Genomic DNA, 56,749 nt, shown 5'->3' with positions numbered 1-56,749 from the left:
GGCGTCGTCGATGACGGCGCCGAAGATGATGTTGGCCTCCGGGTGGGCGGCCTCGCTGACCAGCTGGGCGGCCTCGTTGATCTCGAACAGGCCGAGGTCGGAACCGCCCGAGATGGAGAGCAGCACGCCGCGGGCGCCGTCGATGGACGCCTCCAGCAGCGGGGAGGAGATCGCCATCACGGCGGCCGCCTTGGCGCGGTCCTCGCCGCGGGCCGAGCCGATGCCCATGAGCGCCGAGCCGGCGTCCGACATCACGGACTTGACGTCGGCGAAGTCGAGGTTGATCAGACCCGGGGTGGTGATCAGGTCGGTGATGCCCTGGACACCGGAGAGCAGCACCTGGTCGGCGGAGCGGAACGCGTCCAGCACGCTCACCTGGCGGTCCGAGATGGACAGCAGGCGGTCGTTGGGGATGACGATCAGGGTGTCGACCTGCTCGCGCAGCGACGCGATGCCGTCCTCGGCCTGGTTGGCCCGGCGGCGGCCCTCGAAGGTGAACGGGCGGGTGACCACGCCGATGGTGAGCGCGCCGAGCGAGCGGGCGATGTTGGCCACGACGGGCGCGCCGCCGGTGCCGGTGCCGCCGCCCTCGCCGGCGGTCACGAAGACCATGTCGGCCCCCTTGAGGACCTCCTCGATCTCCTCGCGGTGGTCCTCGGCGGCCTTCCGGCCGACCTCGGGGTTGGCGCCGGCGCCGAGGCCCCGGGTGAGTTCACGGCCCACATCGAGCTTCACGTCGGCGTCGCTCATGAGGAGGGCCTGCGCATCGGTGTTGATCGCGATGAACTCGACGCCCTTGAGCCCGACCTCGATCATCCGGTTGATGGCGTTGACACCACCGCCGCCGATTCCGACGACCTTGATGACTGCGAGGTAGTTCTGGGGTGCTGCCACGTCGAAGGCCTCTCGCCTCGAATTTCCGGGTCGGCTCCCCTTGTGGCGAAGGCCGACGGATGTCGATGGGTGGGAAGCGCGCGATTTCGGTGCTGTATGTCCGAAATGCCGACCGCCGACCCGAACCCTAAACTTGAGGTTTAGGGTTGTAACTGCGGCTGTGTCACTTCACCGTTGGACACAGCCCGGTGACACAGGACAGTAGGTCGCATCCGGTCGGTGTTCAACGAACACGCCGAGCTTCCCGTTTTTCTTTTGAGCCTATGTGATCATCGACTCCCGGGCGAAACCGGGGTGACCACCAAGGGTCGGACCGGAGCCTCGGCCCCGTCAATACCGCCCCTTCAGGAAGAACTTACCGGATCATCCCGACACGGCCGGGGCATCCGGCGCACTCACGTCGTAATTGGCGGCTTTCCGGCCGAGCAGCGCGGCCAGCACCCTGGCCTTGCGTTCGGTCCGCTCCGGGCTCCCCCAGCGCACCGTCGCCCCGCCCGCCAACTGCAGCCGGATGTCGTCATAACTGTGCACCTGGACGGCACCGGCCTTGCCGGCCAGTTCGGCCGGCAGCCCGGCGGCGACCGTGATCGCGGCCGAGACCAGCGCCGGGCGGTCGAAGAGGTCGAGCACCTCGTTCGCCTGCTGACTGAGTTGCAGGTCCACCACCGGCACACCGGCGGGCGCGGCCGGCTCGGTGGCGAAGGTGAAGCCCCCCGCGTCGACCTGTGCGAACTTCCCGCCGTCGGTGCGCACGGAGGCCACCGCCCGACGCTCCGTCACCTTGACCCGCAGGGTGTGCGGCCAGCCGCGCCAGACCTCGGCCTTCGCCACCCGCGGCAGTGCCTGCACCCGCTTCTCGGCCTCCGCCAGGTCGACCCGGGCGAGCGGGCCGTGCCGCAGCCCGCCGAGCGCCGCCGCCACCTCGTCCTGGCCGAGCTTCCCGCTGTCCAGGCCCTGGACGGCGACGGAGCGCACGTCCAGGGCCGAGGAAAGGAAGACCGTCCAGCCGAGCACGCCCGCCACCAGCGCGCCGAGCGCGCAGAGCACCGCGATCCCCCGACGGGAGAGCCGCAGCCCGGCGGCCGGCGCGGGCGCCGGGTCGGCTGGGTCAGCCACGGCGGCGGCCGCCGCGGGACGCCTCGATCGCCTCGTAGACCATCCGCACCAGCAGGTCGTCCGCGTCCCGGCGGCCGAACTCGGCGGCGGCGCGGCTCATGTCCCACAGTCGGGCCGGGTCGGTCAGCACCGGCAGCACGTTCTGCAGCACCCAGTCCGGGGTGAGCTCGGCGTCGTCGACCAGCAGGCCGCCGCCGGCCTTGACCATCGGCTGGGCGTTCAGCCGCTGCTCGCCGTTGCCGATCGGCAGCGGCACGAAGGCGCCCGGCAGGCCGACCGCGGCCAGCTCGGCGACGGTCATCGCGCCGGCCCGGCAGAGCATCATGTCGGCTGCGGCGTAGGCGAGGTCCATCCGGTCCACGTACGGCACCGGCCGGTACGGCGGCATGCCGGGGATGTCGTCGACCTGCGGCAGCTCGTTCTTCGGGCCGACCGCGTGCAGGATCTGCACGCCGTACTGCTGCAGCCGCGGGGCGATCGCCTGGACGGTCTCGTTCAGCCGGCGGGCGCCCTGCGAGCCGCCGGAGACCAGCAGGGTGGGCAGCCGCTGGTCGAGGCCGAAGTAGTGCCGGGCCTCCGGGCGGACGGCGTTGCGGTCCAGGGTCGCGATGGTGCGGCGCAGCGGGATGCCGATGTACCGGGAGTCGCGGAGCTTGGAGTCCGGGGTGGAGACGGCGACGAAGTCGGTGTAGCGGGCGCCGATCTTGTTGGCCAGGCCGGGGCGGGCGTTGGCCTCGTGGACGACGATCGGCACCCCTGCGCGCTTGGCGGCGAAGTAGGCGGGCATGGCGACGTAGCCGCCGAAGCCGACCACAACATCGGCCTTGACCCGCTCGATGACGTCCTGGGCGGCGCGGACGGTACCGCGGAGCCGGCCCGGGACGGTGATCAGCTCGGGGGTGGGCTTGCGGGGCAGCGGGACGGCGGGGATGAGCGCCAGCTCGTAGCCGCGCTCGGGCACCAGTCGGGTCTCCAGGCCGCGCTCGGTGCCGAGGGCGGTGATCCCCACGGAGGGGTCGTGCCTGCGGAGCGCGTCCGCGAGGGCCATGGCCGGCTCGATGTGACCGGCGGTCCCGCCGCCGGCGAGTACGACATGCACCGAAATTCACCGCTCCCTGCGCGCCGGCCGTGCGGCCGGCTTGCGCGCTGTGGTTCGTCGTCGTGGCCGCACCCGGGCCAGGAGCGTCCCGGCACGGGTGGGGTTCCGGGCGGCCAGGGCCGCCTTGGCCGCCGGTGTGCTGCGCGCGAAGCTGACCAGCACGCCGACGGCGCACAGGGCCGACAGCATGGCGGACCCACCGTAGGAGAACAGCGGGAGGGGGACGCCCGCGATGGGCAGGAGTCCCAGTGCCGACCCCAGGTTGACCATGGCCTGCGCCATGATCCACGTGGTGGCGGCTCCCGCGGCGTACCTGACGAAGGTGTCCTTCGTGCCGATGGCCACACGGATACCCGCGTAGCCTAGTGCCGCGAAGAGTCCGAGTACCGACAGCGTCCCCACCAGACCGAGTTCCTCGCCGGTGGCGGCGAAGATGAAGTCGGTGTGGGCCTCCGGCAGCTGGCCCCACTTCTCCACGCCGGCGCCGAGTCCGGAGCCGAAGGGACCGCCCGCGGCGAAGGCGTAGAGGCCGTGCAGGGCCTGGAAGCAGTTGATGTTCGGGTCGGGCTTGGTGACGCCGATGCAGGCCAGCCGGTCGAGCCGGTGCGGCACGGTGATGATCAGCGCGGTGCAGGCGACGACGGCGATGCCGAGGGTGGCGGCGAACAGCCGCAGTGGGGCGCCGACCATCCAGAGCAGGCCGAAGAGCATCGCGACCAGGACCATCGTGGTGCCCATGTCGCCGCCGAGCATGATCAGCATCATCAGCATCACGGTACCGGGCACCAGCGGCACCAGCAGGTGCTTCCACTGGTCGAGGGTGTGGGTGCGGTGCTTGCGGGCGAGCAGGTCCGCCCCCCAGAGCACCAGGGCGAGCTTGGCGAACTCGGAGGGCTGGACCTGGAAGAAGCCGAAACTCAGCCAGTTCCGGTTGCCGTTGACCATCACGCCGATGCCGGGGATCGCCACCAGGAGCATCCCGGCGATCACGGCGAGCAGCAGCGGGTAGGCGAGCAGCCGCAGCGCCTTGACGGGGGTGCGGGCGAGCAGCACCAGCATGACGGTGCCGAGCATGGTGGCGACCAGCTGCTTGCGGAAGAAGAAGGTGATCGGCAGGCGGTGCTCCATCACCAGGATCTGGGAGGAGGAGAACACCATGACCAGGCCGAGCACCACGAGCAGCATGGTGGAGCCGAGGATCAGGTAGTACGGGGTGAGCGGGCGCTCCAGCATCCAGCGGACCCGGGCACGCAGGGCGCGGAGCCGGGTGACCGGGGTGGCGGCCTTGAAGGTCGCGGTGGTCGCGGAGATCAGCTGGAGCCGGGCAGAGCCGCGCTCCGGTGGGGCGGCCGTTCCCGCCTTGCCCTCACCGGACACCTGCTCCCCCTTGTCACCGTCGTGGGTGGGCCGGGCGGCACCTGTGGTGCCGCCCGGCCGTGCTGCCGCTATTCCATCAGGTCCAGCACCGCGGCGGCGAAGAGGTCGCCGCGTTCGCCGTAATTGGTGAACATGTCCATCGAGGCGCAGGCGGGCGCCAGCAGGACGGTGTCCCCGGGCTTGGCGAGCGAGGCCGCCGCCCGGACGGTCTCGGCCATCGCCACGGCGCCAGTCTGTCCCTCGGCGGCCTCGACCACCGGGACATCCGGGGCGTGTCGCGCGAGCGCCTCCCGGATCAGCGCGCGGTCCTGGCCGATGAGCACCGCGGCGCGCAGCCGGTCCGCGGCGGAGGCGACCAGTTCGTCGAAGGTGGCGCCCTTCGCGAGGCCGCCGGCGATCCAGACCACCGGTTCGTACGCGGCCAGCGAGGCGGCCGCGGCGTGGGTGTTGGTGGCCTTGGAGTCGTCGATCCAGGTGACGTCGTCGACGACGGCGACCTGGGCGATCCGGTGCTTGTCGGGGCGGAAGGCGCGCAGCCCGTCCCGGACGGCCTTGGTGTCCACGCCGTAGGCGCGGGCCAGGGCGGCCGCGGCCAGGGCGTTGGCGATGTTGTGCGGGGCGGGCGGCACGACGTCGGAGACGGCGCCGATCTCGGCCGCGTTGTTGGCCCGGTCCTCGACGAAGGCGCGGTCGACGAGCAGGCCGTCGACGACGCCGAAGTTCGACAGGGCGGGGGCGTCGAGGCCGAAGCCGATGGCCCGGCAGCCCTCCTCGACGTCGGCCTCGCGGACCAGTGCCTCGGTGGCCGGGTCGGCCAGGTTGTAGACGCAGGCGACGGTGTTGCCCTCGTAGATGCGGCCCTTGTCGGCGGCGTACGCCTCCATGGAGCCGTGCCAGTCGAGGTGGTCGGGGGCCAGGTTGAGGACGGCCGCCGAGTGCGGGCGCAGCGAGGGCGCCCAGTGCAGCTGGTAGCTGGAGAGTTCGACGGCGAGGACGTCGTAGGGCTCCTCGGCGAGCACCGCGTCCAGGACGGAGACGCCGACGTTGCCGACGGCCGCGGTCCGCTTGCCGGCCGCGGTCAGGATCGAGGCGAGCATCTGGACGGTGGTGGTCTTGCCGTTGGTGCCGGTGACGGCCAGCCAGGGGGCGGGTTCGCCGGTCTCCGGGTGGGGGCGGCGCAGTCGCCAGGCGAGTTCGACGTCGCCCCAGACGGGGACGCCGGCCGCCTCGGCGGCGGCGAACAGCGGGCTGTTCGGCGGCCAGCCGGGCGAGGTGACGATCAGTTCGGTGCCCTCGGGGAGGGTGGCGCCGTCGCCGAGGCGGACGGTGATGCCGGTGAGGTCGGCGGCCTTGGCCCGCAGCGCGGGGCTGTCGCCGCCGTCCACCACGGTGACCTCGGCGCCGAGGTCGCGCAGCACGCGGGCGGCGCTCACCCCGGAGAGTCCGAGACCGGCAACGACGGCCTTCAGGCCGTCGAAGTCGGGGTTGTCCGTCATCCGGCCACCCATCCTGCGTAGAAGAGTCCGAGGCCGACCGCGACGCACAGGCCCTGGATGATCCAGAATCGGACGACGATCAGCACCTCGCTCCAGCCGACCAGTTCGAAGTGGTGCTGGAGCGGGGCCATCTTGAAGACGCGCTTGCCGGTCGTCCGGAACGAGCCGACCTGGATGATCACCGACAGGGTGATGATCACGAACAGGCCGCCGAGCAGGGCCAGCAGCAGCTCCGTGCGGGAGCAGATGGCGAGGCCGGCGAGGGCGCCGCCGAGGGCGAGCGAGCCGGTGTCGCCCATGAAGATCTTGGCGGGCGAGGTGTTCCACCACAGGAAGCCGAAGCAGGAGCCCATCAGGGCGGCGGCGACGACGGCGAGGTCCAGCGGGTCGCGGACGTCGTAGCAGCTCGCGGTGGCGGTGATCATGTGGGCGCAGGTCTGGCCGTACTGCCAGACGCCGATGAAGACGTACGCGCCGAAGACCATCACCGAGGCGCCGGTGGCAAGGCCGTCGAGGCCGTCGGTGAGGTTCACGCCGTTCGACATCGCGGCGATCATGAAGTAGGCCCAGATGACGAAGAGCACCGGGCCGATGGACCAGCTGAAGTCCTTGACGAAGGACAGGTTGGTGGAGGCCGGGGTGAGCCCGCGGCTGTTGGAGAACTGGAGCGACAGGACGGCGAAGGCGAGGCCGACGAATGACTGGCCGAGCAGCTTCGCCTTGGCCCGCAGGCCGAGGGAGCGGCGCTTGACCACCTTGATGTAGTCGTCCAGGAAGCCGACCAGGCCCAGACCCGCCGTCAGGAACAGCACCAGCAGGCCGGAGGCCGTGGGTGTTTCGCCCGCTATCGCCTTGGTGGCGAAGTAGGCGATCAGCGTCGCCAGGATGAACGCGATGCCGCCCATGGTGGGGGTGCCGCGCTTGCTGTGGTGCGCCTTGGGGCCGTCGTCGCGGATGTACTGGCCGTAGCCGTGCTTCGCGAGCAGCTTGATCAGGGCGGGCGTGCCCAGCAGCGACAGGATCAGGCCGATGCCGCCGGAGTAGAGGATCTGCTTCACTGAGCGGCCCCATCGGCGAGCAGGGCCTCGGCGACCTTCTCCAGGCCCGCCGAACGGGAGGCCTTCACCAGCACCACGTCCCCAGGCTGCAGCTGACTGCGCAGCAGCTCGATCGCCGCGTCCGCGTCGGACACCAGCACCGACTCCTCACCCCACGAACCTTCGTTCCTCGCGCCGAGTTCCATGCAGGCCGCCTCGCGTCCGCCGACCGCCACCAGCTTGGTGACGTCGAGCCGGACGGCGAGCCGCCCGATGGCGTCGTGCTCGTCGAGGCTGTCCTCGCCGAGCTCCCGCATCTCCCCGAGCACCGCGAAGGTGCGGCGGCGCCCCGGGCCGCGGCCGGCCATCGACACCAGCGCCCTGAGCGCGGCCCGCATCGAGTCCGGGTTCGCGTTGTAGGCGTCGTTGACGACGGTGACACCATCGGCCCGGTCGACGACCTCCATGCGCCAGCGGGACAGCGCACCCGCCTGGCTGAGCGCTTCGGCGGTGTCGTCGACGGGCATCCCGAGCTCCACCGCCACCGCTGCGGCGGCGAGGGCGTTCGAGACGTGGTGCTCACCGTACAGGCGCAGGTTCACGGGTGCGGAACCGGCTGGGGTGATCAGCGTGAAGGATGGCCGTCCGGTGTCGTCCAGGCGGACATCGGCCGCCCGCACGTCGGCCGCCCGGCTCTCGCCGAACAGCACGACGCGGCCCTTGGTGCGGCTCGCCATCGCCCGTACCAGCGGGTCGTCGGCGTTCAGGACGGCGACACCGTCGGCGCCGAGCGCCTCGACGATCTCGCCCTTGGCCTCGGCGATGCCCTCCTTGGAGCCGAACTCGCCGACGTGGGCGCTGCCCACGTTGAGGACGATCGCGATGCTGGGCGGGGTGATGCCGGTCAGGTACTCGATGTCGCCCTTGTGCCGGGCGCCCATCTCCAGCACCAGGTGCCGGGTGGCGGCCTCGACCCGCAGCGCGGTCATCGGGTGCCCGATCTCGTTGTTGAGGTTGCCGGGCGGGTAGACGGTCTCGCCGTGGCGCTGCAGCACCTGGGCGATCAGGTCCTTGGTGCTGGTCTTGCCGGAGGAGCCGGTCAGCGCGACGACGGCGGTGCCGGTGGCGCGCTCGACGACGGCGCGGGCGAGCCGGCCGAGGGCCACCACGACGTCGTCGACCAGGATCGCGGGCACGCCGACCTGACGGGAGGCCAGCACCGCGACGGCACCGGCCCCGACCGCCTTCGCGGCGTAGTCGTGCCCGTCCACGTGCTCGCCGACCACGGCGACGAACAGGCCGCCCGGCTGCACCTGCCGGGAGTCGACCACGACGGGCCCGGTCACCACGGCCTCGGGGTCGGCGCCGTCGAGCGTGCCGCCGACCGCCGCGGCGGCCTCGGCCAGGGTCAGTGCGATCACGGCTGCTCTCCTTCTGCGTTGGTCGCCCGCTCGCCTCCGGGCGCTCCTGACCCGGCGTCGGCACTCTTCGGCTCGGGGCGGGTGTGCCGTACGACGGCCTCGCGCAGGACGTCCCGGTCGTCGAAGGGGCGGACCTCGCCCTTCGCGTACTGGCCCACCTCGTGGCCCTTGCCGGCCACCAGGACGGTGTCCCCGGCGTGCGCCCGGGCGACGGCCTGGCCGATGGCCTCGGCGCGGTCGGGCACCACCAGCACCTCGCCGCGCTCCTCCTCGGGCACCTCGGCGGCGCCGGCGAGCATCGCGGTGAGGATCGCCAGCGGGTCCTCGGAGCGCGGGTTGTCGCTGGTGAGCACGGCGGTGTCGGCGATCCGGGCGGCGATGGCGCCCATCGGGCCGCGCTTGAACGGGTCGCGGTCGCCGCCGCAGCCGACGACGACGTGCAGCCGGCCCTTGGTGACCTCGCGCAGCGACTCCAGGACGGCCTTCAGGGCGTCCGGCTTGTGCGCGTAGTCGACGACGGCGACGTACGGCTGCCCGGCGTCGACCCGCTCCAGGCGGCCGGGCACGCCGGTCGAGGCGGCGACCCCGGCGACCGCGGAGTGCAGCGGCACCCCGGCGGTGACCAGCGCGGTGATCGCGCCGAGGGCGTTGGCGACGTTGAACGGGCCGGGCAGCGGCACCGAGGCGTCCGCGGTGGCGCCGTCCGGGCCGAGCACGCGGAAGGTCGAGCCGGCCGGGCCGAGCTGGACGTCCACGGCCCGCCAGTCGGCCTCCGGGTCGCCCTTCGCGGAGAAGGTCACCACCGGGATCGGCGCCTCGCCGGCCAGCCGGCGGCCGTAGGCGTCGTCGAAGTTGGCCACCCCGCGGCGGGCCTTGTCGGTCTGGAAGAGCCGGGCCTTGGCCCGGTAGTAGTCCTCCATGTCCGGGTGGAAGTCGAGGTGCTCGGGGGTGAGGTTGTTGAACAGCGCGACGTCGTACAGCACCCCGTCGACCCGGCCGAAGACCAGGGCGTGGCTGGAGACCTCCATGACCACGGCGGCGGCGCCGCGCTCGCGCATCACGGCGAGGACGGCGTGCAGGTCGGTGGACTCCGGGGTGGTGCGCTCGCTCTTGATCCGCTCGTCGCCGACCCGCATCTCGACGGTGCCGATCACCCCGGGCAGCAGTCCGCCGCCGCGCAGCCCGGCCTCGACCAGGTAGGAGGTGGTGGTCTTGCCGTTGGTGCCGGTCAGACCGATCATCAGCAGCTGCTCGCTGGGGCGCCCGTACACGGCGGCGGCCAGGTGGCCCATCGCGCCGCGGACGTTGTCCACCACCAGCAGCGGCGCGCCGGCCGCCGCGGCGAGCTCGGCGCCCGCCGGATCGGTCAGCACGGCGACGGCGCCGGCCGCCACCGCCTTCCCGGCGAAGGCGGCGCCGTGGTGGTTGGCACCGGGGAAGGCCACGTACACGTCGCCGGGGCGGACCGCCCGGGAGTCGTGGGTGATGCCGGTGACCTCCGCGCCCTCGACGGGCGCCAGACCGAGCTGTCGGGCGACCTCGGCGAGCGGCAGCGCCGCCGGGCTGGAGGGGCGGGGCGGGCTCGCGGGGATTTGATCGGGTTTCGGCACGGCGGGCAGGGTATCGGCCGGAGGGCCCTGAGGGCCAAACCGGGCGGGGGTACCCCCGTCGTTCCGCTCCGCCGGGTGCGGGTGGCTGCTGCGGTGCTCGGGGGCGTCGTTCATCAGGGCTTCCAGTCGACGGGCAGGTTAGGCGCCTCGCTGCCGCTGGGCGCGACCCGCAGGGTCTTCAGGGCGAACTCCATCACCTGCTTGAACACCGGGCCGCACAGCTGGCCGCCGAAGTGGCCGTTGACCGGGTTCTGGATCACGCAGGAGACCGTCACCCGGGGCTGGTCGGCCGGTGCGAAGCCGATGAAGGAGGCGGTGTACCCGGAGTAGCGGCCGGTCTTCGGGTCCACGCGGTTGGCGGTGCCGGTCTTGCCGGCCACCCGGTAGCCGGGGATCGCCGCCTTGGTGCCGGTGCCCTGCTCGTCCGTGACGACGGACTCGAGCATCTCGGTCAGCGTCTTCGCGGTCGCCTCGCTGACCACCCGGGTCTGCGCGCCGGCCGCGGCCGGGGTGTACCGCCCGTCCGGGCCGGTGGTGCCCATGACGAGGTTGGGCGCGACCCGCACGCCGCCGTTGGCGATGGTGGAGAACACCGAGGTGGCCTGCAGGGCGTTGACCGACAGGCCCTGGCCGAACGGGATGGTGTACTGCTGCGAGCCCTTCCAGTCCTCCGGCTTGGCGAGGATGCCGCGGGTCTCGCCGGGGAAGCCGAGGCCGCTGGGCTGTCCGATCCCGAACTTCTGCAGGTAGCCGCCGAGCACCTTGTTGGCCTCGCGCTGGTCCTTGCCGAGGTGCTCGGCGGCCTCGATGGTGCCGATGTTGGAGGACTTGGCGAGCACGCCGGCCAGCGTCAGGTACCAGGTCTCGTGGTCGACGTCGTCGTGGAAGACCCGGTCGGAGCGCTGCAGGGTGTTGGGCACGGTGACATGGGTGTCCCAGCTCGCGGTGCCGGTGTCCAGCACCGCGGCCATGGTCATCAGCTTGGCCGTGGACCCGGGCTCGTAGGCGTCCTGGACGGCGGCGTTGCCGAGCTGGTCGGGGCGGGCCGTGGCGAGCTTGTTCGGGTCCAGGCCGGGCGAGGTGGCCATGGCGAGGATCCGGCCGCTCTTCACGTCCTGGACGACGACGTAGCCCTTCTCCGCCCCGGCGTTGGCGACCTGGTCGGTGATGGCCCGCTGGGCCGCCCACTGGATGTCCTTGTCGACGGTCAGCCGCAGGTCGGTGCCGGGCACCGGGGCCTGCATGCCGCCGCCGGAGCCGGGCACGATCCGCCCGCCGACCGAGGCGTAGGTGGAGTGCCCGTCGACCCCGGCGAGGTCCTTCTGGTACTGCAGTTCCAGGCCGCCGGTGCCGGTGCCCTCGGCGTTGACGAAGCCCACCAGATTGCCCGCCAGGTCGGCGGCCGGGTAGACCCGCCGCTTGCTGGGCGACCAGACCAGCCCGGCCAGCGGGTTGGCGCAGGCGTTGTCGACCGCGGTGCGGCCGCCCTTGTCGGCGGGCTTGCCGAGCAGCAGGCGCTGCGCCCGGCAGGCCTTGGTGTCGGCCTGCTTGGCCAGGTCTGCGCGCAGGTCGGCGATCTGGTTCTTGGCCTCCGGCGTCTGCCGGGGGGCCAACAGGGCGTAGCGGCTCTTCGGGTTCTTCGGGTTGAGGTGCAGCAGCCCGGCGAGTTTCTCCTTGGGCACGCCGATGATCGGCGAGAGCAGGGCGGCGGCCTGCTCGGGCGCGTCCGGGACGTGCGTGGCCTCGGGGGTGAACAGGGTGGGGTCGGCGGTGATGTCGTAGGCGTCCACGGTGGTCGCCAGGACGGTGCCGTCGCTGGCCGTTATCGAGCCGCGCTCCGCGGAGAGCACGACCGGCACGTACTGGTTCGCGCCGGCCTCGGCGGCCAGCGCGTGCGAGTCCAGCAGCTGCAGCTGGACGAGCCGCCCGGCGAACACCGAGAAGACGACGACCAGGGCGAAGCCGGCCAGCCGCAGCCGCTTGCGCGGGTCGGCGAGCCGGATCATCCGCGGCTGCGACCGGGCCGCGGGCCGCTGCGGGGGGCGGGCCGGGCGGGCGGTGCGCGGGTCGGTGCCCCGGCTCTGGGCGGCGGGGCGGCGGGGCGTCCGGCGGGGCTGCTCGGCGCCGCGCGGACGGGGGGTGCGGCCGGCCTCGCCGCCGGGGCGGCCGGGGCGGTGCGGGCGGCGGTCGCCGGGGCCCTGGGGCCTGCGCGGTGTGCTCATCGTCCGTTCCCGGGGTGTGCGGGGCCGGTGCTGGCCGGCGGGGCGGGCGCGATCTGCACCCCGTCGTCGCCCGCCGAGGGGCTCGGCGCCGCCGGTGAGGCGGACGCGGACGGGTCGGCGGGCGCCGCGGAGGCGGGGGCGTTGTCCTCGGGCCGCTTGACGGGCGCGCTGTCCTGGGCCTGGCCGGGCTTGCCGAGCACCTTGCCGTCGTCCTGCAGGAAGGCCGGGCCGCCGCCGGGCACCATGCCCAGCTCGCGGGCCCGGCGGGCGAGCGCGTCCGGGGCGGCGTTCTGGTCGATCTGCGCCTGCAGGCCCTGCTTCTCGTCGGTCAGGTCGGTGGTCTGCTTCTTCAGCCGGGACAGCTCGAAGGAGCCCTCGTTGAGGGCGGTGTTGAGCATCAGCAGGCCGAGCAGCCCGGCCGAGAGCAGCACCACGATCAGCACGGCGAACGGTGTCCGTCCGCGGACCGACCGGGTCTGCGGACGGGCGGTGATCCGGGCCCGCCCCGCCTGCCCGGGGAGCGGACCGCTCCTTCTGGTCCGACCGCCCTGCCCGCCCGCGGGCAGCAGGGGCCCACCGCCGGCCACCGGCACTGCGCCCTCCCTCTCGCCGTTCCTCGCTCGCCGTCCGCCCCGGTCAGCGCCGGGTCGCCCTGATCCTCTCCGCCACGCGCAGCCGGACGGGCGCGGCGCGCCGGTTCTCCTCGATCTCCGCCTCGGTGGCCAGCACCGCACCGCGGGTGTGCAGCTTCAGCCAGGGCTGGTGCTCCTCGGGTACGAACGGCAGCCCGGGCGGGGCGGTGGAGGTGGCGCCGGCCTGGAAGTACTGCTTGACCAGACGGTCCTCCAGGGACTGGTAGGACATCACCACGATCCGTCCGCCGACCGCGAGGCGTTCCAGCGCCCCGGGGATCGCCCGGTCGAGCACCTCCAGCTCCCCGTTGACCTCGATCCGCAGGGCCTGGAAGGTGCGCTTGGCCGGGTTGCCGCCGGTGCGCCGGGTCGCCGCCGGGATGGCGTTGCGTACCAATTCCACGAGACGCGCGCTGGTGGAGAACGGTTCCTTCTGCCGTTCGCGGACGATCACCGAGGCGATCTTCCCGGCGAACCGCTCCTCGCCGTAGACCTTGAGGATCCGGGCCAGGTCGCCGTGGCTGTAGGTGTTGAGCACCTCGGCGGCGCTCAGCCCGCGGGTCTGGTCCATCCGCATGTCGAGCGGGGCGTCCTGGGCGTAGGCGAAGCCGCGGTCGGCCTCGTCCAGCTGCATGGAGGAGACGCCGAGGTCGAACAGGACGCCGTGCACCTCGGGGATGCCCAGGTCGTCGAGGACCTGCGGGATCTCGTCGTAGACGGCGTGCACCAGGGTGGCGCGGTCGCCGAACGGGGCCAGCCGCTCCGCGGAGAGCTTCAGTGCGGCAGGGTCGCGGTCCACCGCGACCAGCCGGGCCTGGGGGAACTGGGTGAGAATCGCCTCGCTGTGGCCGCCGAGGCCGAGGGTGGCGTCGACCACCACGGCGCCGGGGGCGTCGGCCGCGGGGGCCAGGGCGTCCATGCAGCGCTGCAGCATCACCGGGACGTGCTTGGGTGCCGGAGTCTCGTTGCTCATTGCGCGGTGGCGGCCTTCCTCGGTGCGGCCGCCCGGGCCCGGACGGCTGGCCCCATTCTCGCCCACCGCCGGAGCGGATCCGGCCGCCGGGCCGTGGACCGCCCGCGTGCACACGGCCCGCGGTCCCCGCCCGCTCGCCTGGGGAAGGAGTGACCGCCCGGCACCGGGGAAGGTGCGCCAGGTGGCACAGGAGCGGGTGGAGGCCGCGGGCCGCGTACGGTGGCGCGCCCGTCACCGGCCCGGGGGCGTCGGCGGGGCGTGCGGGCAGTGCTCCACTGCGCCGCCAGACTATCGCCCGATCACGCCGAGTCAACGCTCCACGACGGTGTGCCACCCGGGCGGCGGTACGCCTCCGCGCAGGTGGGAGGTGGCGCGGCCGGCGCGGGCCGGCCGGGCGCACCGCACGGCCCCGCGCCGGGCATACAGGGAGGAACTGCGCAACCCGGTCGCTGTCGCGCCGCGGCGGGCTATGGACTGGATCACAGCCCGGGGACGGGCCGCACCATGGCACTGGAATTCGGATTACCTTCGTCACCATGACAGTGACCCCCGACCGGCCCGTGCCGAACGCCGCTGCCAGCTCCGCCCCGGCCATCATCGACCGTTTCGTGGCATCCAACCGCGAGTACGCGGTCGGCTTCCGCGACGGCGGCATGGACGCCCGACCCGTGCAGAAGGTCGCCGTGGTGGCGTGCATGGACGCCCGCCTCGACCTGTTCGCCGCACTCGGCCTGGAGCTCGGCGACGCGCACATCATCCGCAACGCGGGCGGCGTCGTCACCGACGACACCATCCGCTCGCTCACCATCAGCCAGCGCGCCCTGGGCACCCGCTCGGTCGTGCTGATCCACCACACCGGCTGCGGCCTGCTCGGCCTCACCGAGGACTTCCGCCGCGAGCTGGAGGCCGAGGTCGGCCAGCGCCCGCAGTGGGCGGTGGAGGCCTTCGTCGACCTGGACGGCGACGTCCGCCAGTCGATGCAGCGGGTCCGCACCTCCCCGTTCCTTCCGCACACCGACGACGTCCGCGGCTTCGTCTTCGACGTCCACACCGGTCTGCTCCGCGAGATCGTCTGAGGTCCCGTCCGCCCCGCCGGGGCGGACACCTGCCCCGACCCGGCCAGCGCCGTCCGGGTCCCGTCTCGCTCCGTCGTCCCGTCCGACGTCCGCGTCGTGCCGGGACGAACCGGGACACTGCACGCGTCTCGCCCGCCCGAGTGACTTCCGGGCGCGCGACAGGGAAGAATGCCCGTGCAGGCCCGGCCCCGATCCATCCGGGGCGGCCTTGCCGCACGCCCACCGACCGTGCCACTCCTCGCCGGAACCGCACGCCCGCCCGGGCGGCGCGCCATCGGTCGGCCGGCCGTCCGGAGCCGGCACAAGTGGTCCACATGGGAGTGAACGGGTGACGACCTACAACACGCAGGGCACGGCGGGCGCAACCCGCTCCGACGGCTTCGCCGGGCGCAGGCCCGCGGGGCTCCAGGAGCTGGGCGCGGTGGCCGAGCGCATCCGCGCGTCGGTGGAGAGCGTCATCGAGGGCAAGCCGGAGGCCGTACGGATCGCACTGACCGTGCTGCTGGCCGAGGGCCACCTGCTGCTGGAGGACGTGCCGGGCGTCGGCAAGACGATGCTCGCCAAGGCACTGGCCCGGTCGGTGGACTGCACGGTGCGCCGCATCCAGTTCACGCCGGACCTGCTGCCCTCGGACGTCACCGGCACCAACGTCTTCGACCAGCACCAGCGGGACTTCGAGTTCCGGCCGGGCGCGATCTTCGCGCAGATCGTGGTCGGCGACGAGATCAACCGGGCCTCGCCGAAGACCCAGTCCGCGCTGCTGGAGTCGATGGAGGAGCGCCAGGTCACCATCGACGGCACCAGCTACGAGCTGCCCTCGCCGTTCATGGTCGTGGCGACCCAGAACCCGGTCGAGATGGAGGGCACCTACCCGCTGCCCGAGGCGCAGCGGGACCGCTTCATGGCCCGGGTGTCGATCGGCTACCCCAGCCCCGACGCCGAGTTCGCGATGCTCGACGTGCACGCCGGCGCGAACCCGCTGGACGACCTGCAGCCGGTCGCGCACGCCGCCGACATCCTCAAGCTGATCGACGTGGTCCGCTCGGTGCACGTCGCCGACGCGGTGCGCCGGTACGCGGTGGAGCTGGTCTCCGCCACCCGCAACCACCCGGAGCTGCGGCTCGGTGCCTCGCCGCGCGCCACCCTGCACCTGGTGCGGGCGGCCCGCGCGGCCGCCGCCCTGGAGGGCCGCGAGTACGTGGTGCCGGACGACGTCCAGGGACTGGCCGTGCCGGTGCTGGCGCACCGTCTGCTGCCGACCGCCGAGAGCCGGCTGAGCCGCCGCTCCGCCGAGCAGGTCGTGCTGGATCTGGTCGCCCGGCTGCCGATCCCCCGTCCGCAGGGTCGCGGCTGACGTGGCCACGGGCGAGAACCCTCCCCCGCCGGCCGGCGGCTCCTCGCACGGCCTGCGGGCGGGGCTGCACGGGCTGACCACCCGGGGGCGGTCGTTCCTGGCCGCCGGCATCACCGCCTCGCTGTGCGCGTACGTCTTCGGGCAGGACGCGCTGCTGCGGGTCGGCGTGCTGCTGGCGGCGCTGCCGCTGGCGTCCGCGGTCTGGCTGCTGCGCACCCGCTACCGGGTGGCGGGCGGCCGGCGGCTGTCCCCGCACCGGGCGCCGGCGGGCCAGGAGGCCCGGGTGCACCTGCGGCTGGACAACGTGTCGCGGATGCCGACCGGCGTGCTGCTGCTGGAGGACCGGGTGCCCTACGTGCTCGGGCCGCGGCCGCGGTTCGTGCTGGACCGGGTCGAGCCGCACGGCTTCCGGGAGGTGTCCTACCGGGTCCGCTCGGACCTGCGCGGCCGCTACCCGCTGGGCCCGCTGCAGCTGCGGCTGTCCGACCCGTTCGGGATGTGCGAGCTGACCCGCTCGTTCAACGCCTCCGACGTGCTCACCGTGGTGCCGCAGGTGATGCCACTGCCACCGGTGCGGCTGCCGGGCGAGCGGGCCGGGCACGGCGACACCAACGCCCGGGCGCTGGCGCTGGCCGGCGACGACGACGTGATCCCGCGCGAGTACCGGCACGGCGACGACCTGCGCCGGGTGCACTGGAAGTCCACGGCGCGCTACGGCGAGCTGATGGTCCGCCGCGAGGAGCAGCCGCTGAAGGCGCACGCCGCGGTGCTGCTGGACACCCGGGCGATCGCGCACCGCGGCAGCGGCCCCGGCTCCTCCTTCGAGTGGGCGGTGAGCTGTGCCGCGTCCGTCGGCGTCCACCTGATCGAGCGCGGCTACCGGACGCGGCTGGTCACCGACACCGGCGACACCGTCCCTGCCCCCGGCAGCCAGCTCGGCAGCACGACCCCCGTCGAGGCCGGCGGGCTGCTGCTGGACGAGCTCGCGGTCGTCGACCACTCCGACGGCGGCGGGCTGGCCCGGGCCGAGGAGGCGCTGCGCGCCGGTGAGGGCCTGCTGGTCGCGATCGTCGGCTCGCTCGACGACGAGCAGGTGGAGCGGATGTGCGCGCTGCGCCGCCGGGCCGCCGGCGCGGTGCTGTTCCTGCTCGACACGGCGACCTGGGCGGGCCTGCGGCACCTGCTGCCGGACACCGCCGACGACACCTTCCAGGAGCAGCAGAAGCTGCTGCGGCGGGCCGGCTGGACGGTGCTGCCGGTGAAGGCCGGGGCCTCGGCGGCCGAGCTGTGGCGTTCGGCCGACCGCACCGAGCAGTCGAACCCCTACCGAGACGAGGTCGGCGCGTGACCACCCGGGCCAGGTTGACGATCAGCGCGGCGACGGCGACCGCGCTCACCACACTGTGCCTGCTGCCGCTGATCACCACGCACGGCTGGCTGGTGCAGGCCTTCCTGCTGGTCGCGGTCGCGGCCGGGGCGGGCACCGGGCTGCGCCGGCTGGCGGTGGCCGGCTGGGCGGTGACGCCGCTCCAGCTGCTGGTCGTGCTGTACGCCCTGATGCTGCTGTCGGTGCGCAGCTCGATGACCTGGGGGCTGGTGCCGGGCGGCCGGGCGCTGGACGCGCTGAGCTCGCTGCTGACGCAGGCCGGCACGGACCTCGGCCAGTACTCGGTGCCGGCGCCGGACACCGCGGGCCTGCGGCTGGTGCTGACCGGCTCGGTCGGCCTGATCGCGGTGCTGGTGGACGCGCTGGCGGTGACCCACCGCCGGGCGGCCGCGGCCGGTCTGCCGCTGCTGGCGCTGTACTCGGTGGGCTGCGGCCTGTCCGGGGCGGGGTCGGGCGCGTGGATCTGGTTCCTGCCGGCGGCCGGCGGCTACCTGCTGCTGCTCCGCGCCGAGGGCCAGGACCGGCTGTCGCGCTGGGGCCGGGTGTTCTCCGGCACCGGCAAGGCCACCAACACGCCGCCGGTGCACAGCGGGCACCGGATCGGTGTGCTCGCGCTGGTGCTCGCCCTGGCCGTCCCCGCCTTCCTGCCGCAGGCGGGCCTGGGCCTGGTCGGCGTGCTGGGCGGCAGCGGTTCCGGCAGCGGCACCGGCCCGGGCTGGCGGGTGACCTCGCTGAACCCGGTGGTGGCGCTGACCGAGAGCCTGCACCGGACGGACCCGGTGCCGCTGCTGCAGTACCGCACCAGCGCGCAGTCGGTCGGCGAGATGTACCTGCGGATCGGCGCGCTGGACGAGTTCAACGGGGTCGACTGGCGGTTCTCGCAGCAGAAGCTGCAGCAGCGGCCCGACCCGCTGCCGAAGCCCGAGGGCCTGTCCTCGGCGATCGCGGTCACCCAGGCGACCACCGAGGTGTCGATCTCGCCGAACCTGCGCACCGAGTGGCTGCCGCTGCCGTACCCGGCGAGCAAGGTGTCGGTGCCGGGCTCCTGGAAGTACGATCCGGAGACCCGCACCGTGATCGGCACGGACGGCCAGAAGACCGACGGCCTGAAGTACGAGGTCACCAGCCTGGACGTGCGGCCGACCGCCGAGCAGCTGCGCTCGGCCGGGCCGCCGCCGGGCGACCTGTCGGGCCGGTACCTGCAGCTGCCGAACACGCTGCCGCCCGAGGTGGCGAAGACGGCGCAGTCCGTGACGGCGGGCAAGAGCAACGCCTTCGACCGGGCGGTGGCGCTGCAGGAGTGGTTCACCTCGCCGCAGTTCCACTACGACACCGACATCGAGGCGGGCACCGGCACCGCCGCGATCCTGAAGTTCCTGCAGGACAAGCGGGGCTTCTGCGTGCACTTCGCGTCGACGATGGCCGCGATGGCCCGCACCCTGGGCATCCCGGCCCGGGTGGCGATCGGCTTCACCCCGGGCTCCTCGAACGACGGCGCCACCTACGTGGTGCGGTCGACGAACTACCACGCCTGGCCGGAGCTGTACTTCGCGGGCACCGGCTGGGTCCGGTTCGAGCCGACGCCGTCGGCCGGGCAGGGCGCGCTCGCGCCGAGCTACACCCGCGAGGAGACGGAGCCGTCCCCCGGCGCGACCTCGGCGGAGCCCAGCGACGTCCCGAGCGGCGCCGCCTCGGCCTCGGCGGGCGCCACCAGCAGCTGCGGCGGCGGCCACCGTGCTCAGGAGTGCGCGGACCAGCAGACCGCCGCGGTGCAGGCGGCGAAGGGCGAACCGTGGTGGCTCTCCTGGCGGGCGCTGGCGACGTACTCGCTGGTGGGCCTGGCGCTGCTGCTGCTGGCGGTGCCGGCGCTGTGGCGGGCGAGGCTGCGGCGGCGCCGGCTCGGGGCGGGTCGGCACCTGCCGGGCGCCGACCGGTCGGTGCTCACCGACGAGCAGGTGCTGGCGGCCTGGCAGGAGCTGATCGACTCGGCCTGGGACCTCGGCATCCCGCCGGACGACGCCAGTACGCCGCGGCGGACGGTGGCGCGGATCGCCGAACTCGGTTCGCTGGACGTTCGGGCGCAGGCGGCGGCGGGCCGGGTGGCACTCGCCACCGAGCAGGTGCTGTACGCCCGGGAGACCGGGCCGGTGTCGCCGCTCGGCGCGGACGTGCTGGCCACCCGGGACGCGCTGCGGGCCTCGGCCGGCCGGTACGGGCGGCTGCGCGCGGTGCTGCTGCCGCCGTCGGCGGCGCGCCTGTGGTGGCGGGCCACCGACCGGGTCGACGCGGTGCGGCAGGCGGTGGGGGCCCGCTGGGACGTGCTGGCGGGCGCGGTGCGCGGGGTCGTCCGGCGGGTGCTGCGGCGCTCCGGGGACGACGGCCGGTCCTGAGCCGGGGCGGCCCGTGCGGCCGCCGGTGACGACGCGCCGGGGGCGGGCAGTTCGGTGAACTGCCCGCCCCCGGCGGTGGTCGCTCGGATCCAGAGGTCCTAGAGGCCGTCGTGTTCGTCGCGACGGCGTTGCCAGCGCTGTTCCATCCGGTCCATCACGTTCGCCTTGCGGCGAGGAGCAGGGGATGCCTTGGGGCCCGATCCGTGCCCGAGGGCACCGCGCCGCCAACCGGTCACGGCGAGGACCGCACAGCCAAGCATCACCAGGAAACCGGTCACGCTCACCCAGATCAGCTGGGCGACCATGCCTCCCATCAGCAGACCGACGCCCGCCACGAACCCTGCGGCGGCCAGGTAGACCCTCCGACGGGTGTAGGTGCGCAGGCCGGTTCCCTCAAGCGCTGACGCGAATTTGGGATCTTCGGCGTACAGCGCTCGCTCCATCTGCTCGAGCAGTCGCTGCTCGTGCTCCGAGAGCGGCACGGAGTCCTCCTACTCGTCGGTCGCGGGGCGACCGGTCCGCCACCCCTGGGCCTGATCCTGTGTGGTCCATATGCCCCAGGCGTTCGGGTGTCATGCTTTCCAGCTTTACCCAGATCATACGGTCCACAGGGCCTGTTCGGGGTGGTCGTGGACACGTGCCATCGACCACTTCGGAGCCGCCCCTGCACCGGTGCCAACGCCCCTGCCCGCGCACAAGTGCCCGGATCATCGGAATCTCCGCAGACCAGGGCCGCGGGGCCGCCGCGGTCGGACTCAGACGAGGGCGGCGAGCAGGTGGAGCTGGGTGGCGACGGCGTGGAACGCGGGCTGCTCGGCGGCGGCCTGCTCCAGCTTGAGCAGCGCCTCCATGGCGCCCGGCTCGGTGTCGACGAGGACGCCCGGGACGAGGTCCGCGAAGACGCGTACGCCGTGCACGGAGCGCACCTGGAGGCCGGCCGCGGCAGCGAGGCCGGCCAGCTCCTCCCCGGTGAAGCGGCGCGGCATCGGGTCGCCGGTGCCCCAGCGGCCGTCCTCGGCGTCCAGCACGGTGCGGGCCTCGACGAAGTGGCCGGCCAGCGCGCGGGCGAGCACGGCGCCGTTCCGGTTGGCGGCGAGCAGGCTCACCAGGCCGCCCTTGCGCAGGGTGCCGGTCAGGTTGCCGAGCGCCTCCGCCGGGTCGTCCACGACCTCCAGCACGCCGTGGCAGAGCGCCGCGTCCACCGAGGCGCCCTCGACCACGTCGGGCAGCGTCTGGGTGTCGCCCTGCACCGCGCGGACGAGGTCGGTGACCCCGGCCTCGGCGGCCCGCCGCTCCAGCGCGAACAGCGCGTCCGGGCTGGGGTCGACGACGGTGACGCGGTGGCCGAGCCGGGCCACCGGCACGGCGAAGTTGCCGGTGCCGCCGCCCGTGTCCAGGACGTCCAGCACCGGCCGATCGAGCTCCGCGCTGCGCTGCTCCAGCGCCGTGCGCACCACCTCCCAGACCACGGCTGTACGCAGGGCACTGCGGGGACGCGTCGGGTACACGGCGGGGCTCCTCGGTCCTGGGATGGATCACCGAACGCCACCACCTTAGGCCCTGCACCACCCCCGGCCGGGCGCCGTGCGGCGGCACCCGGCCGGGACGGTGTCGCGGTCAGTCGCCGCCCAGCGGTAAGGGCTGCTGGGGGACGGTCGGGCGCAGGCCCAGCAGGCGCTCCACGATGCGCAGGTACAGCCCGGTGTTGCGGATCAGGTCGTCCGCGTCGCGGGCGGTGGCGGCGCTGCGGATGCCGGCCTCGGCGGCCGCCCTGCGGCGGGCGCCCGCGGCGAAGTAGACGGCCCACTCGGCGAGTTCCGGGGCGACCTCGGGCAGCAGCTCCCAGGCGCTGCGGATCGGCTTGCGGCGCCGCGGGTTGCGGTCGGGCCGGCCTCGGACGGCCAGCACGGCGGCGGTGGTGCGCAGCGCGGCGAGGTGGGCGGTGGCGTAGCGCTCCAGCGGATCGGGCAGAGCGCGGGCGGCACCGAGGGTGCGGTGCGCCTGGCGGAGCAGGTCGAGGGCGGCGGGCGGGGCGTCCGCGCGCCGCAGCACGGGGTGGACGTCGGTGGCGCGGGAACGTCCGGCGGGCAGGGTGTCGGCGACAGGGTGGCGGGTGACGCGCTCGGGGCGGCTGATGGTCATGGTCTCCCCCGGTCCGATGCGGGTGCCCGGGCCGGGCGGCCCGCGCCCTTCCAGCGTGGCAACCGCCACTGACAATCCCGGGTGCGAACGGTCGGGAGGTGGGGCGGCGGAGCAGGCAGGGAGGGCGGGGAAGGCAGGCGCGGGAGGAACGGCGAGGGCGGCGGTGTCCGACCGGACCGGCACCCCCGTCGCCGTCCGGCCGGGCGCCGCCGCCCCGCACGTCTGCCGGAGGCCGTTCCCCCGACCCCCGGTTCTCCCCCCGGTCGGACCGTCCCCCCGGGCAGCGCTCCGCCGCCCCGTGTCGGCGGTGCGCGGCCCCGATCGGCCCGTGCGCGCGACCGGGCCGGCCCGACTGTCCCCCACTGGCGGCGGACGGCCCCGGTCGCTGCCGGACGGTGCTTCGCGGTTGCTCCGCCCGGTGTCCACCACTCTGCCGTCCCCGCAGGTCAGGGGGTATCCGTCGGCGTACTCATTCGCGGATCTGAGTATCCGTACTCAGATCGCGGCGGGCGGGTGCCGCGGGGAACCGCCGGGCGTCGCGGCGCGTCATTGCAGCACCGGTACGGTACGGTCCCGACGCGTCCGGGTGTCGGGCGGCCCTGCCGGAGGGGAGCAGAGTTGAGCATCATCCCGTTGATCTTCACCAGCGGCTGGGCGAGCGGTGTGAACGCCTATGCCGTGGTGCTGCTGCTCGGGCTGTTCGGCCGGTTCGGCGGCGCCGAGTCGGTGCCGGCCGCGCTGGAGCGCACGGACGTGCTGGTCGCCGCGGCGGTGCTGTTCCTGTGCGAGGCGGTCGCCGACAAGATCCCGTACGTGGACACGGTGTGGGACGTGGTGCACACGGTGATCCGCCCGGCCGCGGGCGCGGTGGTCGGCGCGCTGCTGGCGAGTACCGACCCGGGGTCGCTGAGCGAGGTCGCCGCGGGTGCGCTCGGCGGTACGACGGCGCTGGTCAGCCACGGCATCAAGGCCTCGCTGCGGATGGCGGTCAACACGTCGCCCGAGCCGGCCTCGAACATCGTGGTCAGCCTGCTGGAGGACCTCTCGGTGGCCGGCCTGGTCACGCTGGCGATCTTCCACCCGTGGGTGGCGGCCTCGGCGGCGGCGGTGCTGCTGGTGGTCGGGGTGCTGCTGGTCTGGTTCGCGGTCTCGCGGATCCGCCGCTTCCTGCAGCGGCGCCGCGAGCGCCGGGCGGCCCGGGCCTCGGCCGCCGCCCAGCCGCAGTACTGACCCGCGGGGCCCGTAGGATCAGCGCTCATGGCACGGATCGTCATCATCGGCGCAGGTATGGCCGGCCTCGCCGCCGCGTCCCGGCTGGGCACCCTCGGGCACCGGGTGACGGTCTGCGAGGCCGCGGGGACGTACGGCGGCATGGTCGGCCGTCACGAGCGGGACGGTTTCGCCTTCGACACCGGTCCGGGCCTGCTGAACCTGCCGGCGGTCTACCGGGACCTGGCGCTGAAGACCGGCAAGGAGCCGCTGGAGCAGCTGGTCGACCTCGTGCCGGTGGACCCGGAGAGCCGGCACCTCTTCGCGGACGGCACCGACCTGGTGCTGCCGAACGCCTCGCGCGGCGGCGTCGCCAAGGCGCTGGACGCGGCGTTCGGGGCGGGCTCCGGCGAGCGCTGGGGCGAGGTGATGAACCGCGGCCGGGAGGTCTGGGAGGCCACCCGCCGCCCGCTGATGGAGGAGCCGCTGCCGGACGGCCGGCTCGCGGACCCGTACCCGAGGCCGCCGCGGCGCGGCCCGGCCAGGTGGCTGCCGCGCGGCGACTACGGGCTGGAGCAGGTGGCCCGGCGCGAGCTCGGCGGCCACCCGGGCATGACGGCGCTGCTCACCGAGTACGCCACCCGCTTCGGCCTCGGGCCGGACGCCCCGGCCGGCGCGACGGTGCTGGCGTACATGGAGCAGTCCTTCGGCGTCTGGTACGTCCGCGGCGGCATCCGGGCGCTGGCCGCCGCGGTGTTCCGCCGCTGCGAGCAGCGCCGGGTGGAGTTCCGCTTCGGCACCCGGGTCGCCGAGGTGCTGACCGCTGGCGGCCGGGCCTGCGGGGTGCGCACCGAGGAGGGTGAGCGGATCGAGGCCGACCTGGTGCTCTCGTCCTCGGCCGACCCCGGCCTCGGGTGGGAGAAGCCGGGCAGCGGGCTCGGTCGGGTGACCGTCCAGCTGGCGCTGCGCGGCGCCCGCCCGGAGGACACGGTGCACCGCACGGTGGTGCACGCCGCCGATCCCGCGCGGGAGCACGACGCCCTGCTGCACGGGGAGAGCGTGCCCGAGGGCCCGACCGTGCAGGTGCTGCGGCCGGACGATCCGACGCTGGTACCGGACGCCGGCCACGAGGCCGTCACCCTCACCGTCACCTGCGGGGTGCGCGAGGGCGACGACCTGGACGCGTACGCGGGGCACCTGCTCGACCACCTCGCGAAGTCCGGGCTGGACCTGCGCGAGCGGGTGCTGTGGCGGGAGGTGCGAGCGGTGCCGTGGGTGCCCGTCCCCTCGCTGGCCGGCGGCACCCTCAACCCGGCGAACGAGACCGGTATCCCGGGCCTGTACCGGATCGGCGGCGGCGCCCACCCGGGCGGCGGGCTGGCCCGGGTCGGGATGTCCGCCTCGATCACCGCCGGGCTGATCGGCCCGGCCTGACACCCGGCGGGCTCAGCCCTGCTGCTGGTACTCCCAGCCCTGCTGCTGGTGCTGGCCGCCCTGCTGCTGCGGCACCACCGGCTGCTGCTGGTACTCCCAGCCCTGCTGGTAGTACCAGGCCTGCTGCTGGGCCTGCTGCTGCGCGGCGTACGGGTCCTGCTGCTGGTACTGGGCGTACTGCAGCTGCTGCGCGTACTGGGCCTGCTGGGCGTAGGCGTCCTGCTGGGTCTGCTGCTGGCCGGCCCAGGACTGCTCCCAGCCGTAGCCGTAGCCGGCCTGCTGCTGTGTCCAGGCGTCCTGCTGGACCTGCTGCTGCGGCCAGACCTGTTGCTCGGTCTGCTGCTGCTCGGGCTGCTGGTACCAGGTCTGCGGCTCGGCGTAGACGCCGTCCGTGATCTCCTCGACCTCGGCGTAGGCGGCGCCGGGCCGCTCGACCTCGACCGGGCCGACCTCGCCCACGGTGGGCGGCTCGGGCACCGCGGTCTCCGCGGCACCGGCCGCGCCGCCGGTGGCGGCGCTCAGCAGCGGGACGCGGGCCAGCGGGCCGGGCAGACCGCCGTCCGGGCCGCGCAGTGACCAGCCGGCGACGAAGCCGCGCTTGACCGAGGTGGTCACGAAGAACTGGCCGACCGCGAAGGCGGCCGCGCCGGCGCCGATGACCAGCACCGACTGCAGCCGCATCCCGCCGACGACGGTGAGGAAGCCGGCCAGGGCGACTCCGCGCCACACCACCGGGGCGCGGTTCTGCAGCAGCAGTTCGGCGATCAGCCAGAGCGCGACGACCGAGAGGGCGGCGTACAGCAGCAGGTATCCGATGCCCATCCCGCTACCTCCGCTCACACCCGCATGTGCGGGCGACTGTACAGGCTGCGGGGGAACACCACCGCATCCGTGACAGGACCGGTCTCAGCGCCGGTGCAGGCCGAGGTTCTGGTAGATCTCCAGGGTCGAGGTGGAGTGGTTGAGCGTGATGAAGTGCAGGCCCGGAGCGCCCTCGGCGAGCAGCCGCTCGGACATCGCGGTGGCGTGGTCGATGCCCACCGCCCGCACCGCGTCCGGGTCGTCGGCGACGGCCAGGAACCGGTCCTTCAACCCGTCCGGGAAGTCCGAGCCGGACAGCTGCGGGAAGCGCTCCAGCTGCCGGATATTGGTCACCGGCATGATCTCCGGGATGATCGGCGTCGTGCAGCCCGCCGCCTCGACCCGGTCGCGCAGCCGCAGGTAGTCCTCGACCTCGAAGAACATCTGGGTGATCGCGTAGTCGGCGCCGGCCCGGCACTTGGCCACGAAGTGCCGGATGTCCTCGTCCCAGTTCTCCGAGCGCGGGTGCATCTGCGGGAAGGCGGCCACGCCCACGCAGAAGTCGCCGATCCCCTTGATCAGCTCGACCAGCTCGTAGGCGTAGGTGACGCCCTCCGGGTGCCGGACCCACTCGCCCATCGGGTCGCCGGGCGGGTCGCCGCGCACCGCGAGCACGTTGCGCACGCCCTCGTCGGCGTACTGGCCGATGATGTTGCGCAGCTCGGCCACGGAGTGGTCGACCGCGGTCAGGTGCGCGACCGGGGTCAGCGTGGTCTCGGTGGCGATCCGGCCGACCAGGTTGACCGTCCGGCCGCGCGAGGATCCGCCTGCGCCGTAGGTCATGCAGACGAAGTTCGGGTCGAGCGCCTCGACCCGGCGGATCGCGTCCCACAGGCGGCGCTCGGCGGCCTCGTTGCGCGGCGGCATGAACTCGAACGAGAACGACCGATCACCGGCCGCCAGCAGATCCCGGACGGTCTGCGCGCGGTCGGTCCGGGTGGAGGGGATGCCGAGTGCCATGCTGGCAGGCTATCGGTCCGCCGCGGAGCGTGACCAAACCTGGTCCACTGAATGAGACATGCACGTGGGACAGCGGGTGAACGGGGTCACGACGCTCCGTCGGCCGGACGCGGCGGGGCGGGACGGCGGCGCACCGATTCGGGGGCAGGTCAGGCGCCGGATAGTCTGATTGTCAGCCCAGTGATCCGGAGTCCCACCGTGCCCTCCCCCACCAGCCTGCCGACCAACCCGATCGACCGGGAGGCCGTGCGCGACCGCGTGAACGCCGCGCTCGCCGCGTTCATGGACGGCCGGAGCACCCTGCTCGCCGGCATCTCCCCCCAGCTCGGACCGGTCTCCGACGCACTGCGCGACTTCCTCCTCGACGGCGGCAAGCGGCTGCGGCCCGCCTTCTGCTACTGGGGCTGGCGCGGCGCCGGCGGGTCCGCCGACGACCCCGGCATCGCCAACGCCGCCGCCGCCCTCGAACTCCTCCAGGCCAGCGCCCTCGTCCACGACGACCTCATGGACCGCAGCGACACCCGACGCGGCCTGCCCTCCGTCCACCGCCGCTTCGAGGCCCTCCACCGGGACAGCGGCTGGCGCGGCGACCGCGAACAGTACGGCGCCAGCGCCGCCGTCCTGCTCGGCGACCTGCTGCTGATCTGGTGCGACGAGCTCTTCCAGGCCTCCGGGCTGCCGGACGCCGCGGTACGGGCCGCGAAGCCGGTCTTCGACCTGATGCGGACCGAGGTCATGGTCGGCCAGTACCTGGACGTCCTCGAACCCGTCGCCGGGGACTCCGCCGACGCCGGGGCGATCGACCGGGCGCAGACCGTCCTGCACTACAAGTCCGCGAAGTACACCATCGAACGGCCGCTCCAGGTCGGCGCCCTGCTCGCCGGCGCCGGGCCCGAACTCGTCGAGGCCTACGGGGCGTTCGGGCTGCCGCTCGGTGAGGCCTTCCAGCTCCGCGACGACCTGCTCGGCGTCTTCGGCGACCCCGCCGTCACCGGCAAGCCCGCCGGGGACGACCTCCGCGAGGGCAAGCGGACCCTGCTCGTCGCCCACGCGATGCGGGGGCTGGCCCCCGCGGACGCCCGCCACCTCGACGAGCGGCTCGGCGCGGCCGACCTCACGGCGGAGGAGATCCCCGTCCTGCGGGACCTCGTGCAGCGGAGCGGAGCAGCCGACCGCGTCGAGCAGCGCATCGAGGAGCTCCTCAAGCAGTCCCTCGCCGCCCTCGACGCCGCCCCCCTCACCGACGGCCCGGCCCGCCCCACCTTGCTGGCCCTCGCCGAAGCCGCCACCACCCGCAAGCACTGACGTCCGGTCGCACCCGCCCCTGAGTGGGTCTGCCCGGCCCTCAGGCGTTGCGGATGCGGCGTGCCAGGAAGGCCGCAGCGGCGCCCGGGTCCTCGGCGGCGGTGATGGCGCGGACGACGACGACGCGCCGCGCCCCGGCCGCGAGGACCTCGTCGAGGTTGGTCTCGTCGATGCCGCCGATCGCGAACCACGGACGGTCCGTCACGGCCTTGGCGGTGTACGACACCAGGCCGAGGCCGGGGGCCGGCCGGCCGGGCTTGGTGGGGGTGGGCCAGACGGGGCCGGTGCAGAAGTAGTCGACGCCGGCCTCGGCGATCGCCGCGTCGACCTCGGCCTCCGCGTGGCAGGAGCGCCCGATCAGGACGTCCTCGCCGAGGATCGCCCGGGCCGCCGGCACCGGCAGGTCGTCCTGCCCCAGGTGCAGCACCGGCGGCCGGGCGGCGTGCGCGACGTCCGCCCGGTCGTTGACGGCGAAGAGCTTGCCGTGCCGGCGGGCCGCGTCCGCGAAGACCTCCAGGTACTCCAGCTCCTGGCGGGCCTCCAGGCCCTTGTCCCGCAGCTGGACGATGTCGACGCCGTTCGCCAGCACCGCGTCGAGGAACTCGGCGAGGTCGCCCTGCTCGCGGCGGGCGTCGGTGCAGAGGTAGAGCCTTGCGTCGGCCAGTTGCTCCCGCGGGTCGGCCATCAGAGCGCCATCGCCTGGGCGCGGCGCTTGACCTCGGTGGCGCGGTTCTCGTGCAGGGCCTGGATGGGGCTGCCGGGCAGCGACGGGTCCTCGGTGAAGAGCCACTCGAGGATTTCCTCGTCGCTGAAGCCGGAGTCCCGCAGGACGGTCAGCAGGCCGATCAGGTGCTTGACCGTGCCATCGGGCGTGATGAAGGCGGCCGGCACCTGCAGCGACTTGTTCTCGCCGCGGCGGACGGCCAGCAGGGTGTTGGCCTTCACCATGTTGCGGACCTCGGTGACCTGCACCCCCCACAGTTCGGAGATGTCGGGCAGGTACATCCAGGCCGGGACCAGGGCGTCAATCTTGGGATCGATCTCACTCACGGCACCAGACTGCCACCTGCCGGGCCCCCAGCGCACGCAGCCCACCCCGCCGGCCCGGGACCGATGACGGATCGTGACCGGACGGCCGCCCGGTGTCGCCCTCCGCGGTCAGGCGGCCGCGGCCTTCAGCTGGACGGCCGGGTCGGCGGCCAGGACGGGGTCGAGCACGGTGCCGCGTTCGATGAGCCGCTTGGCCTGGTTGAGGTCCCGCGGCCGGTCGACGGCGAGCAGCGCGACCGGGGCGCCCCCGCGCAGCCACAGCACCGACCAGGACGCCTCGTCCGGGCTGCCGCGCCAGAGCAGGTCGTCGGCGTCGGCGTGCCGGCCGGCGTACTGGACCATCCGTCCGAACTGCTCGGACCAGAAGTACGGCACGGGGTCGTAGGGGGTGTCCGAGCCGAGCAGCGAGGCGGCCGCGGCCGCGCCGGACTGCAGGGCGTGGTCCCAGTGCTGGACGGCGAGCCGGGTGCCGGCGCGTCGCGAGGGATAGGAGACGCAGTCGCCGGCCGCCCACACACCGGGGGCGGCGGTGCGCAGCCGCTCGTCGACGAGGACGGCGCCCGCCGTGTCGAGGGCGACACCGGAGCCGGCCAGCCAGCCGGTGGCCGGGCGGGCGCCGATGCCGACGACGACGTGGTCGGCGGCGATCCGTTCGCCGTCGGTGAGCAGCAGGCCTTCGGGTTCGACGGCGGCGACGCCGGTGCCGCAGCGCAGGTCGACCCCGGCGTCGGCGTACCAGCGGGCCATCAGCGCGCCGAGTTCGGCGGGCAGTGCGCCGGGCAGCGGGGCGGGCCCGGACTCGACGACGGTGACGTGGCAGCCGAGCTGCCGGGCGACGGTGGCGGTCTCCGCGCCGATCCAGCCGGCCCCGACCAGGGCGAGCCGGGTGCCGGGAGTGAGGTCGGCGCGCAGCGCGAGGGCGTCGTCGAGGGTGCGCAGCAGGCGGGCGTCGGCGGCGCCGGGCAGGGTGACCGCCTCGGCGCCGGTGGCGATCACCAGGGCGTCGTGGGTGAGCGGGCCGGCGTCGGTGTGCAGGACGCCGGGTTCGAGGCCGGTGGCGCGACGGCCGAGCAGCAGGTCGACGCCGAGCTGTTCCCAGTCGATGTCGAAGGCGGTGCTGTCGGTCTTGCCGAGCAGGACGTCCTTGGAGAGCGGCGGCCGGTCGTAGGGGCGGTGCGGCTCGTCGCCGACGAGCGCGAGCCGCCCCCGGAAGCCGCCCTGCCGCAGTGCGAGGGCGCACTGGGCGCCGGCCATGCCGGTGCCGGCGACGAGGACGCTTTCGGTGCGGTTCAGCTCTGCCACGGCGGCCACCCTATCGGCCGGGATGTCCAGCCCGTGTACGCCCTTTCGGGGTGGGCGACACCCGGCGTTATGGTGGGTGCACACCACACGGGAGCCCGGTGCACCGGGCTGAGAGGCGGGCTGGAGCGGCCCGCGACCGTCCGAACCTGATCCGGGTCATGCCGGCGAAGGGAGAATCAGCGACGTGGCACGGTCCCATTCAGACGTGCTGGTGGTCGGCGGCGGCATCATCGGGCTCGGCGTCGCCTGGCGGGCGGCGCAGCGCGGGCTGGCCGTGGCCCTGGTCGATCCTGTGCCCGGCGGCGGTGCGGCGCAGGTGGCCGCGGGCATGCTGGCGCCGGTGACGGAGCTGCAGTACGGCGAGGAGCCGCTGCTGCGCCTGGGCATGGCGTCGAACGAGCGGTACCAGGCGTTCGCGGCGGAGCTGACGGAGGCGACCGGGCTGGACACCGGGTACCGGCGGACGGGGACGCTGGCGGTGGCACTGGACGCGGACGACCGCGAGGAGCTGCGCGAGCTGCACGCCTTCCAGGGCCGGCTGGGTCTGGACTCGCAGTGGCTGACCGGGCGGGAGTGCCGCCGGCTGGAGCCGATGCTGGCGCCCGGCGTCCGCGGCGGTCTGCTGGTCACCGGGGACCACCAGGTGGACGGCCGGCGCCTCGCGCGGGCGCTGGTCGCGGCCTGCGAGCGGGCCGGGGTGGTGCTGCACCGGGCGAGCGCGGCCGAGCTGCTGGTCGAGGACGGCCGGGCTGCCGGGGTGCGCACCGACGGCGGCGAGGAGCTCGCGGGCGACAGGGTGGTGCTGGCGGCGGGCTGCCGCAGCCACCTGCTGCCTGGCCTGCCGGAGGGTGTGCTGCCGCCGGTCAGGCCGGTGAAGGGCCAGGTGCTGAGGCTGCAGGTGCCGCCGGCGTACCGGCCGTTCCTGTCGCGCAACGTGCGGGCGGTGGTGCGCGGGCAGCACATCTACCTGGTGCCGCGGGCGGACGGCGAGCTGGTGATCGGCGCGACCAGCGAGGAGCAGGGCTTCGACACCACGGTGACCGCCGGTGGGGTCTACGAACTGCTCCGCGACGCGCACGAGTTGGTGCCGGGGCTGACGGAGCTTCCGCTGGTGGAGACCGGTGCCGGGCTGCGTCCGGGCTCGCCCGACAACGCGCCGCTGATCGGCCCGACCGCACTGCCCGGGCTGGTCGCCGCGACCGGCCACTACCGCAACGGGGTGCTGCTGACGCCGGTGACCGCCGACCTGGTCGGCGAGTACCTGGCGACCGGGCGTGTCCCGGAGCTCGCCGCTCCGTTCTCCCCCGAACGCTTCTCCCCCGACCGTTTCCAGTCGAAGGCCCTCGCATGCTGAACACCGAACCGGCGGCCGTCCCCCTGACCGTCAACGGCGAGCCGCGGGAGCTGCCCGCGGGCACCACGCTGGCCGAGGTGGTGGCGGAGGTGTCCGCCGCGAACACCGGGGTGGCGGCGGCGCTCAACGAGGCCGTGGTGCCGCGCGGTTCCTGGCCGGCCACGGTGCTCGGCGCGGGCGACCGGGTGGAGATCCTCACCGCCGTCCAGGGAGGCTGACCGATGGCCGACGACCTGTTCACGATCGCGGACTCGACGTTCACCTCACGTCTGATCATGGGCACCGGCGGCGCCCCCAGCCTGGACGTGCTGGAGCAGGCGCTGCGGGTGTCCGGCACCGAGCTGACCACGGTGGCGATGCGCCGGGTCAACGCGGCGACCCAGGGCTCGGTGCTGGACGTGCTGACCCGCAACGGGATCCGGGTGCTGCCCAACACGGCGGGCTGCTTCACCGCCGGCGAGGCGGTGCTGACGGCCCGTCTGGCCCGGGAGGCGCTCGGCACCGACTGGGTGAAGCTGGAGGTCATCGCGGACGAGCGGACCCTGCTGCCCGACCCGATCGAGCTGCTGGAGGCCGCGGAGACGCTGGTCGACGACGGTTTCACGGTGCTGCCCTACACCAATGACGACCCGGTGCTGGCGCGGAAGCTGGAGGACGTCGGCTGCGCGGCGATCATGCCGCTGGGCTCGCCGATCGGCTCCGGCCTGGGCATCCGCAACCCGCACAACTTCCAGCTGATCGTGGAGAGTGCGGGCGTGCCGGTGGTGCTGGACGCGGGCGCCGGCACGGCGTCCGACGTGGCGCTGGCGATGGAGCTGGGCTGCTCGGCGGTGATGCTCGCCTCGGCGGTGACGCGGGCCCAGGACCCGGTGCTGATGGCGGACGCGATGCGGCGGGCCACCGAGGCCGGCCGGCTGGCGTACCGGGCGGGGCGGATCCCGCGCCGGTTCCACGCCGAGGCGTCCTCGCAGATGGCCGGGCGCGCGGACCTGGACACCCGCGAACACCCGGCGTTCTGACCCACCGGCCGGCCGTTCGCGGACGGCATGTCTCAACATCGGCACAACCGGGCCCCGGGCGGTGCGTCCGGGGCCCGCGGTCACCCCTGCGCCCTACACTCCTCGGGTGGACATGACGCTCGACGACCCCCTGATCGGTGCCCTGCTCGACGGCCGGTACCGGGTGGATCGGCGCATCGCCGTCGGGGGCATGGCCACCGTGTACCGCGGGACGGACACCCGGCTGGACCGGGTGGTCGCGCTGAAGGTGATGCACCCGGCGCTGGCCGCGGACGGCGGCAACGAGTTCACCGGCCGGTTCATCCGCGAGGCCAAGGCGGTCGCCCGGCTCTCCCACCCGAACGTGGTGAACGTCTTCGACCAGGGGGCGGACGGCCGGGCGGTGTTCCTGGCCATGGAGTACGTGCCCGGGCGGACCCTGCGCGACCTGCTGCGCGACCGCGGGGCGCTGTCGGCGCGGGCCGCGCTGGACATCCTGGAGCCGGTGCTGGCGGCGCTCGGCGCCGCGCACCGGGCCGGCCTGGTGCACCGGGACGTCAAGCCGGAGAACGTGCTGATCACCGACAACGGCATGGTCAAGGTCGCCGACTTCGGCCTGGTCCGGCTGCTGACCGGCACGGAGGGCGCGGGCGAGGCGGTCACCAGCACCACCTCGACCGGCACGGTGCTCGGCACGGTGTCGTACCTGGCCCCGGAGCAGATCCGCCAGGACGGCCCGACCGACCAGCGGGTCGACGTGTACGCGGCCGGCATCCTGCTGTACGAGATGCTCACCGGCGCCAAGCCGCACACCGGCGAGAACGCCATGCAGGTGATCTACCGGCACCTGAACGAGGACGTCCCGCCGCCCTCGGCGTCCGCGCCGGGGGTGGGCCGCCAACTGGACGCCATAGTGGCCGCGGCGACCGCCCGCGACCCGGAGGCCCGCCCGTGGGACGCGGTGGAGCTGCTGGCCGCGCTGCAGCGGGCCCGCCGCACCCTCACCCCGGCGCAGCTGGACGCGGAGCCGCCGGCCTCGACCCGGCCGACCCCGCAGTACCCGACCGGCGAGGTCACCGCGGTGGTGGACCGCCCGGTGGAGCGCACCAGCGTGCTGGACGTGCCCGCCGAGCTGCTGACCCAGCCGCGGCCGTACGACGAGACGGCGCCGACCCGGCCGGGGCGCCCGCCGCGGCCGCCGCGCTCCCGTGCCCCGCTGATCTGGGGCGCGGTCGTCGCGGTGCTGCTGGTGCTGGTCGGCGGCGCGACGTACCTGCTCTCCGACGGGCTGTACGCGACGGTGCCGAGCGTGCTCGGGCAGACCGAGGCGCAGGCGGTGACGACGCTGGACAAGGCGGGGCTGCGCGGCGCGTTCAGCCAGCAGTTCAGCGAGACCGTCAAGGCCGGGCAGGTGCTGTCCACCGATCCCGGGGTGGGGGCGCGCGCCCGCAAGAGCGACCCGGTGAAGGTGGTGCTCTCCAAGGGCCCGGACCGGGTGCCGGTGCCGTCCGTGGAGGGGCTGCCGGTGGACGAGGCGCGCAAGGCCCTGACCGACGCCCGGCTGACCCCGGGGACGACCAGCGAGGAGTTCGACGACACCGTGCCCAAGGGGTCGGTGATCAGCGTCGAGCCGGACGCCGGCACCTCGGTCAGCCCGAACACGCCGGTCTCGCTGGTGGTCAGCAAGGGCATGCAGCCGGTGCCCGACGTGGTCGGCCTGAGCAAGGACGACGCCACGAAGGCGCTCACGGACGCCGGGTTCACCGTGCAGAGCACCGGCCTGAACCTCTTCGGCACCGGCAAGGTGTCCGGCCAGACCCCGAAGGCGGGCACCCCGCGCCCGCAGGGCAGCACCGTGGTGATCAACTTCGGGCTGTTCTAGCGGGGCCTGCCGTTCCGGCGGGGCCTAGCCGAGCGGGCCGTCGCCGGGGTTCTCCTGGTAGGAGTAGCGCTGCTCGGCCCACGGGTCGGCGAGGTTGTGGTAGCCGCGCTCCTCCCAGAAGCCGCGGCGGTCGGCCCGCATGTACTCGACCGCGCGCACCCACTTGGGGCCCTTCCAGGCGTACAGGTGCGGCACCACCAGGCGGACGGGGAAGCCGTGCTCGACGGTGAGCGGCTCGCCGTTGCGGTGGGTGGCGAAGACGGTCTGCGGGTCGGTGAAGTCGGCGAGCCGCAGGTTGGCGCTGTAGCCGTACTCGGCCCAGACCATCACGTGGGTGACGCCGGGGGCCGGCGGCACCAGGTCGAGGACGGTCTTGGCGGCGACGCCGCCCCACTCGTTGCCGAGCATGGAGAACCTGGTGACGCAGTGCAGGTCGCCGCGGACGGTCACCCGCGGCAGGGCGTGGAACGCCTCGAAGTCCCAGCTGTGCTTCTCGGCCGAGGCGGTCGCCCCGAACACCTGGAAGTCCCAGCTCTGCGGCTTGAAGCGGGGTACCGGTCCGTAGTGCAGCACCGGCCAGCCGCGCTGCACGCGCTGGCCGGGAGGCAGTCGCGGGTCGGACGGCTGCGGTGGTTCCGGTTGGTGCTGACCCATGTCTCCATGGTCGCAGACGGCGGGCGATGCGCGTTGCGCGCCCCTCGCGCACGCCCCCTCCACCGAACTCGCACATCGGCAAATCGGACAATAGCCATAGATCCGGGTAAGTGTGAACTTACTGGAAACGGACGGCGTCCAGTGCCACGATGCGGACAAACGACGGACGGCAATCAGGAAGGCACGTCATGCAGGGCGACCCCGAGGTCATCGAGTTCCTCAACGAGCAGCTCACCGCCGAGCTCACCGCCATCAACCAGTACTTCCTGCACGCCAAGATGCAGGAGAACTTCGGCTGGACGAAGCTCGCCGCCTACACCCGGCACGAGTCCTTCGACGAGATGAAGCACGCGGAGACGCTCACCGACCGGATCCTCTTCCTGGACGGCCTGCCCAACTACCAGCGACTGTTCCACGTCCGGATCGGCCAGACGGTCAAGGAGATGTTCGAGGCCGACCGGCAGGTCGAGGTCGAGGCGATCGACCGGCTGCGCCGCGGCATCGTCGTCATGCGGGCCAAGAACGACGTCACCTCGGCCAACATCTTCGAGTCCATCCTCGCCGACGAGGAACACCACATCGACTACCTGGACACCCAGCTCGAACTGCTGGAGAAGCTCGGCGAGCCGCTCTACCTGGCGCAGCTCGTCGAGCAGCCGGAGAGCTGATCGGTACGGACTAGGCGGCTTCGAGACCGCGCTCGGGCGCGGTCTCAGCCGCGGGTTCGGCCAGCCCCAACCTGGCGGCCAGCCTGGCCGTCGGGCACGGGCGGGCACCGTGCTCCCCGAGCAGCGCCTGGATCCGGCGGACGCAGGAGCCGCAGTCGGTGCCGGCCTTGCAGCCCTTGGCTATCTGGCGCGGAGTGACGGCGCCGCCGTCGATCTCCTTCTTGACCTGGGCCTCGGTGACCGCATGGCACATGCACACGTACATCGGCGGCTCTCCCGGGCTCGGTGCTCCTTGATCGGCAAGGCTCGCCTTACCTCGCTAAGCCTTACCTTACCCAGCGTACCGGCAAAGCGAAGCCCCTCCGCTCCGGATGACCCGGAAAGCGGAGGGGCCTTTGTCACATTGCGATCATCACGGCCGCCGGACTCACTGGCTGCGGTACATCTCCGCGACCAGGAAGGCCAGGTCGAGCGACTGGCTGCGGTTCAGCCGGGGGTCGCAGGCCGTCTCGTAGCGCTGGTGCAGGTCGTCGACGAGGACCTCGTCGCCGCCGCCCACGCACTCGGTGACGTCGTCACCGGTCAGCTCGACGTGGATGCCGCCCGGGTGGGTGCCGAGCGCGCGGTGCACCTCGAAGAAGCCCTTGACCTCGTCGAGGACGTCGTCGAAGCGGCGGGTCTTGTGGCCGCTGGACGCCTCGAAGGTGTTGCCGTGCATCGGGTCGCAGATCCACACCGGCTGGGCGCCGGAGGCGGTGACCTTCTCGACCAGCGCGGGCAGGTGCTCACGGATCTTGCCCGCACCCATCCGGGTGATGAAGGTCAGCCGGCCCGGCTCGCGGTCCGGGTCGAGCCGGTCGATCAGGGTGAGCGCCTCGTCGACCGTGGTGGTCGGGCCGAGCTTCACACCGATCGGGTTGCGGATCTTCGACGCGAACTCGATGTGCGCGTGGTCGAGCTGGCGGGTCCGCTCGCCGATCCAGACCATGTGGCCGGACACGTCGTACAGGTCGCCGGTGCGCGAGTCGGTGCGGGTCAGCGCCGTCTCGTAGTCCAGGATCAGCGCCTCGTGCGAGGAGTAGAACTCCACCGTCCTGAACTCCTCCGGGGCGACCCCGCAGGCGTTCATGAAGGCGAGCGCGTTGTCGATCTCGCGGGCGAGCTGCTCGTAGCGCTGGCCGGACGGCGAGTTGCGCACGAAGTCCTGGTTCCAGGCGTGCACCTGGCGCAGGTCCGCGTAACCGCCAGTGGTGAAGGCACGCACCAGGTTGAGCGTCGCGGCGGAGGCGTTGTACATCCGCTTCAGGCGCTCCGGGTCCGGGATCCGGGACTCGGGGGTGAACTCGAAGCCGTTCACCGAGTCGCCGCGGTAGACCGGCAGGGTGACGCCGTCCCGGGTCTCGGTCGACTTCGAGCGCGGCTTGGAGTACTGGCCGGCGATCCGCCCGACCTTGACGACCGGCACGGACGCGGCGTACGTCAGTACGGCCGCCATCTGCAGCAGCGTCTTCAGCTTGTTGCGGATCTGCTCGGCGGACACGCCGTCGAAGGCCTCGGCGCAGTCACCGCCCTGCAGCAGGAAGGCCTCTCCACGCGCGACGGCACCGAGCCGGGCGCGCAGCTGGTCGCACTCGCCGGCGAAGACGAGCGGCGGATACGAGGCGAGGTCCGCAAGGGTCTTGCGCAGTGCCTCGTGGTCCGGCCATTCGGGCTGCTGCGCCGCGGGCAGGGACTGCCAGGTGAAGGCAGCCCCGTTTGTCTCAGTTGTCACGGTCACGAAGCAAGGCTACGGGGTGCGACAAACGAATTGTGCCCGCCGCCCGATGGGTGAGACGGGTGATGGACATTTCGGTGAGCGACTTCACACCTCCGGGGCATCCGCTACGCTCGACCCATGACCGCGCCGCACACCTTCTCCTGGTGGTGGGCCAGCCCGATGGGCGGCCCACAGCTCGCGCGTCCCTGACAAGACGACACGACGGCCGCCCCTCGGGGCGGCCGTCTGCGTGTTCCGAGGAGCAGGCGGCCCTCCCGCGAAGAGCGACCGGCCCACCGCCCGCCTCCGGAAGGAACGTCGCACCGTGACCAGCCCCGCCGACCTGATCGCCCGCCTCACCGCGCCCGGCGCCCCCGCGTTCGCCCTGCTGCACCGCCGCGCGCCCCGGCTCGCCCCGGACACCGTCGAGGTCCTGATCGGCACGGTCGGCGTCCACGAGACGCTCGCCGAGCTGCCCGTGGCCTCCGGCGCGCCCGCCGGCGGCCCCCGGCACGACCTGCTCGCGCTCGTCCCCTACCGGCAGATCCGCGAACGCGGCTTCGACGCCCACGACGACGGCACCCCGCTGCAGGCGCTCGCCGTCGAGGAGCAGTACGCCTTCCGCCTGGACGAGCTGCTGCCCGCCCTGCCGCAGCGCCCGGTCGCACTCGACGGCGGCGCCTTCGACATCACCGACGAGGAGTACGCGGCGATCGTCCGCCGGGTGATCGAGGACGAGATCGGCCGCGGCGAGGGCGCCAACTTCGTCGTCCGCCGGGACTTCCGCGGCCGGCTGGAGGGCTTCGACACCGCCCTCGCCCTCACCCTCTTCCGCCGCCTGCTGGAGCAGGAGCGCGGCGCGTACTGGACCTTCCTGGTGCACACCGGGGACAGGGTCCTGGTCGGCGCCTCGCCGGAGGTGCACGTCCGGCAGTCCGGCGGCACGGTCGTGATGAACCCGATCTCCGGCACCTACCGGCACCCGGCCGGCGGGCCGGCCGTCGACTCGCTGCTGGACTTCCTGCACGACCCCAAGGAGCTGGAGGAGCTCACCATGGTGGTCGACGAGGAACTCAAGATGATGTGCACCGTGGGCGACCTCGGCGGCCAGGTGCTCGGCCCCCGCCTCAAGGAGATGGCCCACCTCGCGCACACCGAGTACGAGCTGCGCGGACGGACCTCGCTGGACGTCCGCGAGGTGCTGAAGGAGACCATGTTCGCGGCGACCGTCACCGGCAGCCCGGTGCAGAACGCCACCCGCGTCATCCGCCGCTACGAGGCCACCGGCCGCGGCTACTACTCCGGCGCCCTCGCCCTGATCGGCCGCTCCGCCAGCGGCGGCCAGCAGCTCGACTCCCCGATCTGCATCCGCACCGCCGACATCGACCCGGCCACCGGCGAACTCGTCGTCCGGGTCGGCGCCACCCTCGTCCGGCACTCCGACCCCGACTCGGAGGTCGCCGAGACGCACGCCAAGGCCGCCGGCGTGCTCACCGCGATCGGCGCCCGCCCGGCCCCGCCCGAGCGGTCCGCCCGCGGCGGCGGCCCGCGGCTCGCCGACGACCACCGGGTGCAGGCCGCGCTCGACGCCCGGCGCGCCAACCTGGCCCCGTTCTGGCTGCGGATGCAGCAGCCGACCGCGCCCGCCGAGGGCCTGGACACCCTGGTGGTGGACGGCGAGGACACCTTCACCTCGATGCTCGCCCACCTGCTGACCTCGCTCGGCCACCGGGTCACCGTGCTGCGCTACGACACCCCCGGCCTGCGCGAACGGGTCGCCGCGCACACCGGCCCGCTGGTCCTCGGCCCCGGCCCCGGCGACCCGGCGGACACCGCCGACCCCAAGATGGCCGTGCTCCGCCCGGTCGTCGCCGACGCGCTGGCCGCCGTCCGGGCCGGCACCCGCACCGCGCCGCTGCTCGCCGTCTGCCTCAGCCACCAGCTGCTCTCCGCCGAACTCGGCCTGCCGCTGGCCCGCAAGGCCGTGCCGTACCAGGGCGCCCAGGAGACCGTCGACCTGTTCGGCACCCGCCGCACGGTCGGCTTCTACAACACCTTCACGGCCCGCTGCGACGACGCCGCGGCCGAACGGCTCGCCGCCGAGGGCGTCGAGGTGGCCCGCGACCCGCTCACCGGCGACGTGCACGCGCTGCGCGGCCCGGGCTTCGCCGCCCTGCAGTTCCACCCCGAGTCGGTGCTGACCCGCGAGGGCGTGGACATCGTCGCCGGGCTGCTGCCCACGGCTGCGCCCGTCGCCGGCTGACCCCCGGTGCGCCGCCCGGCCCGGAACACCGCCGCCGGGCCGGGCGGCGTACGGCAGACTGCCCGCCATGCCCCGCAAGCGCCCGCAGACCGCGACCTTCGCCGAGATCCTCGCCGCCGCGCCACCGGGCCCGGACCAGGCCGGCGAGCACGAGGAGGGTGACCGCGACGGACTCCCCGGGCAGGCCGAGTTCGTCGACGCACGGGGGCGGCGCTGGCGGCTGGTCCGCGACAGGCTCGACCCCCGCGCGGCCCGGCGGCTGGTCGGGCAGGCCGATGTCCTGCTGGCCGGGCACTGGCTGCACGAGCCGGAGGAGATCCCGCCGGAGCGGCGACAGGCGTTCTGGCAGTCCGTCAGGAGGCGGCTCTACGTGAACGACCCGGACGGCCACGAGGCGCACGAGTACGCCTCGGCCGACGGCACCGTCCTGCTCTGCGTCACCGAGTACTGCTGAGCCCCGCCGGCGCTACTGCAGCTCGTCGTCCAGGCCCTGCTCGATGGCGTAGCGGACGAGCTCGACCCGGTTGTGCAGCTGGAGCTTGCCGAGGGTGTTCTGGACGTGGTTCTGCACCGTGCGGTGCGAGAGCACCAGGCGCTCGGCGATCTGCCGGTACGACAGGCCCTTGGCGACCAGACGCAGCACCTCGGTCTCCCGCGTGGTCAGCTGCGGGGCGGCGGGCGCGGCCGCCGGGGCCGGCTCGGTGGCCAGCCGGCGGAACTCGCCGAGCACCAGGCCGGCCAGGCCGGGGGTGAAGACCGGGTCGCCGAGCGCGGTGCGCCGGACGGCGTCGATGAGTTCGTCCCGGCCCGCGGACTTCACCAGGTAGCCGGTGGCGCCGGACTTGACCGCCTCCAGGACGTCGGCGTGCTCGCCGCTGGCCGAGAGCACCAGGACCCGGGCGGTCGGGTCGTGGGTGACGATCCGGCGGCAGACCTCGACGCCGGGCAGAGCGGGCAGGTTGAGGTCGAGGACGACCACCTGCGGGGTGGTGGCCAGGGCGCGGCGCACGGCCTCCTCGCCGTCGCCGGCGGTCGCGACGACGGCGAACCCGGCGTCGGCGAGGTCCCGGGAGACGGCGTCCCGCCACATCGGGTGGTCGTCCACGACCATGACCCGCACCTGATCCGACATCACTGTCCCTACTGTCCCTTCCTCGGCACCCGCATCTCGACCTCGGTGCCCTCGCCGGGCACCGAGTACAGCTCGGCCGTGCCGCCGAGGTCGCGCAGCCGGCCGCGGATGGACTGCGAGACACCGAGGCGTCCGGCCTGCTCCGCCTCGCCGAGGCGCCCGGCGGCGAAGCCGGCGCCGTCGTCGCGGACGGAGACGGTGACGGCGTCCGGTTCGTCCTCGACGAGGACCCAGGCCCGGGCGCCCTCCCCCGCGTGGCGGCGGACGTTGTCCAGGGCGGCGGCCACCGCGGCGGCGAGTTCGGCGGCGGCGTGCGCGGGCAGCGGGACGGGGGTGCCCGGGGCGGAGACGGTGATCCGCTCGTCGGCGTGGCCGGCGATCAGCAGGCGGACGTCCTGCTCGGCGGGGGCGGGCCCGCCGGCGGCCTGGGCGGGCAGCGGCCCGGCGGACATCAGTGCCCGCAGGGCGCGTTCCTGCTCGCCGGCCAGCCGGCCGAGGTCGCCGAGGTCGCCCTCGCGGCGCTGGACGAGGGCGAGCACCTGGAGGACGCCGTCGTGGATGTCCCGGGAGAGCCGCTCGCGCTCGCGGGTCGCGGCCTCCACCTGGAGCGCCCGGGTGAGCACCGCCTCGCTGGCACGGGCGAGTTCGATGACGTAGCCGATCGCGCAGCCGGCCACCATCAGCAGCACGATGTTGTGGATGTTGTCCGGGGTGATGCCGCCGTGGCCGAGGATGTTGGCGAGGCCGATCACGGTGGCGGCGAAGGCGGCGGGCTTCCAGCCGCCCTTGCCGGCGAAGCCGAGCACGGTACCGGCGGCCCAGATGGTGGGCAGGGTGGGGGCGCCGCCGTAGATGCGCTCCGGCTCGTCGATGATCCCGCTCATCACGATGCCGGTGACGCTGAACGCGAGGTCGGTGCCGAGCACGTACCAGGTGCACCGCTGCGGGCCAGCGAAGGCCCGGGTGCTGGCGAGCGTCCACAGGGTGAGCGCGCCGAGGTAGATCCAGCCGGAGACCGGGTGGCGGAAGTCCTCGAAGGAGTTGAAGTAGCGGAGGATCGCGTACCCCAGGGCGAGCACCCGGAAGTAGCCGATCGCGCGCCAGAGCGGCATCTCGACGGACATCCCGCCGGCGGTCAGCGCGCTCGACCACGGCGGTGCGGCCGCGACGGTACCGGCCGGGCGCGTCGCGAGCCCGGCTCTGTGGTCCTCCGCCATCTGTGTTCCCCGCCCCCGCGCGTACTACTCGGACTTGTCCTGCCGGTCCTGCTGCGCCTGCTCCTGCTCCAGCCGGGCGGCCTCCTCCTTGGCGGCCTTCTCGGCTTCCTCCTTGGCGGCCTTCTCGGCTTCCTCCTTGGCGGCCTTCTCGGCTTCCTTCTCGGCGGCCTTCTCCGCCTTCTGGGCGGCCCGGCGCTCGGCGTCGGCGCGCTTCTTGTCCTCGGAGATCTGACGCTTGGCGGCGGTGGCGTAGATGTCCACGTACTCCTGGCCGGAGAGCCGCATGATCTCGTACATCACCTCGTCGGTGACCGAGCGGAGGATGAAGCGGTCGTTCTCCATGCCGTGGTAGCGGGAGAAGTCCAGCGGGCGGCCGATCCGGATGCCGGGGCGGATGCCGAAGCTGGGGACGACCTGGCCGGGCGGCTGCACCTTCTCGGTGTCGATCATGGCGACCGGGATGACCGGGGCCCCGGTCTGCAACGCGACGCGGGCGAGGCCGCCGACCTTGCCGCGGTAGAGCTTGCCGTCGGGCGAGCGGGTGCCCTCCGGGTAGACGCCGAACAGCTCGCCGCGCTCCAGGACGGCGACGGCGCTGCGGATCGCCGCCTCGCCCGCGCCGCGCGCGCCGGAGCGGTCGACCGGCAGCTGGCCGACGCCCTTGAAGAAGGCGGCGGTCAGCTTGCCCTTGAGGCCGGGGGTGTTGAAGTACTCGGCCTTGGCGATGAAGGTGATCCGGCGCTTGATCAGCGCGGGGAAGAAGAAGGAGTCCGAGAAGGACAGGTGGTTGCTCGCGATGATCGCGGGGCCCTCGTCGGGGATGTTCTCCTCACCCTCGATCCACGGCCGGAAGAAGATCCGCAACAACGGCGAGACGATCATCTTCATCAGTCGGTAGAACAACCCGGGCCTCCTGTTGTGCGGACCGGTCGATCCTAATGCCCAGGGCCGCGCCCGTGTGCACCGGCAGGCCCGTGATACGGCGGGTGCGGCCCTGTACGGGCCGCCGCGCGCGTGGGACGATGCGGCTCCGGGTACCGGCGGGTAGCCGACCCCTCTCTCCAGTACCCCGGACAGCACTCCGACCAACACGACGAACAGCACTCCGACCAGCCCTCAGACCAGCCCTCCGAGCGAAGGAGCATCGAGGATGCCGTTGCTGCCCGGCGCAGAACCGTTTCACCACGAGGGCGGGCCGGTCGGCGTGCTCCTCGTCCACGGTTTCACCGGCTCGCCGAGGTCCATGCGGCCCTGGGCCGACCACCTCGCCGCCGCCGGGCTCACCGTCGCCCTGCCGCTGCTGCCCGGCCACGGCACCCGCTGGCAGGACATGCAGCAGACCCGCTGGGAGGACTGGTACGCCGAGGTCGACCGCGAACTGCGGGCCCTGCTCGACCGCTGCGAGCAGGTCTTCGTCTGCGCGCTGTCGATGGGCGGCGCCCTCGCGCTGCGCCTCGCCGCGCAGCACGGCGAGGCGATATCCGGCCTCGTCCTGGTGAACCCGTCGGTCCGCTCGGACAACCCGGCCACCGTCCTGCTGCCCGCCCTGCGGCACCTCGTGCCCAGCCTGCCCGGCATCGCCGACGACATCGCCCTGGAGGGCGTCTCCGAGTGCGGCTACGACCGCACCCCGCTGCACGCCGCCTGGTCGCTCTCCCGCCTCTGGCGGACCGTCCAGGCCGAACTGCCCGCCGTCCGGCAGCCGGTGCTGCTGCTGCGCAGTCCGCAGGACCACGTCGTCTCCCCGGCCAACTCGGAACTGGTGCTCGCCCGGATATCCTCGACGGACGTGACGGAGAAACTGTGCGAACGCAGCTTCCACGTCGCCACGCTGGACCACGACGCCGGAATGATCTTCGAGGAGAGCCTCGGATTCGTCCGGCGGCTGGCGCCGGCGGCGAAGACCGATGCGACGACCGATGCCGAGCACCACCTGGGCTGAAGGGCCGGTAGTGAACGAGACCAGCAAGGCGGGCGGCGACGAGGAGCTGCCCGAGGACGGCGCCGCGAAGCCCGGCCAGGACCAGGAGAGGACCACCGGCTCCGAGACACCCGCCCGACGGCCGGCGGCCGGCAGCCAGGCCGAACAGGACGCGATCTTCGCAGCCCTGGTCGCGCAGTTCGACGACCCCGTCGACCTGACCGACCCGCAATGGCCGGAGATCGAGAACCTCCGTGCCAAGGAGACCGCGTCCGCGGACTCCCTCGACGACTTCGCGCCCCAGCCGCGACCGCGGCCGCGGCCGACCACCCCCGAGCAGGTGGCCGGGCCCGTCTCCGGCCCGCGCGACTTCGAGCTCCGGGAGGACCCGGACGAGGGCCACTTCGTCCCGCCGGAGCCGCCGCCGCTGCCCAGGGCCGACACCACCGCCAAGTTCGCCTGGATCGCCGTGCTCGGCGGCCCGGCCCTGCTGCTCGTCGACACCGTCGTCTGGCACGAGGTCGCGGGCTGGCCCGCCTGGGTCGGCATCACCGCCTTCCTCGGCGGCTTCGTCACCCTCGTCGCGCGGATGAAGGACAGGGACGACGACGAGCCGGACGACCCGATGGGCGGCGCCGTCGTCTGAGGCCACCGCCGACCCCCGAGCAGCGGCCGTCGCCCGCCCGTAGCCTGGAAAGGGCGGGAGGCGACGGCCATGGCACGGATCGGCACCCTGGCGGGCGCGGCATTACTCGCGGCGGTGGCCGCCGCGGGCTGCAGCAGTCACTCGGTGGTGACGGCCCCGACGAGCAGTCCCACGAGCCGCTCGGGCTCGGCCTCGGCCGGTTCGGGCGGTTCGCCCACGTCTGCCGGGGTGCCGCACTCGGCACAGGTCGGGGACACCCTGGAACTGGCCGGCAACGAACGGGGCGCCCGGATGGCCGTGACGGTGACCGCGGTCGCCGACCCGGCGGCCGCCGCGAACTTCCTGTCCACGCCGGAGGCCGGTGAGCGGCTGATCGCCGTGCAGTTCCGGCTCCGGAACACCGGCACGGCCGTGTACTCCGACTCCCCCTCCAACGGCGCCACCGTGATCGACGACCAGGGGCAGGGCTTCAACTCCTCGATCGCCGCCGAGGTCACCGCCGGACCGGCGTTCCCCGCCGGGGTGCACATCGCCCCCGGTGACAGCGCACTCGGCTACATCGCCTTCGAGGTCCCGGCCGCCTCCCGCCTCGCCAAGGTCCAGTTCACCCTGAATTCCGGCTTCGCCGACCAGACCGGCCAGTGGACGGTCCCGCCCACCACGGCGAACCCGACCCAGGCCCCGACCCAGACTCCGACCCAGGCTCCGACCCAGTCCGCCGCGACCCGAACGGTCACCGCCACGGCGAGCCCCCGGCCGACCCCGGCCTCACCCCGCCAGGTCGTCGAGCAGTACTACGCCGCCCTCAACGCCCGCGACTACGCCCGCGCCTGGGCCCTCGGCGGACGCAACCTGGCACCGAGCTACCAGCAGTTCGTCGCCGGCTTCGCCGGCACCGCCGCAGACGCCCTCACCGTCACCGCCGTCAACGGCGACACCGTCTCGGTCCTGCTGGACGCCCTGCAGACGGACGGCACCCACCGCCACTACGCCGGCACCTACACCGTCCGCAACGGCGTCATCGTCGCCGCCTCGATCCACTGACCCCGGCCCGAACGCCGTCCCGGGCCCTGCCCGTCTCAGCCCCCGGCGGGGATCCGCAGCACCGCCAGCACCGGCAGATGGTCCGTCGCCGCCAGCAGATCCCCCGCCGCCACCCCCGGCAGCCCGTGCGGCACCCCGCACGCCAGCACCTCCACGCCCGGGGTCGCGAAGATCGCGTCGATCCGCTGGTGGGGGTCGTCCGGGACGGAGGTGAAGGTGCCGCCCCAGGGGGCGACGGTGTGGGCGTCCTGGTAGTCGGCGGCCAGGCGGCGCCAGCCGGGGCCGTCGGGGTGTTCGTTGAAGTCGCCGGCGATGATGCCGTGTTCGCCGGGATCGAACTGGCCCGGGAGGAGGGCGAACTGGCCGAGTCGTTCGGCCGGGTCGAGGGAGAGGTGGCAGCTGGTCACCGCGAACGGTGCCGAACGGCCCACCCGCAGCAGGGCGGTGGCGAAGCCGCGGGCGTGCAGGCCGCGGGTCTTGGGCAGCAGCCGGTCGCGGACGGCGAGGACGTCGACCCGCAGCCGTCCGAGCAGCAGCGGCCCTGCGGCGATCCGGCCGCCGCCGGCGAGGATGACGGTGCCGGTGCGGTGGGCGAGCCAGGCGGCCTGCTTCTCCGGCTTCCAGTACCGCGGGGACTCCTGGAGGCAGATCACGTCCGGCGCGCAGGCGCGGATCACCCGGACGAGTGCCTCGCGGTCGTCCCGCAGTGACCGGATGTTGTAGCTGAGGACGCGGATCCGCTGGGCGCCGTCGGGTTCGGCGCCGGAGCCGGGCAGGGCGGCCGACTCGGTCGGCGGCACGGGTCCGGGGGCGGCGGACGGCTGCTCGGCGGGCATGCCGGTCATGCTAACGGCGAGGCCGGGGCCGCGGCCCCAGCCTCGCCGCAGGCGATCGGACGATCCGTCAGACGCGCGCCAGGTCGGCGGCGCCGGCGATGCCGGCGGCGGACCCCATGGTCGCGAGCAGGACCTCGGCGCGCGGCCGGTGCGCGCCGCCGGTCAGGTACCTCTCGAAGGCCGCGGCGACCGGGTCGAGCAGCAGGCTGCCCGAGTCGGAGACGCCGCCGCCGAGGACGAAGACGCCCGGGTCGAACAGCGCGGCGAGGTCGGCCATGCCGCGGCCGAGCCAGTCGGCGAGCTCCGCGTAGCACTCCAGGGCGAGCGGGTCGCCCTCGGCCGCGGCCTCGGTGATGTGGATGCCGCGGATGGTCTCGGCGACGCCGTCGTTGAGTTCGAGCATGCGCTTGCCTGCGATCGGGTCGGCCGCTGCCATCTCGCGGCCGTAGCGGCGCAGCGCGCGGCCGGAACCGTACTGCTCCCAGCAGCCCTTGCCGCCGCAGCCGCAGGCGAGGCCGTCGGGAACCATGTTGAGGTGGCCGATCTCGCCGGCGACGCCGAAGCGGCCGCGGTGCATCCGGCCGTCGAGGACGATGCCGCCGCCGATGCCGGTGCCGACGGTGATGAGGACCATGTCCTCGTGGTCGGCCGCGGCGCCGAAGCGGAACTCGGCCCAGGCGGCGCAGTTGGCGTCGTTCTCGACGACGGTCTCGAGGCCGGTGAGCTCCTCGACACGCTGCTTGAGCGGCTCGTTCTCCCAGTCGATGTTGGGAGCGAAGATCACGGTCGAGCGGTCGCGGTCCACGAAGCCGGGGGCACCGACACCGACGGCCGCGACCTCCGGGTACTCCTCCTTGAGTTCGCGCACGGCCTGCGCGATCGCGTCGACCGCCCACTGGGGGTCGGCCGGGGTGGGTACCCGGGTACGCGCAAGGATGTCGCCGGTCTCGTCGACCACGCCGGCCGCGATCTTCGTCCCGCCGACGTCGACGCCGATGGTCAGAGCCATGTGTCCCTCAGCTATTCACTCGTTCCCGCTGAGCGGAACGCTACCCGCTGAGCGGTGCTCCCGTACACACCGAGGCCTACATTAACCGAAGACATTTTCCGGATCGCCTGCCTCAATGTGTTCAGAAGTCGTAGACTTCGCGCCTTTGAGTGATGCCTGCGGGCGCCAGAGTCACGTCCTCTGACCTGCGGGTTCACTAGTTGTCGGTGGCCTTGTCGAGGTCGATGTGCTCGGCCTCGGCGTGTCCGGCACCGGCCCAGCGCCGTTCATGACCTGAGACGGCTGCGCGGTACGCGGCGACCAGTTCACCGCCCGCGGCGGCGAGATGTCCGTACACCTCCGGGTTCTCCTCGCGCAGCCGGACGGTGTACTGCTGGGCCTTGCCGCCGAGGGCGAGGGCGAACTTCCGGACCTCGTCGACCAGCGGTCCGAACTCCGCGCCGAGGCCCTGCCCGCCCGTGCCGTCCGCCTTCTCCTCCGCCATCCGGCGTCCTCCTCTGTCCGTCCTCGGTGCGCCGCCGAGCCCTCCGGCCGGGACCGGCCGGGTCCCAGACGCTACCGGACGGCGCATCGAGGGCCGCCCGGCGCACCGGACGCACCCCGGGCGCGCACGCCCCGAGCGCACGCCCCCTTCGGCGCGAATCGCCGGGAGCGGTCGGCGGTGCGTCAGCCGCGCGCCGGCCAGAGCGCCGGGTCCGGTGCGAAGCGCACCGACAGGACGCCGTCGTGCAGCCCGGCCCCGCTCACCGTGCAGCGCCGCAGCGCGGCGGGCAGCGGCAGCAGCCGGCGGTGGCCGCCGGTGCCGACGACCAGCTCGTCGCCGCGGCGCACCAGCTCCAGGCCGGCCCGGTCGGCGCCGGGCAGCGCCAGGTGCCAGACCAGCAGGCCGTCGGCGGTCAGCCGGTCCTCCACCCAGGGCGCGGGGGCCTCGCCGGGCGCGGGCTCGCCGTCCGCGTACAGCTGGGCCGCGATCTCCTCCAGGGCGACCTCGGGCCACCCGGCGGTGAGCAGCGGGACCCCGTCGAAGCCGGCCGCCAGCTCGGCGAGGCGCTCGCGCTGGCGGGCGGCGCGACCGGCCAGCCAGGGGTCGGCGGAGTCCGCGGCCGCGGGCGGCAGCACCCGGTGGGCGACGACGGAATCGAGGCGGCGGCCGTACAGGGCGAGCGCGGAGCGGATCCGGCGCAGCTGCCTGGTGCCGTGGGTGTCGGCGTCCACGACCAGGCGGACGGAGGTGCCGGGGGCCTCGATCACGGCGCGCGCCCCGGCGAGGGCGGCGGAGGCGGCGGCCCGGGCTTCGAACAGCCAGTCGGCGGGCATCGGCACCCCGGCGAGGGCGGCCAGCAGCGGGCGCAGGGCGCGGGCGGCCTGGCGCTGTTCGGGCAGCAGGCGGTCGAGGTAGCGGTCGAGCTGCTCGGGCAGGGCCAGGGTGGCGAGCAGCTCGGCCGGCGGCGGGCCGGCGACCACCACGGTCTCGGCGTCGGCGGTGCGCAGGGCGTGCAGCAGCGCGAGCTGCCGGGTGCCGGGCAGCGGGGTGAGCTCCTCGGGGTCGAGCGGGTCGGCGCCGATCAGGTCGAGGGCGGGGGCGAGCCGGGCGCCGAAGCCGTCGAGGGCGCTGCGCAGGGCGGCCTGCTCGTCGATCCGGGCGACCGAGAGCCGGTCCGCGTACGGGGTCGGCTGCTCGGGTAGGCGGGTGTCCAGCAGGTCGTCGACGGCGCGGTGCGGGTCGTCGGCGGCCAGCAGGAGGGTGCGCCGGCCCGTGCGGGCGCTGTGCAGGGCGGTGGCGGCGGCGACGACGGCCGAGCCCTCGCCGGTGACGAGGACGGTACGGGGCGACACCCGGGGTCAGCCCTCGACGCGCTTCTTCAGGCCGGCCAGGGCCCGGTCGATGATGACCTTCTCCGCCTTGCGCTTGATCATGCCGAGCATCGGGATCTTGACGTCGACGGCGAGCTGGTAGGTGACCTCGGTGCCGCCGTCCTTGACCGCGGCGAGGCTGTAGGAGCCGTCGAGGGCGCGCAGCATCTGGCTCTTCACCAGGGTCCAGCGGACCTCGCGGTCGCCGTCCCAGGTGTAGGCGAGGACGTGCTCGTCGCGGATGGCGCCGGCGTCGAGCACCAGGCGCACCTCGGAGCCGCGGCCGTCCGCGGCGGTGCTGAGCACCTCGATCTCCTTGACCTCGCCCGTCCACTCCGGGTAGGCGGCGAAGTCGGCGATCGCGGCCATGACCTCGGCCGGGGTCGCGTCGATGATGATGCTCGACCTGGTGTGCTCCGCCATCACGGCCCTCCGCGTCTGTTCAGATGTGCGCCCAGGGCAGGCTACCGCGCCCGCGGGTGCGCGCCGGGCGCCGCCCTGACCGTCGGGGGTCCCAGCGGACTCGCAACGGGCTCGCAACGGGCTCCCAGCGGGCTCGCGGGGGCGGTCGGACGGGCTCCCGCGCGGGCTCCAGGGGCCCGGGTACGGGGGGCTGGGGCCGGTGGTCGCGGGGTCCGGGGGCTACCGGCGGGTCGTGTGACGGCTGCCGTAAGGTGCGAGTCGAAACCAACCCACCGGTTCTGCGCGGTGTGACTCTTCGAACAACGGAGCCGACAGCTCTGGTCGAACCCGGCTACCGAGCAGTAACGTCCTGCCGTCCCGCAGCGTCGCAGACGAGGAGCAGTCTTGCTCGAGTTCAGCCTTCCGGCCCGCTACCAGGTTCCGAGCGGCGGAAACCTCTCCGACCTGATCCACCAGAACGCCGAGCAGTACCCCGGCGTGGCCGTGATCAGCCGGAAGGTGGCCGGGCAGTGGCAGGACCTCACGGCGGCACAGTTCCTCGCCGAGGTCCACGCGGTGGCCAAAGGTCTGATCGCCTCCGGCATCGAGCCGGGCGACCGGGTCGCGGTGATGTCCCGCACCCGCTACGAGTGGACGCTGCTCGACTTCGCGATCTGGTGCGCGGGCGCCATCACCGTGCCGGTGTACGAGTCCTCCTCCGCCGAGCAGGTGCAGTGGATCCTGGGTGACTCCGGTGCGGTCGCCGTCGTCACCGAGACCGCGGGCCACGCGGCCGTCCTCGCGGAGGTCCGCGACCGGCTCCCGCAGCTGCGGCACGCCTGGCAGATCGAGGACGGCGGCGTCGCCGCCCTCACCACGGCCGGCGGCGAGGTCGCCGACGCGACGGTCGCCGAGCGCCGGGCCGTCCCGAACGCCGACACCATCGCCACCATCGTCTACACCTCGGGCACCACCGGCCACCCCAAGGGCTGCCAGCTGACCCACGGCAACTTCCTGGCCGAGCTGGGCAACGTCACCGCCCGCCTGGAGCCGCTCTTCCGCACCGGCGAGAGCTCCGTCCTGCTCTTCCTGCCGCTGGCCCACGTGCTCGGCCGGATCGCCGAGATCGCCGCCGCGATCGCCCCGATCAAGCTCGGCCACGTCTCCGACATCAAGGACGTCACGGCCGAGCTCGGCTCCTTCCGGCCGACCCTGATCCTGGGCGTGCCGCGCGTCTTCGAGAAGGTCTTCAACACCGCCCGCGCCAAGGCCCAGGCCGACGGCAAGGGCAAGATCTTCGACAAGGCCGCCGACACCGCCATCGCCTACAGCCGCGCCCTCGACGCCGGCGGCGCCGGGCTGGGCCTGAGAGTCAAGCACTTCGTCTTCGACAAGCTCGTGTACTCCAAGCTGCGGGCCGCGCTCGGCGGGCGGGCCACCCACGCCATCTCCGGCGGCGCCCCGCTCGGCGAGCGGCTCGGCCACTTCTACCGCGGCATCGGCTTCACCGTCCTGGAGGGCTACGGCCTCACCGAGACCTGCGCCGCCACCGCCTTCAACCCGCACGACAAGCCGAAGATCGGCACCGTCGGGCAGCCGCTGCCGGGCTCCGCGGTGAAGATCGCCGAGGACGGCGAGGTGCTCCTCAAGGGCCCGCAGATCTTCACCGGCTACTGGAACAACCCGCAGGCCACCGCCGACGCCCTGCAGGACGGCTGGTTCGCCACCGGCGACATCGGTTCGCTGGACGCCGAGGGCTACCTGACCATCACCGGCCGCAAGAAGGAGATCATCGTCACGGCGGGCGGCAAGAACGTCGCCCCCGCGGTGATCGAGGACCGGATCCGGGCGCACGCCCTGATCGGCGAGGTCATGGTGGTCGGCGACCGCAGGCCGTTCATCGGCTGTCTGATCACCGTCGACCCGGACTTCTTCGGGAACTGGAAGGCACTCAACGGCAAGCCCGCCGAGGCCACCCTGAGCGACCTCGCCGCCGACCCCGACCTGCTGGCCGCCGTCCAGGCCGCCGTCGACGACGGCAACCAGGCCGTCTCGCACGCCGAGGCCGTGAAGAAGTTCCGCCTCCTCGACACCGCCTTCACCGAGGAGAGCGGCCACCTCACCCCGTCCCTCAAGCTGAAGCGCAACGTCGTCCTCAAGGACTTCGCCGCCGACGTCGAGGCGATCTACCAGCGCTGACGGCAGGCCACCGACAGGGGCGCGGGGAACTGCGCGATTCGGAAGAGGCCGACCGCAGCCTCCCGATGCGCGGTTGCCCGCGCCCCTTCGTCCGGGTGAACCCCCTACGCCAGCAGCCCCGTGAGGCGCTGGGCCAGCAGGTCCCAGCGCCAGGAGCGCTCCACCCAGCGGCGTCCGGCCTCGCCCATCGTCCGCCGAAGCTGCTCGTCGTGCAGCAGCCGCACGATCCGCTCCGCCGTCGCCTCCGCCGACCGCCCCGGCACGACGTACCCGGTCTCGCCCTCCAGGACGGCGTCCGGCGCTCCGCCGGAGTCCCCGGCGACCACGGGCAGGCCGGTCGCGGAGGCCTCCAGGTAGACGATGCCGAGGCCCTCCACGTCGAGGCCGCCCCGCCGGGTGCGGCAGGGCATGGCGAAGACGTCGCCGGCCCCGTAGTGGGCGGGCAGTTCCTCCCAGGGCACGGCCCCGGTGAAGCAGACGGAGCCGGCCACACCGCGGGCCTCGGCGAGCTTCTCCAGGTCGCCCCGGTAGGGGCCGTCGCCGACGATCAGCAGCACGGTGTCCGGCACCGCGGCGAGGATCTGCGGCATGGCCTCGATGAGGGTGTCCTGCCCCTTGCGCCTGACGAGGCGGGAGACGCAGACGACGACGGGCCGGTCGGCGAGTCCGAGCCGCGCACGGATCTCGTCGCCGCCGGAGTCGGGCCGGAAGGTCTTCTCGTCGACGCCGGGCGGCAGCTGCACCATGCGCCGGGCGGCCTCGGGACCGACCGCCGCGGCGATCCGGCTGCGGGTGTACTCGCCGAGGTAGGTGAGGGTGTCGGTGCCGGCGCCGATCCGCCGCAGCAGTCGGCGCGAACCGGGCAGCTGGGCCCAGGCGGCCTCGTGGCCGTGGGTCATGCCCAGCAGCCGCTCGGCACCGGCCTGCCGCAGGGCGGGGGCCATCAGGCCGAGCGGGGCCGCGGCGCCGAACCAGACCGAGCTGCAGCCCTCGGCGCGGAGGATCTCGGCGGCCCGCCGGGTGACCCGCGGGGTGGGCACCATCATCTTCGTCCGGTCGCGGATCACCGGGAAGGGCTGCTCGGCGTCGAAGCGGGCCACCTCGGTGCCGTCGCGCCAGGCGGAGGCGTACACCACGATGGAGCCGGCGGGCTGGCGGACGGCCATGTTGTGCACGAACGCCTGGATCCCGCCCGGCCTGGGCGGGAAGTCGTTGGTGACGATGAGGGTCTTGTGCATGCCACGGCTCGCTCGGTCGGGGGTTGCATCGTGCAGAGGTCGGTGATCCGTACCATAGGTCAACACCATGGCCCGCCGGGAACGAAGGATCACACCGCAACCGTTTCCGGTCCGGGCCGGTCCTATGTCCTGGGGCCCCGTGCGCGGGCGCACCGCGACCGGCGTCAGCGAGTCGAACGAGGGAGCGCAGTGGAGTTGGCCCCGACCGGGCGCACCGGCAGCACCAGCAGCACCGAGCGCCTCGCCCTGACCGGCTCGCCGCCCCCGGCGCCGGCCGGCGGCGCGCTGTGGGCGCTCGGGGTGTCCTGGGTGGTCACCCGGGTGCTGATCGTGCTGATGGCCGTCGGTGTGCTGCGGATCTCGGGCACGGACGTGAGCTCCGACATCTCGGTGATCTACCACGGCTGGTACGAGGTGCTGCAGACCGGCACCTTCCCGCTGGACGACGTGACCTGGCAGTACCCCCCGGGTGCGGCGCTGGTGATCCTGCTGCCGGGCGTGCTGCCCTGGTCGTACCTGGTCTCCTTCTTCGTGCTGTGCGGGGTGTTCGACGCACTGACCGTGGGTGCGCTGATGCGGGTCGGCACCCGGCGGGGCCGCAGCTTCACCGGCGCCTGGATGTGGGTGGCGGGCGTGCCGCTCCTCGGGCCGACGGTGTACTGCCGGTACGACATCATCGTCACCGCGATCGCGGTGGGCGGTCTGCTGCTGGTGCTGCGCCGGCCGGCGCTCGGCGGCGTGCTGCTGGGCCTCGGCGGGCTGGTCAAGGTGTGGCCGATGCTGGCGCTGGCGGGCACCCCCCGCGGGCGGCGCACCCGCCGGGCGTGGACGGCGGCGGCGGCGACCGCGGCGGCCCTGGGCTTCCTCCTGACGGCGGGGATGAACGGCGCCTTCGAGTTCCTCACGTTCCAGAAGGAGCGCGGCATCGAGGTGGAGTCGCTGGGCGCGCTGCCCCTGCACTTCGCCAAGCTGTTCGGCGCCTGGGACGGCCAGGTGACGATGAACTACGGCTCGCTGGAGATGCTCGGCCCGTGGGTGCCGGTGGTCTCCAAGGTGTGCGTGGCGGGCACCCTGGTGGGCTTCGGCTGGCTGCTGGTGTGGCGGCTGCGGGCGGTGCGCTGGCAGCCGTCGACGGCGTACGACGCGGCGCTGGCCGCGCTGCTGGTGTTCACGGTGACCAGCCGGGTGATCAGCCCGCAGTACCTGGTGTGGCTGGTGGGTCTGGCCGCGGTCTGCCTGACGGTGCGCGGCACCCGGCAGAAGCCGGTGGCGGTGCTGATCCTGATCGCGACGGTGCTGACCACGGTCGAGTTCCCGATCCTGTTCGGCGCGGTGCAGCGCAGCGAGCCGTGGGGCGTGGCGGTGCTCACGGCCCGCAATCTGCTGCTGCTGGCGGCCACCGTGGTGTCCTGCCGCCGGTTGTGGCGTTCGACCCGCGGGCCGGACGCGCAGGCCACGCTGGTGCTGCCACCGGAGCCGCCGGTCCAGGGGTATCCGGTGCGCCCGGGGATCGCCTACGAGCAGGCACTGCTGGACGACCTCGACCGCCCGCTGGGCCGGCCGGCGCCGACGTCCTGAGCCCTCCGGCCGGACCAGGCGCCTGAAAGTTTCTGCAAAGCCTTGCAGCCCCGGCCGGGCGGCTGGCAGCATCGTGCGCTGTCAGCCGATGCCGCCTGCCGGAGGAGCCGCATGCCCGAGAACCCCGATCTCGACGTCCTGGTGGTGGGCGGTGCGGGCGTGGACACCATCGTCCGGGTGGACCGGCTGGAGATCCCCGCCGCCGACTCGCTCGGGGTGCCGCCGGTGCACGACTACGCCGGCCACACCGGCAGCGGCGTCGCACTCGGCTGCCACCGGCTGGGTCTGCGCACCTCCTTCCTCGACTTCCTCGGCGACGACCCGCAGGGCGAGCTGGTGCGGGCCGCCTTCCACCGCGCAGGCCTGGACTTCCACCACCTGGTCTCCCCCGCGGGCACCCCGCGCGGGGTGAACCTGGTGGACGCGGACGGCCTGCGCTTCTCGTTCTACGACGGCCGGCACCCGGCCGACCTGCGGCTGCCGCCCGCCTTCTACCTGCCGTTCCTGGAGCGGGCCCGGCACGTCCACCTGTCGATCACCAACATCAACCGGGACATGCACCCGGACATCGAGCGGCTCGGCGCCACCAGCTCCACCGACCTGCACGCCTGGGACGGGGCGAACGAGCACCACTGGCACTACGCGCTCCGCTCCGACCTGGTCTTCCTGTCGGCCGCGGGCTGCCCCGGGCGGCACGAGGAGGTGATGCGCGCGGTGCTGGCCGAGGGCCGGGCACGGCTGGTGGTCGCGACGGCGGGGGCCGCCGGCAGCTACCTGCTGGAGCGCGGCTCCGACGGCGTCCGGCACGTGCCGGCGGTCGACCCGGGCCGCCCGGTGGTGGACAGCAACGGCGCGGGCGACGCCTTCGTCAGCGGGTTCCTCTCCGGCTGGCTGGCCGGCCGGTCGCCCGCCGCGTGCATGCTGGCGGGATCGGTCGCAGGCGCGTACGCCTGCACCACGGCCGGCACGCACAGCGGTCTGATCGACGCCGAGGGGCTCGCCGCCGGCCTCGCGGCGGCTCAGCGGCGCAGCTGACGCACCAGCTCGGCGACCCACGCCTTGGTGAAGCCGGGCAGGTCCAGGCCGAGCTCGGCCCTGAGGACGCTCTCCAGCCGGGCCGGGTCGCCCATCGAGCCGACCGCGCGGTACAGCGCCACGAGGCGCTGCGGGCCGAAGCCGCGCGCGATCATCTCGCAGGCGAGCCAGGCCTGCTCGTAGGCCTGGGCGATGCCGGGCGAGCCGGCCGCGAAGTCGGCGTCGGTGGGCAGCGCGGTCGGCACCCGGCCCGCGGCGATGTCGCGGGCGAGCTCGGGGGCGATCTGGCGGGCGGTGCGCCCGGCCCCGCGGTAGCCGGTGTAGTCGGCGACGCCCTCGGACAGCCAGAGCGGGGTCCAGCTGCGGGTGGCGGCGCGGGTGGCGACGTGGGTGGCCTCGTGGGTGACCACCACCTGCCGGCCGAGGTCGCTGAGGCCCCGGAAGGCCTCCGGGTTGACCATGATCCGGTCGGCCGGGGTCGCGGCGGGTTCGCCGCCGGCGGCGACGGTGACCGCGGCGATGCCCTGGTAGGAGCCGGCCGTGACGTCGAGCATCCGCGCGAACTGCGACTCGGTGGCGGGGGTGAGGACGAGCAGCCGGCCGGGCCAGTCCTCGCCCCACAGCTCGGAGACGGCGGGCACCGCCCGGTCCGCGACGGCGGCGAGGCCGGCGAGCTCCTCGGCGGAGTCCAGGCCGAGCACCAGGGAGCGCTTGCC

General features: G+C 73.8%; 52 protein-coding genes and 1 riboswitch (2 of these 53 only partly in view). Of the genes, 20 read left to right on the top strand and 32 right to left on the bottom strand.

What is annotated here, in order from left to right; translation table 11 throughout:
* The 11 genes from ftsZ to rsmH form a co-directional block, all read right to left on the bottom strand.
* A protein-coding gene (gene ftsZ / locus AB0P35_RS04490; RefSeq protein ID WP_363506313.1) for a cell division protein FtsZ crosses the window boundary here: on the bottom strand, positions 1-894 show its 5' portion. Its footprint begins 312 nt before the window's first position; 894 of the gene's 1,206 nt are visible here — the first part of the coding sequence; the start codon lies at positions 892-894; its stop codon lies beyond the left edge, outside the window.
* A 363-nt stretch (positions 895-1,257) separates the two neighbouring features.
* Positions 1,258-2,010: an FtsQ-type POTRA domain-containing protein gene (locus AB0P35_RS04485; protein WP_363506310.1), complete on the bottom strand. Its 753-nt coding sequence runs from the start codon at positions 2,008-2,010 to the stop codon at positions 1,258-1,260.
* Entirely contained in the window at positions 2,003-3,109 is a 1,107-nt protein-coding gene (murG, locus tag AB0P35_RS04480) for an undecaprenyldiphospho-muramoylpentapeptide beta-N-acetylglucosaminyltransferase (protein WP_363506307.1), read from the bottom strand. The genes AB0P35_RS04485 and murG overlap by 8 nt, the downstream gene beginning before the upstream one ends.
* A gap of 6 nt (positions 3,110-3,115) precedes the next feature.
* Positions 3,116-4,420 carry a putative lipid II flippase FtsW gene (gene ftsW / locus AB0P35_RS04475; protein ID WP_363506360.1) on the bottom strand — a complete coding sequence of 435 codons (1,305 nt, stop codon included), beginning with the start codon at positions 4,418-4,420 and terminating at the stop codon, positions 3,116-3,118.
* A gap of 134 nt (positions 4,421-4,554) precedes the next feature.
* The gene (murD, locus tag AB0P35_RS04470; RefSeq protein ID WP_095876936.1) at positions 4,555-5,982 is read right to left on the bottom strand and encodes a UDP-N-acetylmuramoyl-L-alanine--D-glutamate ligase; all 1,428 of its coding nucleotides are present in this window, start codon (positions 5,980-5,982) and stop codon (positions 4,555-4,557) included.
* A complete protein-coding gene (gene mraY, locus AB0P35_RS04465; RefSeq protein ID WP_095876937.1) occupies positions 5,979-7,040 on the bottom strand; it encodes a phospho-N-acetylmuramoyl-pentapeptide-transferase in 1,062 nt (353 codons plus the stop codon). The genes murD and mraY overlap by 4 nt, the downstream gene beginning before the upstream one ends.
* Positions 7,037-8,440, bottom strand: coding sequence for a UDP-N-acetylmuramoyl-tripeptide--D-alanyl-D-alanine ligase (gene murF / locus AB0P35_RS04460; RefSeq protein ID WP_095876938.1), 1,404 nt, complete (start codon positions 8,438-8,440; stop codon positions 7,037-7,039). The genes mraY and murF overlap by 4 nt, the downstream gene beginning before the upstream one ends.
* Positions 8,437-10,050, bottom strand: coding sequence for a UDP-N-acetylmuramoyl-L-alanyl-D-glutamate--2,6-diaminopimelate ligase (locus AB0P35_RS04455; protein WP_363506303.1), 1,614 nt, complete (start codon positions 10,048-10,050; stop codon positions 8,437-8,439). Before AB0P35_RS04455 ends, murF begins: the two co-directional genes overlap by 4 nt.
* A gap of 113 nt (positions 10,051-10,163) precedes the next feature.
* Entirely contained in the window at positions 10,164-12,272 is a 2,109-nt protein-coding gene (locus AB0P35_RS04450; RefSeq protein ID WP_363506300.1) for a penicillin-binding transpeptidase domain-containing protein, read from the bottom strand.
* Positions 12,269-12,715, bottom strand: a complete 447-nt coding sequence (locus AB0P35_RS04445) for a cell division protein FtsL (protein ID WP_363506297.1) — start codon at positions 12,713-12,715, stop codon at positions 12,269-12,271. The genes AB0P35_RS04450 and AB0P35_RS04445 overlap by 4 nt, the downstream gene beginning before the upstream one ends.
* A gap of 193 nt (positions 12,716-12,908) precedes the next feature.
* Complete coding sequence (gene rsmH, locus AB0P35_RS04440) at positions 12,909-13,877, bottom strand: 16S rRNA (cytosine(1402)-N(4))-methyltransferase RsmH (protein ID WP_095876941.1); 969 nt, start codon at positions 13,875-13,877, stop codon at positions 12,909-12,911.
* A gap of 536 nt (positions 13,878-14,413) precedes the next feature.
* Between rsmH and AB0P35_RS04435 the strand changes: the two genes are divergently transcribed.
* The 4 genes from AB0P35_RS04435 (at position 14,414) to AB0P35_RS04420 (ending at position 20,084) form a co-directional block, all read left to right on the top strand.
* Positions 14,414-14,953: a carbonic anhydrase gene (locus tag AB0P35_RS04435; protein ID WP_095876942.1), complete on the top strand. Its 540-nt coding sequence runs from the start codon at positions 14,414-14,416 to the stop codon at positions 14,951-14,953.
* Positions 14,954-15,365: 412 nt separating this feature from the next.
* Positions 15,366-16,307, top strand: coding sequence for a MoxR family ATPase (locus AB0P35_RS04430; protein WP_257019528.1), 942 nt, complete (start codon positions 15,366-15,368; stop codon positions 16,305-16,307).
* Between the two features lies 1 nt (position 16,308).
* A complete protein-coding gene (locus AB0P35_RS04425) occupies positions 16,309-17,655 on the top strand; it encodes a DUF58 domain-containing protein (RefSeq protein ID WP_257019472.1) in 1,347 nt (448 codons plus the stop codon).
* Positions 17,652-20,084 (top strand): DUF3488 and transglutaminase-like domain-containing protein, encoded by a 2,433-nt coding sequence (locus tag AB0P35_RS04420; RefSeq protein ID WP_363506292.1) that lies wholly within the window; start codon positions 17,652-17,654, stop codon positions 20,082-20,084. Before AB0P35_RS04425 ends, AB0P35_RS04420 begins: the two co-directional genes overlap by 4 nt.
* Before the next feature lie 98 nt (positions 20,085-20,182).
* Here AB0P35_RS04420 and AB0P35_RS04415 read toward each other — a convergent pair whose 3' ends face one another.
* The 3 genes from AB0P35_RS04415 to AB0P35_RS04405 form a co-directional block, all read right to left on the bottom strand.
* The gene (locus AB0P35_RS04415) at positions 20,183-20,566 is read right to left on the bottom strand and encodes a DUF3040 domain-containing protein (protein WP_095876945.1); all 384 of its coding nucleotides are present in this window, start codon (positions 20,564-20,566) and stop codon (positions 20,183-20,185) included.
* Positions 20,567-20,839: 273 nt separating this feature from the next.
* On the bottom strand, positions 20,840-21,592 hold the full coding sequence (locus AB0P35_RS04410; protein ID WP_363506289.1) for a methyltransferase domain-containing protein: 753 nt from the start codon (positions 21,590-21,592) through the stop codon (positions 20,840-20,842).
* A 109-nt stretch (positions 21,593-21,701) separates the two neighbouring features.
* Positions 21,702-22,226: an SAV_6107 family HEPN domain-containing protein gene (locus AB0P35_RS04405; RefSeq protein WP_095876946.1), complete on the bottom strand. Its 525-nt coding sequence runs from the start codon at positions 22,224-22,226 to the stop codon at positions 21,702-21,704.
* A gap of 618 nt (positions 22,227-22,844) precedes the next feature.
* Here AB0P35_RS04405 and AB0P35_RS04400 point away from each other — a divergent pair.
* Positions 22,845-23,456: a DUF4126 domain-containing protein gene (locus AB0P35_RS04400; RefSeq protein ID WP_095876947.1), complete on the top strand. Its 612-nt coding sequence runs from the start codon at positions 22,845-22,847 to the stop codon at positions 23,454-23,456.
* A gap of 27 nt (positions 23,457-23,483) precedes the next feature.
* On the top strand, positions 23,484-24,869 hold the full coding sequence (locus tag AB0P35_RS04395) for an FAD-dependent oxidoreductase (protein WP_363506284.1): 1,386 nt from the start codon (positions 23,484-23,486) through the stop codon (positions 24,867-24,869).
* 12 nt (positions 24,870-24,881) lie between these two features.
* Here the strand turns inward: AB0P35_RS04395 and AB0P35_RS04390 are convergent, their stop codons facing one another.
* A complete protein-coding gene (locus tag AB0P35_RS04390) occupies positions 24,882-25,691 on the bottom strand; it encodes a hypothetical protein (protein WP_363506281.1) in 810 nt (269 codons plus the stop codon).
* An 84-nt stretch (positions 25,692-25,775) separates the two neighbouring features.
* The gene (gene metF, locus AB0P35_RS04385; RefSeq protein ID WP_095876950.1) at positions 25,776-26,690 is read right to left on the bottom strand and encodes a methylenetetrahydrofolate reductase [NAD(P)H]; all 915 of its coding nucleotides are present in this window, start codon (positions 26,688-26,690) and stop codon (positions 25,776-25,778) included.
* Between the two features lie 198 nt (positions 26,691-26,888).
* Here metF and AB0P35_RS04380 point away from each other — a divergent pair, with 198 nt between their 5' ends.
* Positions 26,889-27,995 carry a polyprenyl synthetase family protein gene (locus tag AB0P35_RS04380; protein WP_363506278.1) on the top strand — a complete coding sequence of 369 codons (1,107 nt, stop codon included), beginning with the start codon at positions 26,889-26,891 and terminating at the stop codon, positions 27,993-27,995.
* Between the two features lie 40 nt (positions 27,996-28,035).
* Here the strand turns inward: AB0P35_RS04380 and thiE are convergent, their stop codons facing one another.
* The 3 genes from thiE to AB0P35_RS04365 all read right to left on the bottom strand — a co-directional run bounded on the left by thiE (position 28,036) and on the right by AB0P35_RS04365 (position 30,356).
* Positions 28,036-28,680, bottom strand: a complete 645-nt coding sequence (thiE, locus tag AB0P35_RS04375; RefSeq protein ID WP_363506275.1) for a thiamine phosphate synthase — start codon at positions 28,678-28,680, stop codon at positions 28,036-28,038.
* Positions 28,680-29,045, bottom strand: coding sequence for an Rv2175c family DNA-binding protein (locus AB0P35_RS04370; RefSeq protein WP_095876953.1), 366 nt, complete (start codon positions 29,043-29,045; stop codon positions 28,680-28,682). The genes thiE and AB0P35_RS04370 overlap by 1 nt, the downstream gene beginning before the upstream one ends.
* Positions 29,046-29,153: 108 nt before the next feature.
* Entirely contained in the window at positions 29,154-30,356 is a 1,203-nt protein-coding gene (locus tag AB0P35_RS04365; protein WP_363506272.1) for an FAD-dependent oxidoreductase, read from the bottom strand.
* 68 nt (positions 30,357-30,424) lie between these two features.
* Positions 30,425-30,537: riboswitch (TPP riboswitch) on the top strand.
* On the opposite strand from AB0P35_RS04365, the gene thiO reads away from it, so the two are divergent.
* The 4 genes from thiO to pknB all read left to right on the top strand — a co-directional run bounded on the left by thiO (position 30,532) and on the right by pknB (position 34,581).
* A complete protein-coding gene (thiO, locus tag AB0P35_RS04360) occupies positions 30,532-31,701 on the top strand; it encodes a glycine oxidase ThiO (RefSeq protein WP_363506269.1) in 1,170 nt (389 codons plus the stop codon). It overlaps the preceding riboswitch by 6 nt.
* Positions 31,695-31,919 (top strand): sulfur carrier protein ThiS, encoded by a 225-nt coding sequence (thiS, locus tag AB0P35_RS04355; protein ID WP_363506266.1) that lies wholly within the window; start codon positions 31,695-31,697, stop codon positions 31,917-31,919. The genes thiO and thiS overlap by 7 nt, the downstream gene beginning before the upstream one ends.
* A gap of 3 nt (positions 31,920-31,922) precedes the next feature.
* Positions 31,923-32,720 carry a thiazole synthase gene (locus AB0P35_RS04350; RefSeq protein WP_363506263.1) on the top strand — a complete coding sequence of 266 codons (798 nt, stop codon included), beginning with the start codon at positions 31,923-31,925 and terminating at the stop codon, positions 32,718-32,720.
* 112 nt (positions 32,721-32,832) lie between these two features.
* On the top strand, positions 32,833-34,581 hold the full coding sequence (gene pknB, locus AB0P35_RS04345) for a Stk1 family PASTA domain-containing Ser/Thr kinase (RefSeq protein WP_363506357.1): 1,749 nt from the start codon (positions 32,833-32,835) through the stop codon (positions 34,579-34,581).
* Between the two features lie 24 nt (positions 34,582-34,605).
* Here pknB and AB0P35_RS04340 read toward each other — a convergent pair whose 3' ends face one another.
* Positions 34,606-35,235 carry a sulfite oxidase-like oxidoreductase gene (locus tag AB0P35_RS04340; RefSeq protein WP_363506260.1) on the bottom strand — a complete coding sequence of 210 codons (630 nt, stop codon included), beginning with the start codon at positions 35,233-35,235 and terminating at the stop codon, positions 34,606-34,608.
* Positions 35,236-35,423: 188 nt separating this feature from the next.
* On the opposite strand from AB0P35_RS04340, the gene bfr reads away from it, so the two are divergent.
* A complete protein-coding gene (gene bfr / locus AB0P35_RS04335; protein WP_363506257.1) occupies positions 35,424-35,903 on the top strand; it encodes a bacterioferritin in 480 nt (159 codons plus the stop codon).
* Positions 35,904-35,913: 10 nt separating this feature from the next.
* On the opposite strand, the gene AB0P35_RS04330 is transcribed toward bfr, so the two are convergent.
* Together AB0P35_RS04330 and AB0P35_RS04325 are read right to left on the bottom strand one after the other, a co-directional pair.
* Positions 35,914-36,168, bottom strand: a complete 255-nt coding sequence (locus tag AB0P35_RS04330) for a (2Fe-2S)-binding protein (protein WP_095876960.1) — start codon at positions 36,166-36,168, stop codon at positions 35,914-35,916.
* A gap of 162 nt (positions 36,169-36,330) precedes the next feature.
* Positions 36,331-37,680, bottom strand: a complete 1,350-nt coding sequence (locus AB0P35_RS04325; protein ID WP_095876961.1) for a class II 3-deoxy-7-phosphoheptulonate synthase — start codon at positions 37,678-37,680, stop codon at positions 36,331-36,333.
* A 304-nt stretch (positions 37,681-37,984) separates the two neighbouring features.
* Between AB0P35_RS04325 and AB0P35_RS04320 the strand changes: the two genes are divergently transcribed.
* Positions 37,985-39,922 carry an anthranilate synthase family protein gene (locus AB0P35_RS04320; RefSeq protein WP_363506252.1) on the top strand — a complete coding sequence of 646 codons (1,938 nt, stop codon included), beginning with the start codon at positions 37,985-37,987 and terminating at the stop codon, positions 39,920-39,922.
* Positions 39,923-39,989: 67 nt separating this feature from the next.
* Positions 39,990-40,376: a hypothetical protein gene (locus tag AB0P35_RS04315; RefSeq protein ID WP_363506249.1), complete on the top strand. Its 387-nt coding sequence runs from the start codon at positions 39,990-39,992 to the stop codon at positions 40,374-40,376.
* Positions 40,377-40,388: 12 nt separating this feature from the next.
* Here AB0P35_RS04315 and AB0P35_RS04310 read toward each other — a convergent pair whose 3' ends face one another.
* From AB0P35_RS04310 to AB0P35_RS04300, 3 genes are all read right to left on the bottom strand, one after another.
* Positions 40,389-41,054, bottom strand: a complete 666-nt coding sequence (locus AB0P35_RS04310; protein ID WP_363506246.1) for a response regulator transcription factor — start codon at positions 41,052-41,054, stop codon at positions 40,389-40,391.
* A gap of 8 nt (positions 41,055-41,062) precedes the next feature.
* Positions 41,063-42,178, bottom strand: coding sequence for a DUF5931 domain-containing protein (locus AB0P35_RS04305; protein WP_363506354.1), 1,116 nt, complete (start codon positions 42,176-42,178; stop codon positions 41,063-41,065).
* A gap of 117 nt (positions 42,179-42,295) precedes the next feature.
* Positions 42,296-43,159 carry a lysophospholipid acyltransferase family protein gene (locus AB0P35_RS04300; RefSeq protein WP_363506351.1) on the bottom strand — a complete coding sequence of 288 codons (864 nt, stop codon included), beginning with the start codon at positions 43,157-43,159 and terminating at the stop codon, positions 42,296-42,298.
* 262 nt (positions 43,160-43,421) lie between these two features.
* Between AB0P35_RS04300 and AB0P35_RS04295 the strand changes: the two genes are divergently transcribed.
* The 3 genes from AB0P35_RS04295 (at position 43,422) to AB0P35_RS04285 (ending at position 45,882) form a co-directional block, all read left to right on the top strand.
* Positions 43,422-44,213 (top strand): alpha/beta fold hydrolase, encoded by a 792-nt coding sequence (locus tag AB0P35_RS04295; RefSeq protein ID WP_363506243.1) that lies wholly within the window; start codon positions 43,422-43,424, stop codon positions 44,211-44,213.
* 10 nt (positions 44,214-44,223) lie between these two features.
* Complete coding sequence (locus AB0P35_RS04290) at positions 44,224-44,838, top strand: hypothetical protein (RefSeq protein WP_179419671.1); 615 nt, start codon at positions 44,224-44,226, stop codon at positions 44,836-44,838.
* Between the two features lie 69 nt (positions 44,839-44,907).
* Positions 44,908-45,882, top strand: coding sequence for a DUF4352 domain-containing protein (locus AB0P35_RS04285; protein ID WP_363506240.1), 975 nt, complete (start codon positions 44,908-44,910; stop codon positions 45,880-45,882).
* A 35-nt stretch (positions 45,883-45,917) separates the two neighbouring features.
* Here AB0P35_RS04285 and AB0P35_RS04280 read toward each other — a convergent pair whose 3' ends face one another.
* From AB0P35_RS04280 to AB0P35_RS04260, 5 genes are all read right to left on the bottom strand, one after another.
* Positions 45,918-46,718: an endonuclease/exonuclease/phosphatase family protein gene (locus tag AB0P35_RS04280; protein ID WP_363506237.1), complete on the bottom strand. Its 801-nt coding sequence runs from the start codon at positions 46,716-46,718 to the stop codon at positions 45,918-45,920.
* A gap of 67 nt (positions 46,719-46,785) precedes the next feature.
* Positions 46,786-47,727 (bottom strand): ROK family glucokinase, encoded by a 942-nt coding sequence (locus tag AB0P35_RS04275; protein WP_363506234.1) that lies wholly within the window; start codon positions 47,725-47,727, stop codon positions 46,786-46,788.
* A gap of 196 nt (positions 47,728-47,923) precedes the next feature.
* On the bottom strand, positions 47,924-48,211 hold the full coding sequence (locus AB0P35_RS04270) for a DUF5304 family protein (protein WP_095876968.1): 288 nt from the start codon (positions 48,209-48,211) through the stop codon (positions 47,924-47,926).
* A gap of 182 nt (positions 48,212-48,393) precedes the next feature.
* Positions 48,394-49,563: an ArsA-related P-loop ATPase gene (locus AB0P35_RS04265; protein ID WP_363506230.1), complete on the bottom strand. Its 1,170-nt coding sequence runs from the start codon at positions 49,561-49,563 to the stop codon at positions 48,394-48,396.
* A 6-nt stretch (positions 49,564-49,569) separates the two neighbouring features.
* Complete coding sequence (locus tag AB0P35_RS04260) at positions 49,570-50,004, bottom strand: SRPBCC family protein (protein WP_363506227.1); 435 nt, start codon at positions 50,002-50,004, stop codon at positions 49,570-49,572.
* 384 nt (positions 50,005-50,388) lie between these two features.
* Here AB0P35_RS04260 and AB0P35_RS04255 point away from each other — a divergent pair, with 384 nt between their 5' ends.
* Positions 50,389-52,182, top strand: a complete 1,794-nt coding sequence (locus tag AB0P35_RS04255; protein ID WP_363506224.1) for a long-chain fatty acid--CoA ligase — start codon at positions 50,389-50,391, stop codon at positions 52,180-52,182.
* A 104-nt stretch (positions 52,183-52,286) separates the two neighbouring features.
* Here AB0P35_RS04255 and AB0P35_RS04250 read toward each other — a convergent pair whose 3' ends face one another.
* On the bottom strand, positions 52,287-53,420 hold the full coding sequence (locus AB0P35_RS04250; RefSeq protein ID WP_363506221.1) for a glycosyltransferase family 4 protein: 1,134 nt from the start codon (positions 53,418-53,420) through the stop codon (positions 52,287-52,289).
* Positions 53,421-53,609: 189 nt separating this feature from the next.
* On the opposite strand from AB0P35_RS04250, the gene AB0P35_RS04245 reads away from it, so the two are divergent.
* Positions 53,610-54,998: a glycosyltransferase 87 family protein gene (locus AB0P35_RS04245; RefSeq protein ID WP_257019475.1), complete on the top strand. Its 1,389-nt coding sequence runs from the start codon at positions 53,610-53,612 to the stop codon at positions 54,996-54,998.
* A gap of 111 nt (positions 54,999-55,109) precedes the next feature.
* Positions 55,110-56,033 carry a carbohydrate kinase family protein gene (locus AB0P35_RS04240; RefSeq protein WP_363506218.1) on the top strand — a complete coding sequence of 308 codons (924 nt, stop codon included), beginning with the start codon at positions 55,110-55,112 and terminating at the stop codon, positions 56,031-56,033.
* Here AB0P35_RS04240 and AB0P35_RS04235 read toward each other — a convergent pair.
* On the bottom strand, positions 56,018-56,749 hold the 3' portion of the coding sequence (locus tag AB0P35_RS04235) for a hypothetical protein (protein WP_363506215.1). It continues 429 nt past the right edge of the window; only the last 732 of its 1,161 coding nucleotides appear in the window; its start codon lies beyond the right edge, outside the window; it ends in the stop codon at positions 56,018-56,020. The two genes, AB0P35_RS04240 and AB0P35_RS04235, sit on opposite strands and share 16 nt — an antisense overlap.

The organism is Kitasatospora sp. NPDC085879 (assembly GCF_040686255.1).
Taxonomy (GTDB): Bacteria; Actinomycetota; Actinomycetes; order Streptomycetales; family Streptomycetaceae; genus Kitasatospora.
The sequence above is the reverse complement of the archived record's forward strand: the minus strand, read 5'-3'. Positions and strand labels throughout refer to the sequence as shown.

Excerpts from the sequence above, each read along its gene's own strand:
- murD (WP_095876936.1), bottom strand. The coding sequence starts at position 5,982 with ATGACGGACAACCCCGACTTCGACGGCCTGAAGGCCGTCGTTGCCGGT.
- AB0P35_RS04450 (WP_363506300.1), bottom strand. The coding sequence starts at position 12,272 with ATGAGCACACCGCGCAGGCCCCAGGGCCCCGGCGACCGCCGCCCGCAC.
- rsmH (WP_095876941.1), bottom strand. The coding sequence starts at position 13,877 with ATGAGCAACGAGACTCCGGCACCCAAGCACGTCCCGGTGATGCTGCAG.
- AB0P35_RS04435 (WP_095876942.1), top strand. The coding sequence starts at position 14,414 with ATGACAGTGACCCCCGACCGGCCCGTGCCGAACGCCGCTGCCAGCTCC.
- AB0P35_RS04405 (WP_095876946.1), bottom strand. The coding sequence starts at position 22,226 with ATGACCATCAGCCGCCCCGAGCGCGTCACCCGCCACCCTGTCGCCGAC.
- AB0P35_RS04395 (WP_363506284.1), top strand. The coding sequence starts at position 23,484 with ATGGCACGGATCGTCATCATCGGCGCAGGTATGGCCGGCCTCGCCGCC.
- AB0P35_RS04390 (WP_363506281.1), bottom strand. The coding sequence starts at position 25,691 with ATGGGCATCGGATACCTGCTGCTGTACGCCGCCCTCTCGGTCGTCGCG.
- metF (WP_095876950.1), bottom strand. The coding sequence starts at position 26,690 with ATGGCACTCGGCATCCCCTCCACCCGGACCGACCGCGCGCAGACCGTC.
- thiE (WP_363506275.1), bottom strand. The coding sequence starts at position 28,680 with ATGGCCGACCCGCGGGAGCAACTGGCCGACGCAAGGCTCTACCTCTGC.
- thiS (WP_363506266.1), top strand. The coding sequence starts at position 31,695 with ATGCTGAACACCGAACCGGCGGCCGTCCCCCTGACCGTCAACGGCGAG.
- AB0P35_RS04350 (WP_363506263.1), top strand. The coding sequence starts at position 31,923 with ATGGCCGACGACCTGTTCACGATCGCGGACTCGACGTTCACCTCACGT.
- pknB (WP_363506357.1), top strand. The coding sequence starts at position 32,833 with ATGACGCTCGACGACCCCCTGATCGGTGCCCTGCTCGACGGCCGGTAC.
- AB0P35_RS04340 (WP_363506260.1), bottom strand. The coding sequence starts at position 35,235 with ATGGGTCAGCACCAACCGGAACCACCGCAGCCGTCCGACCCGCGACTG.
- bfr (WP_363506257.1), top strand. The coding sequence starts at position 35,424 with ATGCAGGGCGACCCCGAGGTCATCGAGTTCCTCAACGAGCAGCTCACC.
- AB0P35_RS04330 (WP_095876960.1), bottom strand. The coding sequence starts at position 36,168 with ATGTACGTGTGCATGTGCCATGCGGTCACCGAGGCCCAGGTCAAGAAG.
- AB0P35_RS04315 (WP_363506249.1), top strand. The coding sequence starts at position 39,990 with ATGCCCCGCAAGCGCCCGCAGACCGCGACCTTCGCCGAGATCCTCGCC.
- AB0P35_RS04310 (WP_363506246.1), bottom strand. The coding sequence starts at position 41,054 with ATGTCGGATCAGGTGCGGGTCATGGTCGTGGACGACCACCCGATGTGG.
- AB0P35_RS04305 (WP_363506354.1), bottom strand. The coding sequence starts at position 42,178 with ATGTCCGTCGAGATGCCGCTCTGGCGCGCGATCGGCTACTTCCGGGTG.
- AB0P35_RS04300 (WP_363506351.1), bottom strand. The coding sequence starts at position 43,159 with ATGAAGATGATCGTCTCGCCGTTGTTGCGGATCTTCTTCCGGCCGTGG.
- AB0P35_RS04295 (WP_363506243.1), top strand. The coding sequence starts at position 43,422 with ATGCCGTTGCTGCCCGGCGCAGAACCGTTTCACCACGAGGGCGGGCCG.
- AB0P35_RS04285 (WP_363506240.1), top strand. The coding sequence starts at position 44,908 with ATGGCACGGATCGGCACCCTGGCGGGCGCGGCATTACTCGCGGCGGTG.
- AB0P35_RS04280 (WP_363506237.1), bottom strand. The coding sequence starts at position 46,718 with ATGCCCGCCGAGCAGCCGTCCGCCGCCCCCGGACCCGTGCCGCCGACC.
- AB0P35_RS04275 (WP_363506234.1), bottom strand. The coding sequence starts at position 47,727 with ATGGCTCTGACCATCGGCGTCGACGTCGGCGGGACGAAGATCGCGGCC.
- AB0P35_RS04270 (WP_095876968.1), bottom strand. The coding sequence starts at position 48,211 with ATGGCGGAGGAGAAGGCGGACGGCACGGGCGGGCAGGGCCTCGGCGCG.
- AB0P35_RS04260 (WP_363506227.1), bottom strand. The coding sequence starts at position 50,004 with ATGGCGGAGCACACCAGGTCGAGCATCATCATCGACGCGACCCCGGCC.
- AB0P35_RS04250 (WP_363506221.1), bottom strand. The coding sequence starts at position 53,420 with ATGCACAAGACCCTCATCGTCACCAACGACTTCCCGCCCAGGCCGGGC.
- AB0P35_RS04240 (WP_363506218.1), top strand. The coding sequence starts at position 55,110 with ATGCCCGAGAACCCCGATCTCGACGTCCTGGTGGTGGGCGGTGCGGGC.